This is a genomic window from Pseudomonas sp. G1002, assembly GCF_013385455.1.
Lineage (GTDB): Bacteria > Pseudomonadota > Gammaproteobacteria > Pseudomonadales > Pseudomonadaceae > Aquipseudomonas.
The window spans coordinates 56,190-110,981 of the sequence record NZ_JACAPY010000005.1; the positions used below are offsets into that span (position 1 = coordinate 56,190).

At 61.2% G+C, this 54,792-nt stretch carries 57 protein-coding genes (2 of these 57 running past the window's edge); 26 read left to right on the top strand and 31 right to left on the bottom strand.

Features of this window, described 5'->3' with window-relative positions; translation table 11 throughout:
* A protein-coding gene (locus tag HX801_RS02050) for a DEAD/DEAH box helicase (protein ID WP_177021474.1) crosses the window boundary here: on the bottom strand, positions 1–1,950 show its 5' end (the start). The gene continues 2,331 nt to the left of window position 1, outside the view; the window shows 1,950 of its 4,281 coding nt (coding positions 1–1,950); the start codon lies at positions 1,948–1,950; its stop codon lies beyond the left edge, outside the window.
* Between the two features lie 408 nt (positions 1,951–2,358).
* On the opposite strand from HX801_RS02050, the gene HX801_RS02055 reads away from it, so the two are divergent.
* The 4 genes from HX801_RS02055 (at position 2,359) to HX801_RS02070 (ending at position 6,537) form a co-directional block, all read left to right on the top strand.
* Positions 2,359–3,249: a sugar nucleotide-binding protein gene (locus tag HX801_RS02055; RefSeq protein ID WP_008436463.1), complete on the top strand. Its 891-nt coding sequence runs from the start codon at positions 2,359–2,361 to the stop codon at positions 3,247–3,249.
* A 243-nt stretch (positions 3,250–3,492) separates the two neighbouring features.
* Complete coding sequence (locus HX801_RS02060) at positions 3,493–4,617, top strand: ATP-binding protein (RefSeq protein WP_177021475.1); 1,125 nt, start codon at positions 3,493–3,495, stop codon at positions 4,615–4,617.
* A 90-nt stretch (positions 4,618–4,707) separates the two neighbouring features.
* The gene (locus HX801_RS02065; RefSeq protein WP_177008879.1) at positions 4,708–6,168 is read left to right on the top strand and encodes an ATPase domain-containing protein; all 1,461 of its coding nucleotides are present in this window, start codon (positions 4,708–4,710) and stop codon (positions 6,166–6,168) included.
* 6 nt (positions 6,169–6,174) lie between these two features.
* Positions 6,175–6,537, top strand: a complete 363-nt coding sequence (locus HX801_RS02070) for a response regulator (RefSeq protein WP_008436466.1) — start codon at positions 6,175–6,177, stop codon at positions 6,535–6,537.
* A 99-nt stretch (positions 6,538–6,636) separates the two neighbouring features.
* Here the strand turns inward: HX801_RS02070 and HX801_RS02075 are convergent, their stop codons facing one another.
* From HX801_RS02075 to HX801_RS02095, 5 genes are all read right to left on the bottom strand, one after another.
* Entirely contained in the window at positions 6,637–7,335 is a 699-nt protein-coding gene (locus HX801_RS02075) for an OmpW family protein (protein WP_102369992.1), read from the bottom strand.
* Positions 7,336–7,431: 96 nt separating this feature from the next.
* A complete protein-coding gene (locus HX801_RS02080) occupies positions 7,432–7,953 on the bottom strand; it encodes a DUF3299 domain-containing protein (RefSeq protein WP_003210006.1) in 522 nt (173 codons plus the stop codon).
* An 11-nt stretch (positions 7,954–7,964) separates the two neighbouring features.
* Complete coding sequence (locus HX801_RS02085) at positions 7,965–9,230, bottom strand: ABC transporter permease (RefSeq protein ID WP_003210004.1); 1,266 nt, start codon at positions 9,228–9,230, stop codon at positions 7,965–7,967.
* Position 9,231: 1 nt separating this feature from the next.
* Positions 9,232–9,942 carry an ABC transporter ATP-binding protein gene (locus tag HX801_RS02090; protein WP_003210001.1) on the bottom strand — a complete coding sequence of 237 codons (711 nt, stop codon included), beginning with the start codon at positions 9,940–9,942 and terminating at the stop codon, positions 9,232–9,234.
* 147 nt (positions 9,943–10,089) lie between these two features.
* Positions 10,090–10,701 carry a DUF2796 domain-containing protein gene (locus HX801_RS02095; protein WP_102369990.1) on the bottom strand — a complete coding sequence of 204 codons (612 nt, stop codon included), beginning with the start codon at positions 10,699–10,701 and terminating at the stop codon, positions 10,090–10,092.
* 135 nt (positions 10,702–10,836) lie between these two features.
* Here HX801_RS02095 and HX801_RS02100 point away from each other — a divergent pair, with 135 nt between their 5' ends.
* The gene (locus tag HX801_RS02100; RefSeq protein WP_102369989.1) at positions 10,837–11,184 is read left to right on the top strand and encodes a hypothetical protein; all 348 of its coding nucleotides are present in this window, start codon (positions 10,837–10,839) and stop codon (positions 11,182–11,184) included.
* Between the two features lie 3 nt (positions 11,185–11,187).
* Here HX801_RS02100 and trxA read toward each other — a convergent pair whose 3' ends face one another.
* The 3 genes from trxA to HX801_RS02115 all read right to left on the bottom strand — a co-directional run bounded on the left by trxA (position 11,188) and on the right by HX801_RS02115 (position 13,324).
* Positions 11,188–12,060: a thioredoxin gene (trxA, locus tag HX801_RS02105; protein WP_003209995.1), complete on the bottom strand. Its 873-nt coding sequence runs from the start codon at positions 12,058–12,060 to the stop codon at positions 11,188–11,190.
* 152 nt (positions 12,061–12,212) lie between these two features.
* On the bottom strand, positions 12,213–12,869 hold the full coding sequence (locus HX801_RS02110) for a methyltransferase (protein WP_177021476.1): 657 nt from the start codon (positions 12,867–12,869) through the stop codon (positions 12,213–12,215).
* On the bottom strand, positions 12,866–13,324 hold the full coding sequence (locus HX801_RS02115) for a YbaY family lipoprotein (protein WP_003209991.1): 459 nt from the start codon (positions 13,322–13,324) through the stop codon (positions 12,866–12,868). Before HX801_RS02115 ends, HX801_RS02110 begins: the two co-directional genes overlap by 4 nt.
* 139 nt (positions 13,325–13,463) lie before the next feature.
* Here HX801_RS02115 and nrdR point away from each other — a divergent pair, with 139 nt between their 5' ends.
* The 10 genes from nrdR to HX801_RS02165 all read left to right on the top strand — a co-directional run bounded on the left by nrdR (position 13,464) and on the right by HX801_RS02165 (position 20,882).
* On the top strand, positions 13,464–13,934 hold the full coding sequence (gene nrdR / locus HX801_RS02120) for a transcriptional regulator NrdR (RefSeq protein ID WP_003209990.1): 471 nt from the start codon (positions 13,464–13,466) through the stop codon (positions 13,932–13,934).
* Positions 13,931–15,067 (top strand): bifunctional diaminohydroxyphosphoribosylaminopyrimidine deaminase/5-amino-6-(5-phosphoribosylamino)uracil reductase RibD, encoded by a 1,137-nt coding sequence (gene ribD, locus HX801_RS02125; RefSeq protein WP_017476290.1) that lies wholly within the window; start codon positions 13,931–13,933, stop codon positions 15,065–15,067. The genes nrdR and ribD overlap by 4 nt, the downstream gene beginning before the upstream one ends.
* A 34-nt stretch (positions 15,068–15,101) precedes the next feature.
* Positions 15,102–15,779 carry a riboflavin synthase gene (locus HX801_RS02130; RefSeq protein WP_003209988.1) on the top strand — a complete coding sequence of 226 codons (678 nt, stop codon included), beginning with the start codon at positions 15,102–15,104 and terminating at the stop codon, positions 15,777–15,779.
* A 16-nt stretch (positions 15,780–15,795) separates the two neighbouring features.
* The gene (gene ribBA, locus HX801_RS02135; protein ID WP_003209987.1) at positions 15,796–16,887 is read left to right on the top strand and encodes a bifunctional 3,4-dihydroxy-2-butanone-4-phosphate synthase/GTP cyclohydrolase II; all 1,092 of its coding nucleotides are present in this window, start codon (positions 15,796–15,798) and stop codon (positions 16,885–16,887) included.
* A 90-nt stretch (positions 16,888–16,977) separates the two neighbouring features.
* Positions 16,978–17,454 (top strand): 6,7-dimethyl-8-ribityllumazine synthase, encoded by a 477-nt coding sequence (gene ribE, locus HX801_RS02140; protein WP_003209986.1) that lies wholly within the window; start codon positions 16,978–16,980, stop codon positions 17,452–17,454.
* On the top strand, positions 17,451–17,951 hold the full coding sequence (gene nusB, locus HX801_RS02145; RefSeq protein WP_177021477.1) for a transcription antitermination factor NusB: 501 nt from the start codon (positions 17,451–17,453) through the stop codon (positions 17,949–17,951). The genes ribE and nusB overlap by 4 nt, the downstream gene beginning before the upstream one ends.
* Before the next feature lie 18 nt (positions 17,952–17,969).
* The gene (thiL, locus tag HX801_RS02150; protein WP_177021478.1) at positions 17,970–18,923 is read left to right on the top strand and encodes a thiamine-phosphate kinase; all 954 of its coding nucleotides are present in this window, start codon (positions 17,970–17,972) and stop codon (positions 18,921–18,923) included.
* A gap of 128 nt (positions 18,924–19,051) precedes the next feature.
* The gene (gene ribA / locus HX801_RS02155) at positions 19,052–19,669 is read left to right on the top strand and encodes a GTP cyclohydrolase II (RefSeq protein ID WP_003209983.1); all 618 of its coding nucleotides are present in this window, start codon (positions 19,052–19,054) and stop codon (positions 19,667–19,669) included.
* Positions 19,666–20,085, top strand: a complete 420-nt coding sequence (locus tag HX801_RS02160; RefSeq protein WP_003209980.1) for a nuclear FMR1 interacting 1 family protein — start codon at positions 19,666–19,668, stop codon at positions 20,083–20,085. The genes ribA and HX801_RS02160 overlap by 4 nt, the downstream gene beginning before the upstream one ends.
* A complete protein-coding gene (locus HX801_RS02165) occupies positions 20,085–20,882 on the top strand; it encodes a cobalamin-binding protein (protein ID WP_177021479.1) in 798 nt (265 codons plus the stop codon). Before HX801_RS02160 ends, HX801_RS02165 begins: the two co-directional genes overlap by 1 nt.
* Before the next feature lie 107 nt (positions 20,883–20,989).
* Here the strand turns inward: HX801_RS02165 and HX801_RS02170 are convergent, their stop codons facing one another.
* The 7 genes from HX801_RS02170 to HX801_RS02200 form a co-directional block, all read right to left on the bottom strand.
* A complete protein-coding gene (locus tag HX801_RS02170) occupies positions 20,990–22,885 on the bottom strand; it encodes a TonB-dependent receptor domain-containing protein (protein ID WP_177021480.1) in 1,896 nt (631 codons plus the stop codon).
* A gap of 142 nt (positions 22,886–23,027) precedes the next feature.
* Entirely contained in the window at positions 23,028–24,926 is a 1,899-nt protein-coding gene (dxs, locus tag HX801_RS02175) for a 1-deoxy-D-xylulose-5-phosphate synthase (protein ID WP_008436502.1), read from the bottom strand.
* 110 nt (positions 24,927–25,036) lie between these two features.
* Positions 25,037–25,924, bottom strand: coding sequence for a (2E,6E)-farnesyl diphosphate synthase (ispA, locus tag HX801_RS02180; protein ID WP_177021481.1), 888 nt, complete (start codon positions 25,922–25,924; stop codon positions 25,037–25,039).
* Positions 25,921–26,163, bottom strand: coding sequence for an exodeoxyribonuclease VII small subunit (locus HX801_RS02185; protein WP_003209964.1), 243 nt, complete (start codon positions 26,161–26,163; stop codon positions 25,921–25,923). The genes ispA and HX801_RS02185 overlap by 4 nt, the downstream gene beginning before the upstream one ends.
* A gap of 88 nt (positions 26,164–26,251) precedes the next feature.
* Positions 26,252–27,391, bottom strand: coding sequence for a Fic family protein (locus HX801_RS02190; protein ID WP_177021482.1), 1,140 nt, complete (start codon positions 27,389–27,391; stop codon positions 26,252–26,254).
* A gap of 415 nt (positions 27,392–27,806) precedes the next feature.
* A complete protein-coding gene (locus HX801_RS02195; protein ID WP_087692355.1) occupies positions 27,807–28,199 on the bottom strand; it encodes a MerR family transcriptional regulator in 393 nt (130 codons plus the stop codon).
* A complete protein-coding gene (locus tag HX801_RS02200) occupies positions 28,138–28,782 on the bottom strand; it encodes an NAD(P)H-dependent oxidoreductase (RefSeq protein ID WP_177021483.1) in 645 nt (214 codons plus the stop codon). The genes HX801_RS02195 and HX801_RS02200 overlap by 62 nt, the downstream gene beginning before the upstream one ends.
* A 399-nt stretch (positions 28,783–29,181) precedes the next feature.
* Between HX801_RS02200 and HX801_RS02205 the strand changes: the two genes are divergently transcribed.
* Positions 29,182–29,493, top strand: a complete 312-nt coding sequence (locus HX801_RS02205; RefSeq protein ID WP_003219377.1) for a DUF6124 family protein — start codon at positions 29,182–29,184, stop codon at positions 29,491–29,493.
* 123 nt (positions 29,494–29,616) lie between these two features.
* Here HX801_RS02205 and fic read toward each other — a convergent pair whose 3' ends face one another.
* The 10 genes from fic to HX801_RS02255 all read right to left on the bottom strand — a co-directional run bounded on the left by fic (position 29,617) and on the right by HX801_RS02255 (position 40,619).
* The gene (gene fic / locus HX801_RS02210) at positions 29,617–30,738 is read right to left on the bottom strand and encodes a protein adenylyltransferase Fic (RefSeq protein ID WP_177021484.1); all 1,122 of its coding nucleotides are present in this window, start codon (positions 30,736–30,738) and stop codon (positions 29,617–29,619) included.
* A gap of 506 nt (positions 30,739–31,244) precedes the next feature.
* On the bottom strand, positions 31,245–32,021 hold the full coding sequence (locus HX801_RS02215) for an XRE family transcriptional regulator (protein WP_177021485.1): 777 nt from the start codon (positions 32,019–32,021) through the stop codon (positions 31,245–31,247).
* A gap of 214 nt (positions 32,022–32,235) precedes the next feature.
* Entirely contained in the window at positions 32,236–32,763 is a 528-nt protein-coding gene (ppa, locus tag HX801_RS02220) for an inorganic diphosphatase (RefSeq protein ID WP_003219382.1), read from the bottom strand.
* Positions 32,764–32,856: 93 nt separating this feature from the next.
* On the bottom strand, positions 32,857–33,687 hold the full coding sequence (locus HX801_RS02225) for a zinc-dependent peptidase (protein ID WP_008436519.1): 831 nt from the start codon (positions 33,685–33,687) through the stop codon (positions 32,857–32,859).
* A gap of 6 nt (positions 33,688–33,693) precedes the next feature.
* Complete coding sequence (locus tag HX801_RS02230) at positions 33,694–34,350, bottom strand: DedA family protein (protein WP_008436520.1); 657 nt, start codon at positions 34,348–34,350, stop codon at positions 33,694–33,696.
* A 240-nt stretch (positions 34,351–34,590) separates the two neighbouring features.
* Positions 34,591–35,049 (bottom strand): N-acetyltransferase, encoded by a 459-nt coding sequence (locus tag HX801_RS02235; RefSeq protein WP_003219389.1) that lies wholly within the window; start codon positions 35,047–35,049, stop codon positions 34,591–34,593.
* A gap of 92 nt (positions 35,050–35,141) precedes the next feature.
* Entirely contained in the window at positions 35,142–35,990 is an 849-nt protein-coding gene (eutC, locus tag HX801_RS02240) for an ethanolamine ammonia-lyase subunit EutC (protein ID WP_087692359.1), read from the bottom strand.
* A complete protein-coding gene (locus tag HX801_RS02245; protein ID WP_003219393.1) occupies positions 35,987–37,381 on the bottom strand; it encodes an ethanolamine ammonia-lyase subunit EutB in 1,395 nt (464 codons plus the stop codon). Before HX801_RS02245 ends, eutC begins: the two co-directional genes overlap by 4 nt.
* Positions 37,382–37,445: 64 nt before the next feature.
* The gene (gene eat, locus HX801_RS02250; RefSeq protein WP_003219395.1) at positions 37,446–38,894 is read right to left on the bottom strand and encodes an ethanolamine permease; all 1,449 of its coding nucleotides are present in this window, start codon (positions 38,892–38,894) and stop codon (positions 37,446–37,448) included.
* Between the two features lie 204 nt (positions 38,895–39,098).
* Complete coding sequence (locus HX801_RS02255; RefSeq protein WP_003219398.1) at positions 39,099–40,619, bottom strand: aldehyde dehydrogenase family protein; 1,521 nt, start codon at positions 40,617–40,619, stop codon at positions 39,099–39,101.
* Positions 40,620–40,905: 286 nt separating this feature from the next.
* On the opposite strand from HX801_RS02255, the gene HX801_RS02260 reads away from it, so the two are divergent.
* The 5 genes from HX801_RS02260 (at position 40,906) to HX801_RS02280 (ending at position 46,508) form a co-directional block, all read left to right on the top strand.
* Positions 40,906–42,816: a sigma-54-dependent Fis family transcriptional regulator gene (locus HX801_RS02260; RefSeq protein WP_008436524.1), complete on the top strand. Its 1,911-nt coding sequence runs from the start codon at positions 40,906–40,908 to the stop codon at positions 42,814–42,816.
* Positions 42,817–43,289: 473 nt separating this feature from the next.
* Positions 43,290–44,036: a hypothetical protein gene (locus tag HX801_RS02265; RefSeq protein WP_256344189.1), complete on the top strand. Its 747-nt coding sequence runs from the start codon at positions 43,290–43,292 to the stop codon at positions 44,034–44,036.
* A gap of 219 nt (positions 44,037–44,255) precedes the next feature.
* A complete protein-coding gene (gene mpl / locus HX801_RS02270; RefSeq protein ID WP_003219401.1) occupies positions 44,256–45,605 on the top strand; it encodes a UDP-N-acetylmuramate:L-alanyl-gamma-D-glutamyl-meso-diaminopimelate ligase in 1,350 nt (449 codons plus the stop codon).
* Positions 45,602–46,231 (top strand): flavin prenyltransferase UbiX, encoded by a 630-nt coding sequence (gene ubiX, locus HX801_RS02275; RefSeq protein ID WP_003219402.1) that lies wholly within the window; start codon positions 45,602–45,604, stop codon positions 46,229–46,231. The genes mpl and ubiX overlap by 4 nt, the downstream gene beginning before the upstream one ends.
* A complete protein-coding gene (locus tag HX801_RS02280) occupies positions 46,224–46,508 on the top strand; it encodes a YceK/YidQ family lipoprotein (RefSeq protein WP_023659172.1) in 285 nt (94 codons plus the stop codon). The genes ubiX and HX801_RS02280 overlap by 8 nt, the downstream gene beginning before the upstream one ends.
* 149 nt (positions 46,509–46,657) lie before the next feature.
* Here the strand turns inward: HX801_RS02280 and HX801_RS02285 are convergent, their stop codons facing one another.
* From HX801_RS02285 to HX801_RS02295, 3 genes are all read right to left on the bottom strand, one after another.
* The gene (locus HX801_RS02285) at positions 46,658–47,299 is read right to left on the bottom strand and encodes an oxidoreductase (RefSeq protein WP_003215421.1); all 642 of its coding nucleotides are present in this window, start codon (positions 47,297–47,299) and stop codon (positions 46,658–46,660) included.
* 28 nt (positions 47,300–47,327) lie between these two features.
* Complete coding sequence (locus HX801_RS02290; RefSeq protein WP_177021486.1) at positions 47,328–49,046, bottom strand: C13 family peptidase; 1,719 nt, start codon at positions 49,044–49,046, stop codon at positions 47,328–47,330.
* A gap of 103 nt (positions 49,047–49,149) precedes the next feature.
* The gene (locus HX801_RS02295) at positions 49,150–49,605 is read right to left on the bottom strand and encodes a MaoC family dehydratase (protein WP_003215423.1); all 456 of its coding nucleotides are present in this window, start codon (positions 49,603–49,605) and stop codon (positions 49,150–49,152) included.
* A 179-nt stretch (positions 49,606–49,784) separates the two neighbouring features.
* On the opposite strand from HX801_RS02295, the gene HX801_RS02300 reads away from it, so the two are divergent.
* The 4 genes from HX801_RS02300 to HX801_RS02315 all read left to right on the top strand — a co-directional run bounded on the left by HX801_RS02300 (position 49,785) and on the right by HX801_RS02315 (position 51,791).
* Positions 49,785–50,147 carry a CidA/LrgA family protein gene (locus HX801_RS02300; protein ID WP_008436537.1) on the top strand — a complete coding sequence of 121 codons (363 nt, stop codon included), beginning with the start codon at positions 49,785–49,787 and terminating at the stop codon, positions 50,145–50,147.
* Complete coding sequence (locus HX801_RS02305; protein WP_003215425.1) at positions 50,144–50,860, top strand: LrgB family protein; 717 nt, start codon at positions 50,144–50,146, stop codon at positions 50,858–50,860. The genes HX801_RS02300 and HX801_RS02305 overlap by 4 nt, the downstream gene beginning before the upstream one ends.
* A gap of 21 nt (positions 50,861–50,881) precedes the next feature.
* Positions 50,882–51,472: an LON peptidase substrate-binding domain-containing protein gene (locus HX801_RS02310; protein ID WP_003215426.1), complete on the top strand. Its 591-nt coding sequence runs from the start codon at positions 50,882–50,884 to the stop codon at positions 51,470–51,472.
* A 112-nt stretch (positions 51,473–51,584) separates the two neighbouring features.
* Entirely contained in the window at positions 51,585–51,791 is a 207-nt protein-coding gene (locus HX801_RS02315; RefSeq protein WP_003215427.1) for a hypothetical protein, read from the top strand.
* Here HX801_RS02315 and HX801_RS02320 read toward each other — a convergent pair.
* A complete protein-coding gene (locus HX801_RS02320) occupies positions 51,788–53,104 on the bottom strand; it encodes a bifunctional DedA family/phosphatase PAP2 family protein (RefSeq protein WP_177021487.1) in 1,317 nt (438 codons plus the stop codon). The two genes, HX801_RS02315 and HX801_RS02320, sit on opposite strands and share 4 nt — an antisense overlap.
* A gap of 112 nt (positions 53,105–53,216) precedes the next feature.
* Positions 53,217–53,900, bottom strand: a complete 684-nt coding sequence (locus HX801_RS02325) for a DNA-3-methyladenine glycosylase (protein WP_003215429.1) — start codon at positions 53,898–53,900, stop codon at positions 53,217–53,219.
* 176 nt (positions 53,901–54,076) lie between these two features.
* Between HX801_RS02325 and HX801_RS02330 the strand changes: the two genes are divergently transcribed.
* Positions 54,077–54,792: the 5' portion of a glutamate-5-semialdehyde dehydrogenase gene (locus tag HX801_RS02330; protein WP_003215430.1), read on the top strand. 550 nt of this gene lie beyond the right edge of the window; 716 of the gene's 1,266 nt are visible here — the first part of the coding sequence; it begins with the start codon at positions 54,077–54,079; its stop codon lies off the right edge, out of view.

The window sequence follows — 54,792 nt, forward strand, 5'->3', positions numbered from 1 at the left end:
CTCGTCGAAAAACCGTTCCATGATCAACGTGTCCTGGGACGGCAGCGCGCTCAGCGCCAGCCGCGCCCGCGCCAGGTAATCCAGCAGTTGTTCGGCGCTGGCCAGGTTCAGGCCGAGGGTGCCGGTGAGCCAATCGAGCGCCGGTTGCAGGTTACCCGGCGTGGCGCCCAGCAGCGCGTCCAGTTGCCCCTGAAAACGCGCCACGGCAAACGACAACTCGGCACTGCGCCCCGGTGCTTCGCCGAGCCAGAACGGAATGGTCGGCGGCTGGCCGTGGGCATCCTCGACCCGCACCTTGCCGGGCTCCACTCGCAGGATGCGGTAGGAGGTGTTGCCCAGCTGGAAGATATCCCCGGCGATGCTTTCCACCGCGAAGTCTTCGTTGACGCTGCCGATGTTCAGGCTTTGCGGCTCAAGCAGCACGCTGTAGTCGGCGTTGTCGGGGATGGTACCGCCGCTGGTCACGGCGGTGAGCTTGGCGCCCCGCCGGCCACGCAGGGTGCGGGTGATGGCGTCGCGGTGCAGGTAGGCGCTGCGCAGGCCCTGGCGCCCGTTGTAGCCTTCGGCGAGCATTTGCAGCAGCGCCTGATAGTGACGTTCATCCAGCTCGGCGTAGGGCGAGGCGCGGCGGATCAGCGTCAGCAGGGCCTGTTCCTGCCATTCCTGGCAGCTGACTTCGGCGATGATCTGCTGGGCCAGCACATCCCGCGGCGCGACCGGGATCAGCAAGGTGTCCAGCTCGCCCCGGCGCACGCAGTCGAGGAGGGCGGCGCATTCGATCAGGTCGTCGCGGGTGGTGGCGAACAACCGGCCCTTGGGCGTGCCGCCGACCTGATGCCCGGAGCGTCCGACCCGTTGCAGAAAACCGTTGATCGAGCCGGGCGAGCCGATCTGGCACACCAGGTCGACATCGCCGATATCGATCCCCAGTTCCAGCGACGCAGTGGCGATCAACACCTGCAGCTCACCGGCCTTGAGCCGTTGTTCGGCGTCCAGGCGCATTTCCTTCGCGAGGCTGCCGTGGTGGGCGGCGACGGCGGTTTTGCCCAGGCGCTCGCTCAAGTGCCGGGCCAGGCGTTCGGCCAGGCGCCGGGTGTTGACGAAAATCAGCGTGGTGCGGTGTTGCCTGGCCAGTTCGGCGAGGCGGTCGTAGACCAGCTCCCACACGTCGTTGGCCATGACGGCCGACAGCGGCACCGGCGGCACTTCGATATCCAGGTCCCGTGGGCGTGCGTGGCCGATATCGACGATCTCGCAAGGCCGGCCGGTGCCCACCAGAAAGCGCGACACCGCCTCGATGGGCTTTTGCGTGGCGGACAGGCCGATGCGGGTCAGCGGTTCGCTGCACAAACCCTGCAGGCGCTCCAGTGTCAGGGCCATGTGGCTGCCGCGCTTGCTGGCGGCGATGGCGTGGATCTCATCGACGATCACCGTGCGGGTGCTGGCAAGCATCTGCCGGCCGGAATCCGAGCCGAGCAGCACGTAGAGCGATTCCGGGGTGGTGACCAGGATGTGCGGCGGGTGCTTGCGCATCAGGGCGCGGTCTTTCTGCGGGGTGTCGCCGGTACGCACGGCGGTGCGGATCGCCAGCGGAGGCAGGTCGAGGCGCTGCAAGTGCTCGGTGATGCCGGCCAGCGGGGTTTGCAGGTTGATCTGGATGTCGTTGGACAAGGCTTTGAGTGGCGAGACGTAGACCACCAGCGTTTGGTCTGGCAGTTGGCCGCCATTGGCCAGGCCTTGGTGCACGAGATCGTCCAGCACCGCGAGAAAGGCAGTCAGGGTCTTGCCGGAGCCGGTGGGCGCGGCGATCAGTGTGGAGCGGCGCTGGCGGATCAGCGGCCACGCCTGGGCCTGGGCGGCGGTCACCGACGGGAACGTGCTGCGGAACCAGGTGCTGACGGCGGGGTGGAAACCGTTCAAGACCGTGTCCGTTGATTCAGGAAGGTTCATCCCCAATTTATGCGGCCGGCCCCGGCAACTTGCAACCCCGGGATGCATTCCCTGTGGTGAGGGAGCTTGTTGTGGCGAGGGAGCTTGCTCCCGCTGGAGTGCGCAGCGCTCCCGCTTTTTTGGGGCCGCTACGCAGCCCAGCGGGAGCAAGCTCCCTCGCCACAAGAAGCTCCCTGGCCACAGCAAGCTCGCTGACCACTGCAAGGCCCCTGGCCACTGCATGCTCCCTGGCCATAAAAAGGCTCTCTCTGCCTAAAGCCCCCCCGGCCGCAATCGGCGGCGCACTTTATAAGTGACGGTTGCGCTACAAACCCGCAAAATGCAACGATTCTGGCAAATGCCAACGGCATGGCTCACAAGCCTGTCGATAATAACCATCGTTCCAAACAGACCGGGCCTGCTCAATCTATGCGAATGCGCCTTATGTTACTGGGCGGCGGGAATGCCCTCGGGCAGGCGCTGATTCGCCTCGGTGCGGAGGAAGACATCGGTTTCCTCGCCCCGCGCCCGCCCCAAGACGGCTGGGATGCCGCGAGCCTCACGCAACTGCTCGACGACACCCGTCCCGATGCCTTGATCAATCTCGCCTATTACTTCGACTGGTTTCAGGCGGAGACGGTCAGCGAGACACGCCTGGCCGCCCAGGAATATGCGATCGAGCGCCTGGCTGAACTGTGCCAGCACCACAGCATCACCCTGCTGCAACCGTCCAGCTACCGGGTGTTCGATGGCTCCCGCGCCACCGCCTACAGCGAAAAAGACGAACCCGTGCCCTTGGGCCTGCGAGGCCAGGCGTTGTGGCGCATCGAGCAGAGCGTACGCGCCACCTGCCCGCAGCACGTGCTGTTGCGTTTCGGCTGGCTGCTGGATGACAGCGTCGACGGCACCCTCGGGCGCTTCCTGGCCCGTGCCGAAAAACCTGACGAACTGCTGATGGCCGACGACCGCCGGGGCAACCCGACGCCGGTGGACGATGCCGCGCGGGTGATCATTTCGGTGCTTAAGCAACTGGATTGCGCCGCGCCGTTGTGGGGCACTTATCACTATGCCGGCCACGAAGCGACTACCCCGCTGGCGCTGGGGCAGGCGATCCTGACCGAAGCGCGCAACTTCCACCCGCTGGCCGTGGAAGCGCCGACCGCCCAGGCCCACGCCGCCCGTCCGGATGCAGCCGACGAGCCGCAACACGCGGTGCTGGCCTGCAAGAAAATCCTCCACACCTTCGGCATCAAGCCACGGGCATGGCGGGCCGGGCTGCCGGCGTTGCTCGACCGGTTCTATCGACACGGTCAAACATAAAAAAGGCGCCTGAAACAGGCGCCTTTTTTTGTGGCGGTGCGCGGACGGTTAAAAGTGATATGTGTTGGCAAGTCGGATGCGCCACGGCATACGAAAAATTTGAAACCTTTGGTGCGCCCGGTCATCCATGCCAATAGGGATTGATTGTGCTTACGGCTCGTTCAGCAAAAGCAAAAGTCTGCATTCAGAAGAAGACTTCGCCCATCCAGCCATGGGCAGCCTAAAAGAGGAGCCCTACCCATCATGGCAACAAACTCTCCGGTGAATGGTTCGCCGCCGCCTCACGATGATGTGTATGAGGAAGCGCACGACCTGCAGTTCGCTTTGAGTGCCGCCGGGCTTGGTATATGGCGCCTGGATTTGACGACGGGCGAGCTGAAGACCTCAGCCACTTGCCGCCTCAACTTCGGACTCGAACCACAGATACCGTTCAGTTATGAACACATGCAGCGCCTGGTGCACTCCGAAGACAGAGGCCGAGTGGCTGACGCATGGGATCACTCGATCGCTCAACGCTGCGCCTACGACGTTCACTACCGGATCGTCACGCCCCACGGTGAAACTCGCTGGCTGCACGTGTGTGCCAGAGCCCGTTACGCCGATGACGGTCAGCCCGTCGCGATGACGGGAACCGTTCAGGATGCGACCCAGGAGCAGTTACTGCAGTCGCAGAAGATGGAAGCGCTGGGGCGGATAACGGGCCGCGTGGCTCATGACTTTAACAACCTGCTGACGGTGATCCGTTCTTCAGCAGATCTTTTGAAGCGTCCTTCAGTATCGGAAGAGCGGCGGCTGCGCCTGGTGCAAGCCATTTCCGAGGCGGTAAAGCGTGGTTCTCACTTCACCAGCCAATTGCTGTCCTTCGCTCGCAGGCAAACCCTCCATCCCGCACCGCTGGACGTCAATTCAAGCACGTTGGCCATGGCCGATACGATTGCTTTGCGGGTTGGCACAGGCATCCACGTACGCATTGAGTCCACAGCAGCACCCTGCGTTGTTCACGTTGACCCAGAACAGTTTGAAACCGCCATTCTCAATATGCTCATGAATGCCCGAGACGCCATGCCTGATCACGGTGAGGTGGTCATCCGTGTTGAGTCGATGGACCTTATCCCTGCGTCCAATGGTCATGCCCTTATGAACGGAAGTTACGTTGCCGTCTCCATCACAGACAATGGTTCGGGTATCGCACCGCTCAACCTCGACAGAATCTTTGAACCGTTTTTCTCCACCAAAGGCAACGGCCAGGGAACCGGGTTGGGGCTCAGCCAGGTATTTGGTTTTGCCAAGCAGTCGGGGGGAGAGATCAGGGTAGAGAGTCGTCCTGGTCAGGGAAGTACGTTCACGCTTTATTTGCCCCGCGCTTGAACGGGCTGAGTGGATAGCCCGATTGCACAAATGGAGTTAGCATCGTAAACCTTCGGCTCAAGAGCCTGTTGTTCACATCAGGGTTGCATTGTGGAAAAGCTAAATCGCCTTCAAAGCGGAATAGAAGGGCTGGATGCTCTGCTCAAGGGTGGGCTAGTCGCAGGTGCCTCCTACATCATCCAGGGGCGCCCGGGATCCGGTAAAACCATCCTCGCCAATCAGCTGGGGTTTAACCATGCGCGCAATGGGGGCCGTGTACTGGTGGCCACGTTGCTGGCCGAATCCCACGACCGTTTATTTCAGTTCCTCTCAACCCTGAACTTCTTTGATGTTTCCCGGGTGGGGGCTGAAATTCAGTTCGTCAGTGCGTTTGACACCCTTGAGAACGAAGGTCTCGATGAGGTGGTCAAGCTGCTTCGGCGTGAGATCAGTCGCCAGAAGGCCACCGTGTTAGTGGTCGATGGCTTGCTCAATGCACGCTCCAAGGCTGACTCGCCCATCGACACCAAGAAATTCATTTCCGAGTTGCAAGGGCACGCTGCGTTCGCCGGTTGTACGGTGCTGTTTCTCACCAGTTCCCGGTTGGACGACGGCAGTCCCGAGCACACCATGGTTGATGGTGTGATCGAGATGGGTGAAGAGCTTCACGGCAGCCGTTCAGTGCGCCGTATTCAACTGCGCAAGACTCGCGGCAGTGGTGCACTGACCGGATTGCACGAGTGTGAAATCACCGACGATGGCCTGGTGGTTTATCCGCGTCTGGAAAGCCTCTACAGCCATCCGTCTTTACCTGACAGTGCTGATCTGACGCGTATCACCAGCGGCATCGGTTCGCTGGACGCCATCATCGGCGGTGGCCTGCACAGTTCCTCAGTTACCCTCGTCATGGGGCCTTCCGGCGTCGGGAAAACCACGTTGGGGCTCAGGTTTCTCGCAGAGTCGACAGTGGAAGCGCCGGGCCTGCATTTCGGTTTTTATGAAAGCCCGCAGCGGTTACGTCTCAAAGGCCAATCGCTGGGGATTGATATCAAGGGTATGGAAGAAAGTGGTGCGCTGAGTATTGCCTGGCAACCCACGACAGAAGGCCTGATCGACGGTCTCGGCGCACGGCTGCTGAAAATGGTTGAGGAAAAGGGCATCAAGCGCCTGTTCATCGACAGCTTGAGCGGCATGACCCGAGTGTCGACGAACCCGGCACGTATCACTGATTTCTACAGCGCCCTGATGAGCGAGCTTCGTGCCCGTGGCGTAACGGTGTTTGCCTCATGGGAGATGCGTGACGTTTTTGGTTCGGAGGTCAGCTCTCCGACCCCGGACCTGTCCAGTATTGTCGATAACCTGCTGCTGATGCGTTTCTTCGAGATTCAATCTGAACTAAGAAGAATGCTTTCGATTCTTAAGGTACGAGACAGCTTCTACGATCCTTCGCTTCTTGAAGTGGTAATCCATGAACACGGCGTTGACTTGAAGAAGGCATCAAGAAATGCATTGGCTGTCGCTGATGATTCCTGGCGGCCGGGCTCAACGTCCAAAGTCTCTGATTCGGGTTGAATTGACATGACCACCATCCTGGTCGTCGACGACGAGTATTTGATCGCTGACATTCTCGGCTATGCGCTGGAGGATGAGGGGTACATGGTCGTAAAAGCGAGCAATGGCCAGAAAGCACTCGAGGTCCTGGAGCGCGAGCGGCCAGCGTTGATCATCACCGACTTCATGATGCCGGTCATGGATGGCCAGGAGTTTGCCGAAGCGGTTCGCGCCCTGCCGGCAGTCAATCACCTGCCCATCATCCTGATCAGCGGAGCCCAGGCTCATATTGGTATGGAGCGGTCGGACTTGTTCAATGCGGTGTTGAAAAAGCCGTTCAACATTGACTTGGTCATCGCTGAAGTTCGCCAACTCCTGGCTGAAGCCTGAATCGCAGCACACGGGCGTGTGCCTGGCCTCTGATCGGTACTTGCCTCCAGGGGGAGCCTCACAAAAAAGGCCCTGTACAACAGGGCCTTTGGGTAGAACCTAGAACTTGTAGCCAATACCGACCATGTACACCATCGGGTCAACATCCACATTGACCTTGGCCCGAGTGCCCTGGCCCAGGGCGTTGTTATCCACGGTGGCCTTGGTGCTGATGTCGATGTAGCGCGCCTGGGCGTTGATCATCCACTTGTCGTTGATCATGTAGTCCGCACCGATCTGCGCGGCCCAACCCCAGGAGTTTTCCGCCTTGAAGTTGCTGAAGCCGGCCTGCTCGGCGCGGCTGCCGACGTGCTCGTCGTAGATCCAGGTGTAGTTGATACCGGCGCCGATGTACGGCTGGAATACCGACTTGCTGTCCAGCGGGTAGTACACGACGCTCAGGGTCGGTGGCAGGTGCTTCAGCGTACCGAGCTTGCCGTTGGCAGCGCCCAGGGCGGTGTTCTTGATCTTCACATCATGTTCGAACGGCGTGGCCGCCAGCAATTCGATACCCCAGTGGCTGGTGAACATGTAGGCGAAGTTCAAGCCCAGCTGGGTGTCGCTGCTCATGGTCGCCTTGCCGCCCAGGTTGGTCCCGGCCAGCGGGCCCTGGTCAACCTTGACACTGCTGCTGTCCGCTTTCGGGTTGACGGTGATGGCACCGGCGCGAATCAGGATGTCACCCGCTTCGTGAGCGTGGGCAACAGGGGCGACGAGGGCGAGCGCGACAAGCGACGCGCCGAGCAGGGACTTGTTCATGGGAGCTCCAAAGGACGTTATTAATTGCTTGTGTCCAATGGTAAAGATCGTAACGTTCGAGCTTTTGACTCAGCTCAATGAAAGCGCAATCACGGGTTATTCCTGCAACTCGTACACATAGATCTTGTCGGCATCCATCTGGTAGCCGGCATCGGCCAGTTCACTGCTGGACGGTTTGACCTGCATCTGGCCTTCGATCCAGTACGGTTGATACAACTCGTCGAGCTTCACGCCGACTTCGCTTTTCACATGCACGATCTGGTTCGACGGCGGTGGCGGTACATGGATGCACGCGCCGAAATACGGCACCAGCAGGAACTCCGTGGTGCGACCTTCTTCGCTGACTTCCAGCGGCACGATATAACCCGGCAGGCGGATGCGCTTACCGTCCAGGCTTTGTACGACCGGCGCGTTGGGCAGGTCCTGCTTGGCGGCCGGCGCTGACTCCACCGACAACGCATCGGCCATGCCCGACAAGTCGTGCAGCGGTTTCATGTTGGGGATTTCCGGCGGCGCGTCCGGCGGGATCATCTCCTGCCACGACAGGTCCTTGGGCTGGTCTTCAGCCCACACGGGCAGGGCCACCAGCAGTAACAGTGCGAGCACGACGCGACGCATCAACAGCTTCCTCATAAACGTATCGACAGGCCGTCGGCCAACGATTGCCGGTAGGCGCGCCAGGCCGGCACGCTGCCCATCAGCAGGGCTGCGACGAGAATACCGCCCAACAAAGTCCATTCATATTCGCTCGGCAATGACAGCGGCAGGTCCAGGCCGTAATTGGCCTGCAAATACCCGCGCGACGCGGCGATGCACACATACAGCAGCCCGACGCCGGCGATCACGCCCGACAATGCCAGGGCGAAGGCTTCGAAGATCAGCAAGGTTGCAATATGCCAGGGCCGTGCGCCCACCGAACGCAGGATTGCCATTTCCCGGCGGCGCTCGTTGAGGCTGGTGAGGATCGCGGTGAGCATGCCGATCAAACCGGTCAGTACCACGAACAGCGAGATCACGAACAGCGCTTTTTCAGCCGTGCCCATCATGCTCCACAGTTCTTGCAGCGCCACGCCCGGCAGGATCGCCAGCATCGGCTCGCCACGGAACTCGTTGATCTCCCGTTGCAGGGCGAAGGTGGAAATCTTGTTGTTCAAACCGAGCATGAACGCGGTGATGGCTTGGGGCGTCAGGTCCATGTTGCGAGCCTGGTCGGCGCTGATCCGGCCTTTGCCCTGGGCCGGCACGCCGTTGTGCCAGTCGATGTGAATCGCTTCCATGCCCCCGAGGCTGATATGCAGTGTGCGGTCCACCGGAGTGCCGGTGCGCTTGAGAATGCCGACCACGGTGAACGGCTTGTCATCGTGCTTGACCAGGCTGACCACCGCCACGCCGTGGGCCAGCACCAGCTTGTCGCCAAGCTTGTAATGCAGCGCGTCGGCCACTTCGGCGCCGAGCACCACTTCGAATGGATCGGTGGCGAAGGCGCGGCCGCTGGCCAGTTCCAGGTTCTGCCGGCGGCCGTATTGGTAGTGTTCGAAATAGGATTCGTTGGTGCCCATCACGCGGTAGCCACGGTGGGAGTCGCCGAGGGAAATCGGGATCGCCCATTTTACCTGCGGGTTGGCCGCGAAGTGTTCGTAGCTGTCCCAGCGAATGTTGTTGGTGGCGTTGCCGATGCGGAACACCGAATACAGCAGCAAATTCACCGAGCCGGAGCGCGCGCCGACGATCAGGTCGGTGCCGCTGATGGTGCTGGCGAAGCTGGCGCGGGCTTCGGTGCGTACCCGTTCCACCGCCAGCAACAGGCACACCGACAGGGCGATGGCGAAGGCGGTGAGGATCGCGGTAAAGCGGCGGTTAGCCAGGCTGGCCATGGCTAGTCGAAACAAATACATCTCAAACCTCTGCGGGCGTGGCGGCGCGATTGAGTTCGGCCAGCGACAGGTTGCTGTCGAACAGCGGCGCCAGGCTCTGGTCATGGCTGACGAACAACAGGCTGGCGCCTGCTTCGCGGCATTCGGCGAACAGCAACTGAATGAAGGCTTCCCGGGCGTCGTAGTCCAGGGCCGAGGTCGGCTCGTCGGCGATCACCAGCTCCGGCTGGCCGATCAGCGCACGGGCAGCGGCCACCCGTTGTTGCTGGCCGATGGACAGGGAGTCGGCGCGGCGCTCCAGCAGGCTCTTGTCCTTCAGGCCCAGGTGGGCGAGCAAGGTCGCGGCAGCCTGGTCGACGCTGCCGTGACGCTGGATTGCCCGCTGCGCCCGTAACGTTGAAAAGTGGCAGGGCAACTCGACGTTCTCGCGCACCGAGAGAAACGGCAACAGGTTGAACTGCTGGAAGATGTAGCCGGTGTGGTCGACCCGGAAACGGTCGCGGGCGCCGGCCGAGAGTTCGGTCAGCTCCTGGCCCAGCAGGCGAATGCTGCCGCGGCTGGGCTTTTGCACACCGCCCAACAGGCCCAGCAGGGTGGTCTTGCCACTGCCGCTGGGGCCCTTGAGGAACAGGGTTTCCCCCGGCTCCAGGCGGAACGTGGGGATGTCCAGCAACTGTGGGTGACCCGGCCAGTTGAAGCCCAGGTCAGACAGTTCGATAAGTGCTTGGGTCATAGGAAATCAGGGGTCTGGCTCGATTTGGATGATGGCACCGATCAACGGTAGGAGCTGGCTTGCCTGCGATGGCATCACCGCGGTGTTTCTGGAGCACCGCGGCGTCTGCATCGCAGGCAAGCCAGCTCCTACAGTGTGGTGTTTACATCAGAATTTCAGGGTGGCTGCTGTGGCCGTCGCTTCCACACCCTGCTGGCCGCTCGGGCCAATGAGTTGTACCTGAATTTTCTGGGTGGCGGGGAAGGTCTTGAACACCTGGGTCAGGTCGAGGTTGCTCAGCGCGGTCGGCGTGGCGCAGGTGAACTGGTAGTGAGCGTGGATTTCGCTGTGGTCGTGGTGATGTTCGTGGGCGGCGGCGCCTTTGCCATCGGTGGCGTGGTCGTCATCGTCTTCATCGTGGTCGGCTTCAGGCTTGTCGCCGAACAGCGGGCTGTTCAGTTCCTGGGTGCTGATCACGCAACCGGCGGCCTTGGGCAGGCTGAACAGCACCAAGGGTTGCTCCAGTTGCTTACGGGCGGCGGCGACCTTGGCTTTATCGGCAGGGGTGGTGGCGAGATGTTCGAAGCCCACCAGGTTCATCGCCGGGCTGTCCAGTTCCAGCTCCAGGGCCTGGCCGTCGAGCACCGCGTTGAGGCGACCCACGCCGTGTTCGTGGGCACCGAGGCTGCCGTGCTCGTGATCATGGTCGTGCTCGTCGGCAGCCTGGGCGATGGCCAGTGGCAACAGGGCAAACGGCAAAGCGAGCAGCAAACGGCGCATGGTGGAGCTCCCGGACAAAGATGAAAGTTTTGTTATGTGATCTTATAACAATTTTGCGAGGAGTTTGACCGCCTGCTTGGCGTAGCGCAAGACGCGTGGGAGCATGCTCGTCAGAAAAGTGCGGGAGTAAGTGCGATGTTGAGAATTCGTGGAACCGTCGGTGACCTGCCGGTGGACTTGACCCTGGAGCTGGATGACGGCGACTGGGCCCGGCTGGGCGCGCAGTTGCAGGCCAGCAAACCGCCGAGTGCCGAGCCCGTGGTGGCGCCGGCCGCGGGTAACCTGGACGAGAGCCTGTGGCAGGCCGCCCAGGATTTGCTGCGCAAGGCCGGGCAACTCAACGGCCTGGAATTGCTTGATCAGCTGGAAGGCCTGGCCGGCAGCGCCTCGGCGGGCAAGCGCCTGCTGGTGCGCCTGCGCCATAGCGCCAAGGTCAAGGTAGCCAGCGGCGGGGATACGCCGCTGTACAGTTGGATCGAGTAAGGCTTAATACAGCGCGGCGAACAGCTTGCGGCGGTACACCGTGACAAGCGGGTGATCGTTGCCGAGCAGTTCGAACACCTGCAGCAGCGTCTTGTGGGGCAGGCCTTCGCTGTAGCTGCGGTTGCGGATGAACAGCTTGAGCAAGCCATCCAGCGCGGCGTCGTATTGCTGGCGCGCCAGTTGTTGCACGGCCAGTTGATACACCGCCTCGTCATCCTGCGGGTTTTGCGCCAGGCGGGCTTTCAGGTCTGCGGCGTCCGGCAGGTCGGCGGCCTGGCGCAGGAAAGTGATCTGCGCCTTGGCGCCGGCCAGTGCGGCCTTGTGATCATCGCTCTTGACGGCGTCGAGCACGGTTTGCGCTTCGCCCAGTTCACCGCGCTCGGCCAGGCAGCGTGCGTACAGGATCAGCGCGGCGGCGTTGGTGTTGTCTTCGCCAAGCAGGGTGACCAGCACGGCCTCGGCGTCGGTGATACGGCCTTCGGCAAACAGCGCCTGGGCCTGCTCCAGTGGATCGGCAGCCGCCGGTGGTGGCATCTGCACATGGGGTTCCAGCATCGCGCGCACGGCGGATTCAGGCTGCGCACCGGCAAACCCATCCACTGGCTGGCCATCCTTGAACAGCACCACGGTCGGCAGGCTGCGAATGCCAAAGCGCGAGACCACGTCCGGCTCGGCATCGCAATCGACCTTGGCCAGCAGCAACTCACCCTGATAACTCTCGGCAATCTGCGCGAGCATCGGCATCAACGCCTTGCACGGCGCGCACCACTCGGCCCAGAAATCCACCAGCACGGGTTTTTCGAAGGAGTTCTGGATCACCGCCTGATCGAAGGTGGCGGTGGTGGCATCGAAGATGTACGGCGTGGGCTCACTCATGGGGAATCTCGAAGAAAGCAGGGGATGGGGCAACTATAAGGGTTGGTGGGGTTAGCTGAAAGCGGGGCGGTCTCAGGATCGCAATCGCAGGCAAGCCAGCTCCCACAGGGGAATGCATTTCAAATGTGGGAGCGGGCTTGCCCGCGATGCTCTCAAGCGCGCTGCGAATGGTACAGGCTCACCTTGCGAAACTCCCACGGCTCGGCCAGGTCGGGCAGTGTCAGGGCGTCGAGGATACCCAGGCGCTGATACTCCGGGTGCTGGAAGTCCCGAACCCGGGAATCGGCGACCAGCGCTTCGCGGCCGCGTGTCAGGAATTGATCCAGCAGCGGCAGGTTCGCCCGGTCGTACAGCACATCGGCGACCAGGATCAGGTCAAACCGGTCGGCTTCGGTGAAGAAGTCTTCTGAATAGCCCAGTGTTACGCCGTTGAGTTCGGCATTCGCCCGGCAGGCAGCCAGGGCCAGCGGATCCAGGTCGCACGCCACCACTTCCAGCGCTCCGGCCTTTACCGCGGCAATCCCGGCAACACCCGAACCTGCGCCGAAATCCAGCACCCGCTTACCCGCGACCCACTCGGGGTTGGCCGCCAGGTATCGCGCCAGCGCCAGGCCACTGGCCCAGCAAAAGCTCCAGTACGGCGGCTCATGCAGGATGCGCCGGGTTTCTTCGGGGCTGAAGGCGCGGTCCATGTTGTCGGCGTCCAGTAACCACAGCGACAACTCTGTGCCCGGCAGCGGGCAGGGCACCAGTTGGGCGTCGCCGATCAGTTCGCTCAGTGCGCGTTGCAGGTCCAGCGGTGGCGTCATGGTGCGGGAACGAGTTGCAGCGGCCCGGTGGTCTGGGTGATCGCCTGGGTGATGCGCACCGGCGGCAGGTGCAGGATCAACTGGCCGGACTGGCTGGCGCGACCACGCAATTCAACGCGCCCGCCCGCCGGGAACGCTTGCGGGTTGAAGCGCAGGCGGAAGGCCAGGGGCTTGTTGTTGCCGATCAGCACGCTGCTTGCCAGCAGTTGTTGCGGGCGCGAACGGTCGTCGATCACCAGCAGCGCCAGTTCGACTTCGGCACCCGCCGGTATACCGTTCAATTGGCCGCTGACTTCACGCTGGTAGGCGGGCAACGGGCCGAGATCTTCTTCCACACCCGGCAGTTTTTTCTCTTGTTGCGGTGCCGGAGCCGGCGCCGCAGGTTTTGGGGCATGGCTGCTGCAGGCGACCAGAAAACCGAGCAACGTGAGCAAAACAAGTGGTCGTAACTGCATGTACGGCTCCAGAAAGGACAAAATCCGTGGCTTAAAAAATATGAAACATAATAGTCAGCCTATATACCGTAAAGGCTATGGCTTGTCTTGCCACAGGGATGCGCTACCATGGCCCTCCCATTTTTTGTTGCCTGCCACCATGCACTGTCCCTTCTGCGGTGCCAACGACACCAAGGTCATTGACTCGCGTCTGGTCGCCGAGGGCGAACAGGTGCGTCGCCGGCGTGAATGCCTGGCCTCTGGCTGCGGTGAACGTTTCACCACCTTCGAAACCGCCGAACTGGTATTGCCACGTCTGATCAAGACCGACGGCAGTCGCCAGCCTTTCGACGAAGAAAAACTGCGCGCCGGAATGCAGCGCGCCCTGGAAAAACGCCCGGTGAGTGTCGAGCGGCTGGAAGCGGCACTGGTGCATATCAAGCACAAGCTGCGCGCCACCGGCGAGCGCGAAGTCAAATCCCTGGTGGTTGGAGAACTGGTGATGGGCGAGCTGCAAAAGCTCGACGAAGTCGCCTATATCCGTTTCGCCTCGGTGTATCGACGCTTCCAGGACCTCAACGAGTTCCGCGAAGAGATCGACCGCCTGGCCCGTGAGCCGGTAAAAGAATGAACCCACCTTCGGCAGAACAAGCGGTACTCGACGCCCATTACATGGCCCGTGCCCTGGAATTGGCGCGCAAGGGCCTGTACACCACCCACCCCAACCCCCGGGTTGGCTGCGTGATCGTGCGTGACGGGCAGGTTGTCGGCGAAGGCTGGCACGTGCGCACCGGCGAACCCCATGCGGAAGTCCATGCCCTGCGGGCAGCGGGCGACAAAGCCCGGGGCGCCACGGCCTACGTGACCCTTGAACCGTGCAGCCACCACGGGCACACACCGCCCTGCGCCGATGCCTTGGTGAATGCCGGCCTGGCCCGTGTGGTTGCGGCAATGCAGGACCCGAACCCGGAAGTCGCCGGGCGTGGCATGCGCCGCCTGGCCCAGGCCGGGATCGAGACCTACAGCGGCTTGCTGGAAAACGAAGCGCGGGCGCTTAACCCGGGCTTTCTCAAGCGCATGGAGCATGGCCTGCCGTTTGTGCGGGTCAAGTTGGCCATGAGCCTGGACGGTCGCACCGCGATGGCCAACGGCGAAAGCCAATGGATCACCGGCCCGGCCGCCCGTGCCGCGGTGCAGCGCCTGCGTGCCCAGGCCAGTGTGGTGCTGACCGGCGCCGACACGGTGCTGGCCGATGGTGCTCGCCTGACCGTGCGCGCCGCCGAACTGGGCCTGGATGAAGAAACCACCGCCCTGGCGATGTCCCGTCCGCCGCTGCGTGTGCTGATCGACGGCCGCCTGCGGGTGCCGCTGAATGCGCCGTTCTTCAAGGCTGGCCCCGCGCTGGTCATCACCTGCGTGACGCCGGACAACCAGTACCCCACAGGCCCCGAGTGCCTGGTGGTGCCGGGTGTCGACGGCCAGGTCGACCTGCGTTCCGCGCTGGTGGCCCTGGCGGCCCGTGGTGTCAACGAAGTGTTGGTGGAAGCGGGCCCAAGCCTGGCGGGTGCCTTCGCCCAGCAAGGGCTGGTGGACGAGTACGTGATATTCGTCGCCGGCAAGTTTCTTGGCTCTGCCGCCCGGCCTTTGCTGGACTGGCCGCTTGAGAAACTGGCCGACGCCCCCCAACTCAAGATCACTGAAATGCGCGCTGTTGGCGATGACTGGCGAGTCACTGCCATCCCTCTGCCATCAGCGAGCGTATAATTCCCGGCCTGCGCCACGTCTTCAGGAGAACGGCATGTTCACCGGCATTATCGAATCCATCGGCAGCATCCGTGCAATGACCCCAAAAGGCGGCGATGTACGCCTGCTGGTTGAAACCGGCAAGCTCGACCTGAGCGACGTCAAACTGGGCGACAGCATCGCCGTCAGCGGTGTATGCCTGACCGTCATCGAATTGCCTGGCAACGGCTTTGCCGCCGATGTCAGCCGGGAAACCCTGGACTGCACCGCGATGAACGACCTCAAGAGCGGCAGCCCGGTGAACCTGGAAAAAGCCCTGACCCCGACCACCCGTCTCGGTGGGCACCTGGTCAGCGGCCACGTCGACGGTGTCGGCGAAGTGGTTGCTCGCAGCGAAAACGCGCGTGCCGTGGAATTCCGTATTCGCGCGCCGAAAGAGCTGGCCAAGTACATCGCTCACAAAGGCTCGATCACCGTCGACGGCACGAGCCTGACCGTGAACGCCGTGAATGGCGCCGAATTTGAACTGACCATCATTCCCCACACCCTGAGCGAAACCATCATGGCGTCGTACCAGCCGGGTCGCCGGGTGAACCTGGAAGTGGACTTGCTTGCCCGTTACCTGGAGCGCCTGTTGTTGGGCGATAAGGCCGCAGAGTCTGACTCTCTTCAAGGGCCCGCCGGGAACATCACTGAAAGTTTTTTAGCCGCTAACGGCTACCTTAAATCCTGACCCAAGGGGGTGCCGCGTGGCGCTCAACAGCATCGAAGAACTGGTTGAAGACATCCGCCAAGGCAAGATGGTCATCCTCATGGATGACGAAGACCGCGAGAATGAAGGCGACCTGATCATGGCCGCCGAGTGCTGCCAGCCGGAACACATCAACTTCATGGCCAAGCACGCCCGTGGCCTGATCTGCATGCCGATGAGCCGCGAGCGCTGCGAGCTGCTGAAGCTGCCGTTGATGGCGCCGCGCAATGGTTCCGGGTTTGGCACCAAGTTCACCGTGTCCATCGAAGCCACCACCGGTGTCACCACTGGCATCTCCGCTGCTGACCGCGCCCGCACCGTACAAGCCGCTGCCGCGAAAGACGCCAAGGCCGAAGACATCGTCAGCCCGGGCCACATCTTCCCGCTGATGGCCCAGCCGGGTGGCACCCTGGCTCGCGCCGGCCACACCGAAGCGGCCTGCGACCTGGCGCGCATGGCCGGTTTCGAGCCGAGCGGTGTGATCTGCGAAGTGATGAACGACGACGGCACCATGTCCCGTCGCGCCGAGCTGGAAGAATTTGCCGCGCTGCACAACATCAAGATCGGCACCATTGCCGACCTGATCCACTACCGGATGATCCACGAACGTACCGTTCAGCGGATTGCCGAGCAGCCGCTGGACAGCGAACTGGGCCAGTTCAACCTGGTGACCTATCGTGATTCCGTGGAAGGCGACGTGCACATGGCCCTGACCCTGGGCACCATCTGCGCTGAAGAGCCAACCCTGGTGCGGGTGCACAACATGGACCCGCTGCGGGACCTGCTGATGGTCAAGCAGCCGGGGCGCTGGAGCCTGCGGGCCGCGATGTCCGCGGTGTCCGAGGCCGGCAGCGGTGTTGTATTGCTGCTGGGCCATCCGCTGGACGGCGACGTGCTGCTGGCGCATATCCGCGAAACCGCCGACCACGCGCCGGTGAAAAAACCGACCACCTACAGCATCGTCGGGGCCGGTTCGCAGATCCTGCGGGACCTGGGCGTGCGCAAAATGCGCCTGATGAGTGCGCCAATGAAATTTAATGCCATATCCGGTTTCGACCTGGAAGTAGTAGAATACGTGCCCTCCGAATAAAGGCCGGCGTTGTTTGCCCCTTGTTCGCGGTTCAAATATCACTGAGGGGCGCGCACTAAGCGCGTCCCGGCTCTTTAAGAGATTTGTCGAATGACCCTGAAGACCATCGAAGGTACCTTCATCGCCCCCAAAGGCCGCTATGCCCTGGTGGTTGGCCGCTTCAACAGCTTCGTCGTTGAAAGCCTGGTAAGCGGTGCCGTGGATGCCCTGGTTCGCCACGGTGTGAGCGAAAGCGACATCACTATCATCCGCGCTCCTGGCGCCTTCGAAATTCCACTGGTTGCGCAGAAAGTTGCACAGCAGGGTGAATACGCGGCGATCATCGCCCTGGGCGCGGTCATTCGTGGCGGCACTCCGCACTTCGAATACGTGGCTGGCGAATGCACCAAGGGCCTGGCCCAGGTGTCCATGGAGTTCGGCGTGCCGGTCGCCTTTGGCGTGCTGACCGTTGATTCCATCGAACAAGCCATCGAGCGTTCCGGCACCAAGGCCGGCAACAAAGGTGCTGAAGCTGCCCTGTCCGCCCTGGAAATGGTCAGCCTGCTGGCGCAGTTGGAGGCCAAGTGATTAGCGACGACAGCGATCAGTTCAACCCCCAGGACCCGCGCCCGGCAGACGCCGGCAAGCCATCGAAAAGCGAAAAGCGTCGTTCGGCCCGCCAGCTCGCGACCCAGGCTTTGTACCAGCGCCACATGGCGAAAACCTCGCTGAACGAAATCGAGGCGCAGTTTCGCGTCGACAACGATTTCAGCGCGGCCGATGCCAGCTACTTCCACGACATCCTGCACGGTGTTCCGGCCAACCTGGCGGAGATCGACGCTGCACTGATGCCGTGCCTGGACCTGGCGATCGAAGAGCTGGACCCGGTTGAACTGGCCGTACTGCGCCTGTCCACCTGGGAACTGCTCAAGCGCGTCGACGTGCCTTACCGCGTTGTGATCAACGAAGGGATCGAACTGGCGAAAGTCTACGGTTCCACCGACGGTCACAAGTTCGTCAACGGCGTGCTCGACAAGCTGGCCCCGCGCCTGCGTGAAGCCGAAGTGAAGGCGTACAAGCGCTAACTGGCGCTTGCTGACGCAATGGGCGAGTTTGAGCTGATCCGCAACTACTTCGCCGCCGCGCCCTGTGCGCAGGGCGGCGAAGGCATTGCACTGGGGATTGGCGACGACTGCGCCTTGCTGGCTGTTCCTCCCGGGGAACAGCTGGCGATTTCTACCGATACCCTGGTGGCCGGCGTGCATTTTGCCGACCCCTGCGATCCGTTTCTGCTCGGCCAGCGCTCGCTGGCCGTGGCAGTCAGCGACCTGGCGGCCATGGGCGCCAATCCCCTCGCGTTTACCCTTGCCCTCACCACCCCGACGGTTGATGCCGATTGGCTGCAACGCTATGCCCAGGGCTTGAACGCCATGGCGCAGGGTTGTGGCGTGGTTCTGGTAGGTGGCGACACCACCCGTGGGCCGCTGAGCCTGACCATGACCGTGTTTGGCCGGGTGCCGGCGGGCCAGGCCTTGACCCGCAGCGGCGCGCGGCCTGGCGACTTGCTGTGTGTGGGCGGTGAGCTGGGTAACGCAGCGGGCGCCTTGCCGCTGGTGCTGGGGCAGCGCACGGCGGAGGCGGCTATCGTCGAGCCACTGCTGGCCCATTACTGGTCGCCGCAACCGCAGTTGGCGCTGGGCTTGGCGTTGCGGGGCAAGGCCACGTCTGCCATGGATATTTCCGACGGCCTTTTGGCTGATTGCGGGCATATCGCCAAGGCGTCGGCTGTCAGCTTGTTGATCGAGCAGCAAAAACTGCCATTGTCCGCCGCCTTGCTGGCGTTCGTCGGTGAAGCGGATGCCCGGGTGGCCGCGTTGAGCGGGGGGGACGACTACGTACTGGCGTTCACCTTGCCGCCCGCCGAACTGGCGCCGCTGTTGGCCGCCGGTGTGCCGGTCCATGTAATCGGCCGGGTCGAGGCGGGGCAGGGCGTTACCCTGCTGGATGCGTCTGGCCTGGACGTCACGCCAGCCATTCGTGGCTATCAACATTTCTGACACCCATAGAACCAAGCTGAAGGCCAATCGAACCTATTGATCTTTATCAGCGATAATTCAGCTTAAGCGTCTGTAGGAACCTACTGTTACAATCCCTCCCCTGTGAAATCTGAAATCAGGAGCACAAGGTGCCCGTCGTTTTCGTCGCCGCTTCCAAGCTGCCAACCCCTTTTGCCACGTTCACCATGAATGGCTTTCTTGAAGAAGCCACCGGGCGCGAACACGTTGTTCTCAGCCTCGGTGACGTGGCGGACGGTGCCCCGGTCCTCGGTCGCGTGCACTCCGAGTGCCTGACCGGCGATGCGCTGTTCAGCCAGCGCTGTGACTGCGGCTCGCAACTGGAAGCCGCCCTGCAGGCCATCGCCCGCGAAGGCCGTGGCGTGTTGCTGTACCTGCGTCAGGAAGGCCGTGGCATTGGCCTGCTGAACAAGATCCGCGCCTATGAGCTGCAAGATGGCGGCGCCGACACTGTGGAAGCCAACGAGCGCCTCGGTTTTGCCGCTGACCAGCGCGACTATGGGATCTGCCTGCCGATGCTCCAGCACCTGGGCGTCAAATCCCTGCGGCTGATGACCAACAACCCGCGCAAGGTCAAAGCCTTGACCGACATGGGCATCACCGTCGCGGAGCGCGTGCCGCTGCACACCGGCCACAACCCGCACAACAAGCTCTACCTGGCCACCAAGGCCAGCAAGCTCGACCACATGATGGGCAACGAGCACCAGGGCGAGGCCGACCGGGCGTGACGCGCGGCCAGGTCAAGCGGCGACTGTCGTTTAACTGGTGGCAATACCTGGCGTTGGCGTTGGTGCCGTTGTTTGTGATCAACCTCGTGTTTGGCAAGGCCGAGCCCTTGCTGCCGGTGCTGGCGATGCCGTTTTTTATCGCCGGCGTAGCCTCGATGTTTGTCAGCCTGCGTTACTTCCACGGCTATAAACACGCGCTGATCGCCACCGGCAAAGCCCTCGATACCCCTGAAGAGCCGGCTGCCTGGATCACCCTCGCGGCCCGCCGTCGTGTGGCGTTGCTGGTGGCTGCACTGCCGGCCTGGGTCGGCGCGCTGGCGGTGTTTGTCGGGCTGGAAGCGGTGCCGCTGTTTCTGTTGGCATTGTCGACCCTGGTGCTGTTCTACCTCTACCGCATCCCGCGCCAGTTGGGTTGATGCGCGGCTGGCTGGCGGTGTTGTTGCTGGCAGTCGCGGCCCAGGCTGCGGCGGTTGAGCGGGTGGTCAGCCTTGCGCCTTCCTTGTCTGAAATCGTCGTTGAGCTGGGGGCGGCCGAGTTACTGGTGGGCTTGCTGGATGGCGGCGAGCGGCCACAGGCGTTGGCGAACGTGCCGTCTGTGGGCAACTACGGGCAGTTGGACATGGAGCGGCTGCTCAGCCTCAAGCCCGACCTGATCCTGCTTTGGCCCGGCAGCGTCGGCCCGGGCCAGCGTGAACAGCTGCAACGCCTGAACATCCCGGTATTTGTCGCCGAACCCCACAGCCTCGAACAACTCACCTCACAGGTCGAAACCATTGCCCGGCAACTCGGGCGGGATGACGCCGGCCGGCAATTGGCCGCGCAGTTGCGTCAGCGCTTGGCCGAATTGCGCTCGCGCTATCACCGGGCCGAGCCGTTGCGGGTGTTTTATCAGGTGTGGAACCAGCCGCTGTACACCGTGGGTGGCGGGCAGATCATCAGCGATGCGCTGAGTGTGTGCGGCGCGCGCAATGTGTTCGATGACCTGAAATTACCGGCACCGCAGGTCAGCATTGAGTCGGTGTTGCAGCGTAATCCCGAGGTGATTCTGGCGGGCGATCAAGCGCAGCTGGATGCCTGGAAGGCCTGGCCCCAGGTGGCGGCGGTAGCGAACGGGCATTTGCTGCTGGTGCCCGACAAGGGCCTGGAACGGCCCAGCGGACAGATGCTGGAAGCGGTGGCGCGGTTGTGTCAGGTTCTTGCTCCGGGGCTGTGAGACCGCTATCGCAGGCAAGCCAGCTCCCACATTTGACCGAGTCGTCTGGATAAGCACGGTCCCCTGTGGGAGCCGGGCTTGCCCGCGATGAGGCCGGTGCAGGCGACTTAGAGTTCCGGCGTCCAGGTCACCCCGAACATCAGTGCCCGGCCTTCTTCCCGATAGCCATATTGCTGGCCTTGATACTGATACAGCGCCCGGCTGTAGTCCTTGTTCAGCAGGTTATCGAGCTTCATTTCCAGCGTGACTTCATGGTTCACCGCCCAACTGCCCCGTAGCCCGAGCAAGCCATACCCGCCCAGGCGTTGCTGGTTCGCCGCATCGTCGTAGCTGCTGCTCACCGCTTGCCAGCTGGCGCCGACGCCGAATTGATCGAATTGGCGATCCAGGTCCAGGCTCAGGGTGCGCCGGGCTCGACGCGCCAGTGTGCGCCCGGTGTCGCGGTCGCGTGGGTCGATCAATGCAACGGCGAGGCTGCTTTGCCAGCCGAACAGTTCTTGCTTGAGCGCCGCCTCGAAGCCGTTGATGCGTGCGGCGCTGACGTTTTGCGGGCCGTTGCTGGCAAACACGATCGCATCCTGAATATCGGTGCGGTACAGCGAGGTTTCCAGTCGGCTGCTGTCGCTGAGCTGGCTGCGCCATTGCACTTCGTAGCTTTTCGATGTCTCGGGCTTGAGGTTCGGGTTACTGTTTTTGAAGCCGAATTCGTCCGGGTAGTAGAGGTCGTTGAACGTAGGCGCGCGGAAGCCTTCGCTGTAGCTCAGCAACAGATCATTGTCCGGGTTCAGCGGCAGGGTGAAGGTGCCGCTCCAACTATTGTGGCCGCCGAACTGTTGGTTATCGTCGCGACGCAGGCCCAGTTCAGTGGAAAAGGACTGGGCTTGAAAACGGTGCTGGATAAACACCGCTCGATTCCAGCGACTGTCTTCGGCGAACGCTGTGCTGCTGTTGACCTGGTCCTCGTACCAGTCGCCGCCCAGTATCAGGCTGTTCTGCTCATTGAGGGTCAGGTCGTTCTGCCAGTTCAGTGAGTTGCGGTAAGTGTTGAACACGCTGCGTTCGGTGCTGAGCTTGTCCCGGGTTTCTTCGCGGTTTTCGCTGTGGCCCGCTTCCAGCCGGGACTTCCACGTGTCATTGATACGCGCGTCAACATAGGTGCTGACACTGCTCACGGTGAAGTGGGTGTAGGGCTTTTGCTGGAAGCTTTGGAAGGTGGTCGAATCGAAGCGACCGAACGGGTTGTCGAATTCGCTTTTGCCGCGGTTATCCAGCACGTTCACACCCGCTTCGAGGTCATCGTTGAAGGCATGGCTCAGGCTGAAACTGATGGCCTGGTTGCGATAGGCGTCATGGTCACGGTCGCTGGGATAGGAGTCGTACGTGCGATTGATTCCGGCCGTGTCATCCAGGCTGGCGCCGAGGTTGAAGCGGGTTTGCGCATCGCCGCCGGACAAGCCCAGGCTGCGTTCCCACGTCTGGTTGCTGCCAAATCCCACATGCAGGCGGGGTTGCAGGCCGGACTCGTTACCACGCCGGGTGAAAATCTGGATCACCCCGCCAATCGCATCGCTGCCGTAGATCACCGAGCGCGAACCTCGCAGGACTTCCACGCGTTCGATCTGCTGGATGTTCAGGTGCTGCAGGTTGCTGTCGCCGGAAGTCGAGTTGCCGATGCGCTGGCCGTCGACCAGCACCAGGCTCTGGGCCGACTTGGTGCCACGAATGTAAACGCTTGCCAGGCTGCCGCGGCCACCGGCCTGTGAAACCTGCACGCCGGGCACGCGGCTGAGCAAGTCGGTCACGCTGGTGGGTTGCAGGCGGTCGATGTCGTCGCGGGTGAAGACGGTGTTGGCGGCGCTGCTGTCGTTGCGCGCCTGGACCTGGCGGTTGGCGCTGATCACCATGTCGGGCAGCTTGAGGGCTTGGTCGCGTTCGAAACTGTCGGCGAGCAGGTCGGTGGCGGGCAGTAACAGAAGGGGCAGGGCGAGGCGAAGGCGGTTCATGGGCTGTCCGTAGCATTTGAAGTTGGCATAAAACAAATGTGGGAGCGGGCTTGCTCGCGAAGGCGCAGTGTCAGTCAATGCATCTGTCGACTGACCCAGCGCTTTCGCGAGCAAGCCCGCTCCCACATTTTTAATCGCGTTTCTACAGGCCCAGCAGGGCCATGCGCTGACGAACCGAAGCTTCAATCCCGGATTCATCCAGCCCGCACTCGGCCAGCATCTGCGCCGGCTTGGCATGCTCGACATACACATCCGGCAAGCCCAGGTGCAGCACCGACTTGAGGATATTCTCCCGTGCCAGGAACTCACTGACTGCCGCACCGGCGCCGCCCATGATGGCGTTTTCTTCGATGGTCACCAGCAGCTCATGGCTGCCGGCGATCTCGCGCACCAAGGCCTCGTCCAGTGGCTTGACGAAACGCATGTCTACCACCGTGGCGTCGATCTTCTCGGCCACTTTCAAGGCTTCAGCCAATTGCACGCCGAACACCAGCAAGGCAACGCCGCTGCCCTGGCGGCGGACGATACCCTTGCCGATTTCGATAGGCTCAAGGTCCTTTTCGATCACCGCATTCGGACCATTCCCCCGCGGATAGCGCACAGCCGCCGGGCCGTTGTACAGGTGGCCGGTGCTGAGCATCTTGCGCAGTTCGTTCTCGTCGCTCGGGGTCATCACCAGCATGCCGGGGATGCAGCGCAGGTACGAGAGGTCGAAGCTGCCGGCATGGGTCGGGCCGTCTTCGCCCACCAGGCCCGCACGGTCGATGGCGAACAGTACGTCGAGGTTCTGCACCGCGACGTCATGAATCAACTGGTCATAACCGCGTTGCAGGAACGTAGAGTAGATCGCGACTACCGGCTTGGCGCCTTCACAGGCCATGCCCGCGGCGAAGGTCACCGCATGTTGCTCGGCGATGGCCACGTCGAAATAGCGCAGCGGGAAACGCTCGCTGAACGCCACCAGGTCGGAACCTTCCTTCATCGCCGGGGTGATGCCCACCAGGCGCGGGTCGGCGGCGGCCATGTCACACAGCCATTCGCCGAACACACCGGAATACTTTGGCCCGCTGGGCTTCTTCGGCGCGGCGGCCGGGGCGTTCAGCGGTTCCAGCTTGGTGATCGCGTGGTAACCAATCGGGTCGACTTCCGCCGGGGCGAAGCCTTTGCCTTTCTTGGTCACGATATGCAGGAACTGCGGGCCTTTAAGGTCACGCATGTTGCGCAGGGTGGCGATCAGGGTTGGCAGGTCATGGCCGTCGATCGGGCCGATGTAGTTCCAGCCCAGCTCTTCGAACAGGGTGCCGGGAACCAGCATCCCCTTGGCATATTCTTCGGTACGACGGGCAATTTCCCACGCGCCGGGCAGACGCGAGAGCACCTTCTTGCTGCCTTCACGCATGCTGGCGTAAGTGCGGCTGGAGAGGATTTTTGCCAGGTAATTCGACAGGCCACCGACATTGCGCGAGATCGACATGTCGTTGTCGTTGAGGATCACCAGCATGTTGGCGTCCACTTCCGGCGCGTGGTTCAGCGCCTCGAAGGCCATGCCGGCGGTCAACGCGCCATCACCGATCACCGCAATCGCCTTGCGATCGCTGTTTTGCAGGCGGGCGGCAATCGCCATGCCCAACGCTGCACTGATAGAGGTGCTGGAGTGGCCGACGCCAAAGGTGTCGTACTCGCTCTCGGAGCGGCGCGGGAAGGCGGCGATGCCATCCTTCTGGCGCAGTGTGGCCATGCGCTCGCGGCGTCCGGTGAGAATCTTGTGCGGATAGGCCTGATGACCCACGTCCCACACCAGCCGGTCGTCCGGAGTGTCGAATACGTAATGCAGCGCAATGGTCAGCTCGATGACGCCCAGGCCGGCACCGAAATGCCCACCGGTCTGGCCGACCGTGTAGAGCAATTCCAGGCGCAACTCATCGGCCAGGGTTTCCAGCTCGGCTTCACCCAGGCGGCGCAGGCCGGCTGGCGTGTTGGCACGGTCCAGCAGGGGCGTGGCCGGGCGCTTGCGGGGAATCTCTTGAAACGTCGTGGGCATCAGGCGAATCGTTATAGGTATAGAAGAGGCGGCAGTTTACCTCAAGCATCGCAAACTGCCCACGCAGAGCGCCGAACTTGGCTGATATGCGGTGGAAAAGGCCGCTGTTGTCAGTGGCGACGTTCGACGATATACCGCGCCAGGTCACGCAGTGGCTCGGCAGCCGCGTCGAAAGGTCGCAGGGCATCCAGGGCCTGGTCCCGCAGCTCCAGGGCGTACGCCTTGGCGGCTTCCAGCCCGAGAAGCGAAGGATAAGTCGGCTTGTCCCGTGCGATATCAGCACCCTGGCGCTTGCCGAGGGTCGCGGTATCGCTTTCAACGTCGAGAATATCGTCCTGCACCTGGAACGCCAGGCCGATGGCCCGCGCGTAGGTTTGCAGCGCCGCCAGTTGCGCAGCTTCGGCACGGCCACTGGCCAGGGCGCCGAGGTGCACGGCGGCCTCGATCAGCGCGCCGGTCTTGTGGCGGTGCATGTATTCCAGGGCTTGTTGATCGAGCTTCAAACCGACCGAACCCAGGTCAATCGCCTGACCGCCGACCATGCCGGCAGGCCCTGCGGCCAGCGCCAGCGCGGTAACCATGCGCAGACGGATCTCGGCGTTGACGCTGCTCAGGCGCGGGTCCAGCAGGGCGCTGAACGCCAGGCTTTGCAGGCCGTCACCGGCGAGAATCGCGCAGGCTTCATCAAAGGCTTTATGGGTAGTGGGTTGGCCGCGACGCAGATCGTCGTCGTCCATTGCCGGCAAATCGTCGTGTACCAGGGAGTAAGCGTGGATCAACTCCACCGCACAGGCGGCGCCGTTGGCTTCCTCCGCCTGGGCGCCGAGGGCTTCACAGGCCGCATAGGCGAGCAACGGGCGAACCCGCTTGCCACCGTTCATCACGCTGTAGCGCATGGCCTCATACAGGCGGTTCAGCTCAGGGCTGGGCGCGACAAACAGCGGTTCCAGCGCAGCATTGACCCGGGCCTGGCTGTCGGCCTGATAAGCGTCGATCATTCAGGCTGTTCCGCATCGAAAGGTTCTTCGGCCAACTCCCCATCGCGTTCCAGCAACACCTGGACCTTCTGCTCCGCCTGCGCCAGGGCGCTCTGGCAGTCGCGGGTCAGGCCGATGCCTTGCTCGAATGCGGTCAACGAGTCTTCCAGCGACAACTCGCCGTTCTCCATCCGCTCGACCAGGGTTTGCAGGTCGGCGAGGGATTGTTCGAAATCGAGTGCAACTTTTTTGCGGGCCATGGCGGCTATTCCGGTAGACGGTAAACCGGCGCGACACTAGCAGACATGGGGGATTGGGGCAAATGAGTGGGGGGATTTGCCTTGAAAATCAATCGCCTTGGGTGTTGATTTGATAGCGGGTGCTGCGGCCGCCGCCGGGTAGCCGAACCAGGCAGTTTTTTTCCAGAAGATCGGCCAGATGTCGGGTCGCCGTGGCCTTGGACACTTTGGCCACTGCCTGATACTGGGCGGCGCTGATCCCGTGCTCAAAGCCCTTTTCGCCACCGTCGAGCAGGCGATTCAAGACTTTGGTCTGTTCGGCGCTGAGTGCGTGGTCCCGATGCTGCTGCCAGAAGCGGGTTTTGCCCAGTACCCGGTCAATCCGCACCATGGCCTGCTGCAAGCTACGAAGCAGCGTTTGCAGGAACCACTCAAGCCAATCGGTGATATCCAGCGTGGCCTTTTGACTGGTTTCCAGTGCACGGTAATAGCCCGCCCGGTCTTCAAGGATGCTCGCCGACATCGCGTAGAAGCGGATCGCTTGATGCTCTGCCTGGGCAAGCGCGAGGTCGGTAATCGCCCGCGTCAGACGACCATTACCATCATCGAAGGGATGCAGGGTGACGAACCAGAAATGCGCCAGGCCTGCGCGCAGCAATGGGTCAAGGGCCGCATGATGGCGACTGGCTTCAAACCATTCGATGAAATCGTCCAGCGACTGCTCTAGCCCTTGGCGGGGTGGGGCCTCGAAATGCACAGTGGGTCGGTCCAGTCGTCCCGACACAACCTGCATGGGCTCATCCCCCCTTAGCGCGCCTACGTTCAAGCCGTGGGTGGAAAAGCGGGCCTCCTCGGCGGGAAACAACCACCGATGCCAGTTAAATAGACGGGTGAGGGTAAACGGTTGAGCAAACTGTTGCGTGGCGTCCAGCATCAAGTCAGCCAGACCCTCGCTGCGTCGGCTCACTGAGCCGTCTTGCAATTGCTCCAGGCCCAGGCGTCGGGCCAAAGAGGAACGTACGGAACCCATATTCAGTTGCTCACCCTCGATTGCCGAGGAGGTCAGAATGTTTTGCAGCAACGCATCCAGTTCATTCTCTGAACTCTGGGCCTGGCTGACCGAACCGAGCATGCCCAGCAACTTTCCTTGCGCCTGCGTGCACTCTCGCAACAACGCTGCAAGGCGCTCTGGTTGCCAGTGAAAGTGCGGCCAGTCGGGTTGTTGCCAGATCCAGTTCGGGTGATCCATGGAGGCATGCTCGGTATGTGAGCCGAATAGAAGGCTTATTCGGCTCATTTGGTGAGCCGATTGTGTGAGCGATTCGGCTCACTGTCCAGTCAGATGCGCACATCAGGCACAGCGCCGCCTCATCACTGGCCAGCAGGATCGCCTGTTCCATAACCTTTGGCGCAGTACTCGCCAGCTCATCAATTCGCTGGCTGTCGCCCCCAGGCTTTCAAACAGCTTGCCGGCGTCCTTGAAGATCTCCTGCACTTGCTTGATGGCGTCCCACACGCCGGTAATCGCCGTCCAACTTCCCGCCAGCACGCCATTGCCAATCGCGCTCGAAGTGGACCTTTCCCAGTGCGGCCGGAAACCACTCCATTACTTGCGAAGCTTTTTCTGTTCCGAGCCGCTGCCCGGTACTACGTAAAACAGCGGTTCAGCTCATTGACGGCCGTGGCGTTTTCGGTGGTGCGTTGCATTGACCCTGAGCGTCCTTGAGACTGGCCTCAAATTCGACCAATCCCCCGTGCATCTTCTGCAGCGCTTCGATTTGCTTCATCAGTTCCTGCTTTTTGTTGGTGATTGCCTTGTCCGCCAGCTCCCAGGGCAACCCATCACCAGGATGCCCGACCAGAATCACCTGCAACTCCTTGAGCTTGAAACCCAACTGCTGGGCACACTTGATGAACGTCAGCAGCTCGACACTTTGCGTAGAGTAAATCCGATAACGGCCTTCCCGCTGCGGCGGCGGCAACAGGCCGATGGCCTCATAGTGACGAATCGCCTTGATGGTTGTGCCCGACAGTTGCGCGGCTTTGCCGATGTACATGAAAAATCCTTTTCCCAAAGAGTGCGCCGGCCTGTTTCAGCCACTGTTCCCGCTGTGCTGGCGTAGAGCCAAGCACCGGCCCGAACTGCAACGTCTTGATCGGCTGGATGCCACAAAACTCCAGCGTCGTCTTGCGTATCTGGTGCAGCGCGGGCATGCGGTAGAACCACCTGTAATACCACGGCGGCGTGTCCAGGGTCACCAGCAAGTGCGCGGTTCTGCCCTTCAGGAGTTTGTCGGGGAAGGCCTTTCCCTTGCGGTATTTGAAGGCGAAACCGGATAGGAAAATTCGGTCGATAAAACCTTTCATCAACGCAGGGATTCCACCCCACCAGATGGGGAAAACAAACGTCAGGTGATTGGCCCACAGGATGTCGGATTGAGCGTTGAGCAGGTCGGGTTCCAGAGGCTGGGCCTGGTTGTAGCCGTTGTGGAGGATAGGGTCGAAGGCCAGTTCACCCAGACGCAGGATGCGTACTTCGTGGCCGGCGTTTTTGGCGCTGGTGATGTAGGTGTCGGTGAGGGCCGAGCAGAAGCTGGTGCTGGAAGGGTGGCCGAGGATGACCAGGATGCGTTGGCTCATGGTGGTGCGGTCCTGAAAACTGGGATTTCAGGGTGAGGTGTGACCTTAGGGGGAGAGTCAAGAAGATGCAGTGATTGGGAATGGCCAGGAAGACTGATCCCTTTCATTTGCAGGACGTTTCCTAGAGAATTCCAAGCGCTTGCGCCAGCAAAATCCCGCGACTAGTCTGCGTTCCGTCACTGCATATTCGGTGATCGGGTTTAGTCGCCCGGATTCGATTGGCGCACGATCAGTTCATGAGTCAGGCCGTTTTTCGCCTGCACTTTTATGGTGGCTGTGCGCAGGGCGCCCTCGGGCGCGCCGGGTTTCCAATCGACCGGTCGACTAACCTGCGTACAGCTGCCGCCTTCGTTTAGTCGCGAGGAGTGGTGGCTCCAAATGTTTGATTGGAGATTTACCATGGTCAAAGTTACCCCCGATCCACCCGCATTCCATAAAGCCTTACTCCGCGACACTGATGCCTCGCGTCGAGTGATCGATCACTACCTTAAAGCGCCGGACGCGCAGCCTTCACCCAACCCGTTTACCGTCGATGACGAACTGAGTTTCGAAGATGCGCTGGCCCATGCTGCCGAGTTGCTGCATTGCGCCGTAGCAACCGCCCAGGCGTCGACCGAGCCGCTGAATGGCGCACAGCGGGCGGTGATGCATTTGGTGGAAATGTCGAAGGTGGTGGTGGATCGAGCGCTGGACTGTTTGCAGCCGAGGTGAGGACCTTAAGCCTACGCTGAGGTTGCGATGCATTTGGTCAGCGATCTACTGACCAAATGCTCATCATCCTGGCTCAGGGGCGGAAATCCCGGCAGACGATCGCCATGGATTAAAGCGGTCCCCTCAGGCGTATGGCTTGAAGTCATTGCTGTCGCGAGTGAGTAGCTGCATCAGTTTGGGATGAATGAAGAGCTTTTCCTTTCCAACCTGCACCTCTTGCAGAACATCAATGGCGACTAGCTCTTTGAGGTAGCGGGAGGCCGCTTGACGCTGTGCAATCTGTTTGTCAACTACGTTGCTGATACGGCAGTAGGGCTGTTCGAAAATGACGTCTACCAGCTCGCGGGAATAGGTTTTCGGCAACTGCTCACGAACAAACTGGGAGGTGTGTTCGGACAGGCTGCGTATAGCGGCAATTTTTGCACAGGTCCAGCGTGCTGTTTCCTCCACGGCACTGAGCATGTACAGCAGCCAGGGCTCCCAGGCTTGTTCGCGAGTGACGTCTAGCAACAAGCGGTAGTAATCGGCCCTATGGGCAATGATGTAACGGCTAAGGTAGAGAATCGGTAGATTCAGCAAGCCTTCCTGGATCAGGTACAGGGTGTTGAGCACTCGCCCGGTACGGCCATTGCCGTCGGTGAATGGGTGAATGGCTTCGAATTGATAGTGACTAACCGCCATACGTACTAATGGATCCAGGTCGGTCTCGTTGTGCAGGAAGCGCTCCCAGTTGGCGAGCATGTCACGTAAGCGATCTTCGCCTTCCGGTGGGGTATAGATGATCTCGCCGGTTCGGTCGTTGGCTAGCTGGACTCCTGGCACCCGGCGTATATCCATGTTCACGCCTTTAAGCGTGCGGCAGATTTCGACTGCAGCACCGGTGGAGAGTGGGCGGTCGGCCAACGATTGATAACCTTTCTGCAGGGCTTTGCGGTAGCGCAGTGCTTCCTTGGTCGCTGGGTCTGCGTGGCTATCCCCATCCTGAGCATGCTGAAAGAGCAAATCCGTGGTGGTGACGATACTTTCGATCTCTGAGCTGTCCTTGGCCTCCAGCAATGGAATGGTGTTGATCAGCATTGTCTGGTTAGGGATCAGCTCAGCCGCTTGCTTCAATTCGGCCAGGGCTGTGCGGGCCTCAATGCAGCGTTTGAGCACTGCATGGGTTTCCAGAACAGTTGCCGGTGGCAAAGTGGGAAGCTGGTTGTAGGGCTTGTCAGCCTGCCAGGGAAGGTGGGATGCGGTCATGGATGGGGCTCGGTCTTTGACTTATCCGTCTAAAGGTAAGAGGGGCTCATCAGGGCGCCCTTTCGTGGCGTCAGTGTAAACATGCGTGCACTACGTGTCGCTATATTTTGATTTTTGCGACACGTCTTGATGTCATGTCGTTGGTAACGACAGGTATGCGAAACGTGTTCTTGGAACGGGCTTTTAGCGACGTATCAGGCGAATGTCCTGAGGATGGAAAAGACGGCTTGCGTGCCTTGGAGCGGTTGGCGCGTTCTCAAATAGCTCGATGCCTGGCAGGTGTAGCGCATTTCTTCCAGGCATTAAAAAGCCGGCTTGTGGCCGGCTTCTCGGGGACTGGTTCAGCTTATTTTTGGTAAACCTCACCAGCCTTCAAATCGTTCACCCAGGCTCGCACCCAGATGATAAGGGGCATCAGCGGGAACTCCTCCGCATCGCCAGGCAGGGCGGACCGGCTTCACGCCAACCCCCTGCCAAATGTGCGGCGGATAATACCCACATTCGCCTCAATTTCCCAGCTCCGGATCCGATTTAGAGCCTTCGTAGCCCAATAAATGCTCATCCAGCGGCACCGGCGGGCGGCGGTTATTCAGTGTCGCCCACCAGAACACCCAACCCAGAATCTCAAAGTTCTGCTCATGCCGCTGCTCATAGGTCAAAAACTCGTCCGGATGCTCGGCGCTGTTGTGGCTGCGCATCCGCAGGCCACCTCCTGGACGGTTGTAGAGGTATTTGATCCGCAGCATTCCGTCGTGCTCTACCGCGTAGATTTCGCCATCGATGATCTGTTTGCGACCACAGTCGATGGCAAGGGTACTTCCGTCCTGGATGATGTCGATCATGCTGTTGCCGACCATGTAGGCCCCGAGTGCCCGCTCCGGGCTTACACCGATGGCTTCAAGGGTGTGCAGGGAGAGGCGGATGCTTTCGGTCGAGGTGAAGGTGGGGTGGAGGGGGATCTCCACGTCGATTTTTACCGGGCCCGAGACCGGGTGGGTGATGTAGTTGCCGCTGGTCTCGCGGGCGATACGGTGGGAGGTGTCTGCATCGGATCCTTCCAGCAGGTAGTTGGCGGGTGGATGTTTGGGGCCTTCGCCTGTGCGCAGCCAACGGCTGGTGACGCACAACAATTCTGCGAACTCGTTGAGCCGGCCCATGGGGACGCCGCGTTTGAACCAGTTGTTTACGTGTTGAGGCGTAACATCGCGGTTCTTGGCGAAGTCGGAAGCGGAAAGATGAACTTCCCGTAATAGCGCTCTTAAGCGATCACCTGATGTATTCATAAACGCAGAGTTTACTGGCCGTAAAATCAGATCAAATAAACCATGCGTTGAGTTGCTGTATGTAGGTGTTTCCTTATCGCAGGACTATTCTGCTAGTTGATTAAGCTAGTTAAACAATTGCTGTAAATATGTTTATTAAAGTAGCCGAATGTTTATATTTTTCCCACAAAAAAAGCCCCGTTTAATCGGGGCTTTTTCAGAGCGAATAGCGGTATCAGCCTTTGTAGGCAGCGACCGACTTCAGGATCTCGGCGCGGGCGGCGTCTGCATTGCCCCAACCGTCGATCTTCACCCATTTGCCTTTTTCGAGGTCTTTGTAGTTCTCGAAGAAGTGTTTGATCTGTTCCAGCAGCAGTGGCGGCAGATCGGTGTATTCCTTCACGTCGACATACAGCTGGGACAGCTTGTCGTGTGGTACTGCGATAACTTTGGCATCGCCGCCGCCGTCGTCAGTCATGTTCAGGATGCCGACCGGGCGGGCGCGGATAACCGAGCCTGGGGTAACCGGGTAAGGGGTCACGACCAGCACGTCGAGGGGGTCACCGTCGTCTGCCAGGGTGTTGGGGATGAAACCGTAGTTGGCCGGGTAGAACATCGGGGTGGCCATGAAACGGTCAACGAACAGGCAGTCGCTGTCTTTGTCGATTTCGTATTTGATCGGCGCGTGGTTGGCCGGAATCTCGATGGCGACGTAGATGTCGTTCGGCAGGTCTTTGCCAGCCGGAATCTTGCTGTAGCTCATTGGGCGTTGCCCCCGTAGTTGGCCATGGAACATGGCCGGATTGGCCTAAAAGTGGCGGCGATTATAGGCATATTCTGACGCCGATGCCATGCGTCAGACGTCGTAGTGCGCTTGGCGTTCCGTCTGATACCGCACGTCGCCGGCCTGCAGTTGGTGCAGGCGCGCCAGGGGATCCTGACGGTAGAAGTGGCTCAGTTGCTCGTACACCTGTGGATAACTGCTGACCAGTAAATCCGGGGCACTGAAGAAATATTCGCTGGTGACGGCAAAGAACTCGGCCGGGTTTTCCGCGGCGTAGGGGTCGATGGCCGTTTCGGCGTCAGGGTTGCGGTCGAGCTGGCGGTTGAGGTCGTCGAAGGCGCTTTGCATGACGCTGGCCCATTCCTGCACGCGCATGTCGTGGTGCAGGGGTGGCAGGCCGTTGGCGTCGCCGTTGAGCATGTCCAGCTTGTGGGCCAGTTCGTGAATGACCAGGTTGTAGCCTTCCCAGTTGCCGCTGGCCAGTACGCCGGGCCACGCAAGGATCACCGGGCCCTGTTGCCAGGCTTCGCCGCTGTGCTCGCCGTCCCACTCGTGCTCCACGCCGCTGGCGTCGCGATGGCGCTGCGGGCTGAGGAAGTCGTCGGGGTACAGCACGATCTCGTGGAAGCCCTGGTACCAGTCGAGGTCGCCAAGGTTCATCAGCGGCAGCTGTGCCTGGGCGGCGAGCAGCAGGCGCTGTTCCTGGTGCAGTTCGACGCCGGGCAGGGCGGTGAGGTGTTTTTCGGCGAGGAACACCACGCAGGCTTCCCGCAGCCACTGGTCTTGCTCGGCAGTGATGCCGTCGAGGAACGTCAGGTGATGGCGCACCCGCTGCCACGTTTCATCGGCAATCGGGTGCTTGGCCAGCAGGCGCCGGCGACGCCAGGCGCTGAGGGACCACATCGCAGGTTACTGCGGCTTGGCTTCGGTGGAATTGCGGCCAAAGCGGCTGCGGAACACACCGATGATCATCGGTACCAGCGACAGCAGGATGATGAACACCACCAGCAGCGACAGGTTTTTCTTGATGAACGGCACGTTGCCGAAGAAGTAGCCCAGGGTTACCAGGCCGCCGACCCAGAGGACGGTGCCGAACACGCTGAAACCGAAGAAGCGCGGGTAAGGCATTTTCGCGATACCGGCGACGAACGGCGCAAACGTGCGCAGGATCGGCAGGAAGCGCGCCAGGGTCACGGTTTTGCCGCCGTGCTTGTCGTAGAAGTCGTGGGTTTTTTGCAGGTAGTCGCGGCGGAAGATCTTCGAGTTGGGGTTGCTGAACAAGCGTTCCCCGGCCGTTCGTCCGATCACGTAGTTGGTACTGTCACCCAGGATGGCCGCGAGCATAAGCAGGCCGCCCAGCAATATCGGGTCCATGCCGCCGCCCGCTGCAACAGCGCCGGCGATGAACAGTAAGGAATCACCCGGCAGAAACGGCATGACCACCAGGCCGGTTTCGCAAAAGATAACCAGGAACAGAATGGCGTAGATCCACACTCCGTAGTTTCTCACCAGCATGTCGAGGTACACGTCGAGATGCAGGATAAGGTCAAGCGGGTTGAAATCCATGGAGGGCACCTGTGTGAATGGCCTGGCTCAGCGGGCCTGTGCGGAGGCTTCGGGTAATAAGGGCTACAAGGTAGTGGCGTATTTCTTACGACCCTGAAAGGTCCGCATTATACGGATAGAGTTGTGAAAAGCGTGCTGGTTTTGTAGCGGGGAATGTCGCGAAAGCGATCTGATTGTAGACACAGCGTCAGTGTGGGAGGGGGCTCCCACAACAGATGTATGAGGTTTGGTTAATAGTTGTCAGTCATCGCTGATCGCAAGCACGTAGTTCTTGAACTCGGTGTCTTCCCGAAAACCGATGGACTCGTAGGTTTTCTGCGCCACCTGGTTGTCACTGCTGGTGGACACACGCAGGCGCACGGCTTGAGTTTCCTTGGCCATCTTCTTCGCGGTACGCATCAGGTTGTCGGCCACCAACTGCCGGCGTGCGTCTTCGGCGACGTAGATGTCGTTGAGGATCCACACGCGCTTGAGGGACAACGATGAAAAGCTTGGATACAGCTGGCAGAAACCGAGCAGTTTCTTGTCGTCATCGTCGGCCAGCGCCAGATAGATCACAGACTCCTTGCGGCGCAGGCGTTTTTCCAGGAAGGCGCGGCTCGAATCAGGAAACGGCAGCGCGCCGTAAAATTCGCGGTATTTGACGAAAAGCGGGGTCAACAGGTCCAGGTGTTCCAGGGTCGCTTGAGTAATCCGCATGCCAGGCCTCAACTTCCAAATGGGGTATGACCACACAAGCGGCCGTGTCTCGATGCTGCCTAAAGCAGAGAAAAAGCGCAATCGTGCAGGGATCAGTCCTTCGGTGGGCTGAGCAGGAAGTTTCCTTTCATCAGGTCGGGATCATCCGACTCGAGGGTTTGTACCTGCGCTTCATCCTTGAGGTTGACCCCCGACAACTGCCGGCGACAGGCCTCCCGCATCAAGTAAAGCAGGCGGTGAGCGGCCATGCCGTAGCTCAAGCCTTCCAGGCGCACATTGGAGATGCAGTTGCGGTAGGCGTCAGTGAGGCCGACTTTGGGGTTGTAGGTGAAATACAGCCCCAGGCTGTCCGGCGAGCTGAGCCCCGGCCGCTCGCCGATCAGGATCACCACCATTTTTGCCCCGAGCAACTGGCCGACTTCATCCGCGACGGCGACACGGCCCTGCTCCACCAGAATCACCGGTGACAGCGACCAGCCTTCAGCGTGGGTTTGTTCCTCCATGCGTGTAAGAAACGGCAACGTATGTTTATGCACCGCCAGGGCCGACAAGCCATCGGCCACCACCACCGCCAGGTCCACGCCGCCGGGGTTGGCTTCGGCATAGTCCCGCAGGGCCTGGGCGGATTCATCACTGAGGCGGCGCCCAAGGTCCGGGCGTTGCAGGTAGCTGTGGCGGTCGACGGCGGCGCTGTGCAGCAACAGGCTGTCGCGGCCGCGCTCCGCCAGTTGGCTGCTGAGTCCTGCATGATCAAACGGCAGGTGTACCGCGTCGCGGGCCTGGGCATGGGCGAACTGGAAATCCAGCTGAGCGCCGGTAGGCATGCTGGTGCCGGTGCGGCCCAGGGCAATCCGCGCCGGGGTCAGGCGCCGCAGCTCAAGCCACGGGTTGTCCACGTTGTTTTCCGGGGTGTCGATGTGCACGGGCGGTTCCTTCTTCATCCCAGTTGCGCCAAGGCGTGGCGGAATGCCGGTGGCAGGCTGTTGCCGAAGTGCACCTTGCCGTCGGCTTGCGTGAAGATGCCCATTTTCGCCAGCCACTGTTCAAACTCCGGTGCCGGCTTTAAACCCAATGTTTGGCGGGCGTACAGCGCGTCGTGAAATGAAGTGGTCTGGTAGTTGAGCATGATGTCGTCGGAGCCCGGGATGCCCATGATGAAGTTGATCCCGGCCACGCCCAGCAGGGTGAGCAGGGTGTCCATGTCGTCCTGGTCGGCTTCGGCATGGTTGGTGTAGCAGATGTCGCACCCCATGGGCACGCCCAGCAGCTTGCCGCAGAAGTGGTCTTCGAGGCCGGCGCGGATGATCTGCTTGCCGTTGTACAGGTACTCGGGGCCGATAAAACCGACCACGGTGTTCACCAAAAACGGTTTGAAATGCCGGGCAACGGCATAGGCGCGGGTTTCGCAGGTTTGCTGGTCGACGCCAAAGTGTGCGTTGGCCGACAAGGCGCTGCCCTGGCCGGTTTCGAAATACATCAGGTTTTGCCCGAGGGTGCCGCGGTTCAGGCTCAGGCCCGCGTCGTAGCCTTCCTGCAGCACGCTCAGGCTGATGCCGAAACTGGCATTGGCCGCCTCGGTGCCGGCGATCGACTGGAACACCAGGTCCAGCGGCACGCCACGGTTGATGGCTTCGATGGAGGTGGTGACGTGGGTCAGCACGCAGGCCTGGGTCGGGATTTCATAACGCTGGATGATCGCGTCGAGCATTTCCAGCATCGCGCAGATCGAGGCGATGCTGTCGGTGGCCGGGTTGATGCCGATCATGGCGTCGCCGTTGCCGTAGAGCAGGCCGTCAAGAATGCTCGCGGCGATACCGGCCGGCTCATCGGTGGGATGGTTGGGCTGCAGGCGGGTGGACAGGCGCCCGCGCAGGCCCATCGTGCCGCGGAACTGTGTGACGACGCGGATTTTCTGCGCCACCAGTACCAGATCCTGCACGCGCATGATCTTCGACACGGCGGCGGCCATTTCCGGTGTCAGCCCGGGCGCCAGGGCGCGCAGGCTCTGTTCGTCGGCCGCGTCGCTGAGCAGCCAATCCCGCAAACCCCCGACGGTCAGGTGGCTGACCACGGAAAACGCCTGTTTATCGTGGGTGTCGATAATCAGCCGGGTGACTTCGTCGCTTTCGTACGGGATCAACACTTCTTCAAGAAAGTGCTTCAACGGAATATTGGCCAGGGCCATTTGCGCCGCGACCCGCTCGCCATCGTTCTGGGCGGCAACACCCGCCAAAAAATCCCCGGAGCGGGCCGGGCTGGCCTTGGCCATCACGTCCTTGAGGCTGTCGAAGCGGTAGGTCAATGCACCGACCGCGTGGGAAAAGCTTGCCATACAGAGTCTCCTTGTCGACGCGGGCTGAATGTGAGTAAAGCGCCCGCGTCGAGGTTTATGGCAGTTAGTGCAAGGCGGCCTCTGCGGCCTGGATCGCCGCAAATTCTTCTTCCGGCGTGCCTGCTACCAAGTGATGCCGACTGTAGAAAGCAAAGTAAGCAATTAATACTCCATAGATGATCGCGGCGCCAATCACCACGCGCGGATCCACCAGAAAGCCCGCCACAACAGCGATGCAGGCCAGTACCAGGGCGACGCCCGAGGTGAAGATGCCGCCCGGAGTACGGTAAGGGCGGTCCATTTTGGGGCGGCGGATGCGCAAGGTGATGTGCGCGGCCATCATCAGCACGTAGGAAATGGTCGCGCCGAATACGGCGACCAGGATCAGCAAATCGCCTTGGCCGGTCAGCGACAGGCCGAACCCGATGATGCCGGGGATCACCAGGGCCAGTACCGGTGCCTTGCTTTTGTTGGTCTGCGACAGCTTGCGCGGCAGGTATCCGGCGCGGGAGAGGGCGAAGATCTGCCGGGAGTAGGCGTAGATGATCGAGAAGAAGCTCGCGATCAGCCCGGCCAGGCCCACCAGATTGACGAAGTGGCCCATCCACGTGGAGCCGCCGTAGGCTTTGGACAAGGCTTCCACCAGGGGATTGCCCGATGCCATCAACGCGTAGGCGCCAGCGCCGCCGGGGGCGATCACCAAAATCAGCAGGGCGAAGCTGGTCAGCACCACAATGGCGCCGATCAGGCCGCGGGGCAGGTCGCGTTTGGGGTTCTTGGTTTCTTCAGCGGCCAGTGGCACACCTTCGACGGCCAAAAAGAACCAGATCGCATAGGGAATCGCCGCCCACACGCCGACATAACCGAAGGGCAGGAAAGAGCTGGCGCCCTTGGCCTCGGTCACCGGGATGTCCAGCAGGTTGGCGACACTGAAGTGCGGCACCATCGACACCAGGAACACACCCAGGGCAATCGCGGCGACGGCGGTAATCACAAACATCAGCTTCAGCGCTTCACCCACGCCGAAGATGTGGATGCCGATAAAGATGATGTAGAACGCTAGGTAGATCATCCAGCCGCCAATGCCGAACAGCGACTCGCAATAGGCGCCGATAAACACCGCGATGGCGGCGGGGGCGATGGCGTATTCGATAAGGATCGCGGTGCCGGTGAGGAACCCGCCCCAGGGGCCGAACGCGCTGCGGGCAAAGCCGTAGCCGCCGCCGGCGGTAGGGATCATGGAAGACAGTTCGGCCAGGGAGAAACACATGCACAGGTACATGGTGGCCATCAGCAGTGTGGCGAGGAACATACCGCCCCAGCCACCCTGGGCCAGGCCGAAGTTCCAGCCGGCGTAGTCGCCGGAGATGACGTAGGCAACACCGAGACCGACTAATAGTACCCAGCCGGCAGCGCCTTTTTTCAGTTCCCGTTGTTGGAAGTATTCGGTGCCGACCTTTTCAAAGTCGACGGAAGACCCGGACGCCGGAGCGCCATTCGGTTCGCTGGGCATGATGGAATCCCTTTCTTATTGTTTTATCCCGGCTTACTTAAGTAAGCCGAATGAGTAGCAAGGTCTTGTGAAGATCAAGTGTGGGAGCGGGCTCGCTCGTGAATGCGGTAGTCAGTTGAAAACTCAGTAACTGATACACCGCATTCGCGAGCAAGCCCGCTCCCACATTTTTATTGCATTTCAAATGTGGGAGCGGGTTGTGAGTTAGAAGAAGCCCAGCGGATTGATGTCGTAGCTCACCAGCAGGTTTTTGGTCTGCTGATAGTGATCAAGCATCATCTTGTGAGTCTCACGGCCCACACCGGACTTCTTGTAACCACCGAACGCGGCATGCGCCGGGTACAGGTGGTAGCAGTTGGTCCATACACGCCCGGCCTTGATCGCCCGGCCCATGCGGTACGCGCGGTTGATGTCGCGGGTCCACAGGCCGGCACCCAGGCCGAACTCGGTGTCGTTGGCAATCGCCAGGGCTTCGGCTTCATCCTTGAACGTGGTGATGCTCACCACCGGGCCAAAGATTTCTTCCTGGAACACCCGCATCTTGTTGGTGCCCTTGAGCAGGGTTGGCTGGATGTAATAGCCGGTGGCCAGATCGCCGGTCAGCTTCTCGACCTTGCCGCCGGTGAGCAGCTCGGCGCCTTCGCCCTTGGCGATTTCGAGGTAGGACAAAATCTTGTCGAACTGCTGCTCGGACGCCTGGGCGCCGACCATGGTGTCGGTGTCCAGCGGGTCGCCACGTTTGATCGACTCGACCTTCTTCATCACCACTTTCATGAAGTCGTCGTAGATCGACTCTTCCACCAGCGCGCGGGAAGGGCAGGTGCACACTTCGCCCTGGTTGAAGAACGCCAGCACCAAGCCTTCAGCGGCTTTCTCGATGAATTGCGGTTCGGCTTTCATGATGTCGGCGAAGAAGATGTTCGGCGACTTGCCGCCCAGCTCAACGGTGGACGGAATGATGTTCTCGGCGGCCGCGTGCATGATGTGCGAGCCCACTGGCGTGGAGCCGGTGAAGGCGATCTTGGCGATGCGCTTGCTGGTGGCCAGGGCTTCGCCGGCTTCTTTGCCGTAGCCGTGCACCACGTTCAGCACGCCCGGCGGCAGCAGGTCGCCGATCAGTTCCATCAGCACGTTGATGCCCAGCGGGGTTTGCTCGGCAGGCTTGAGCACCACGCAGTTACCGGCGGCCAGGGCTGGCGCGAGTTTCCAGGCGGCCATCAGCAGCGGGAAGTTCCACGGGATGATCTGGCCGACCACGCCCAGCGGTTCGTGGAAGTGGTAAGCGGCGGTGTGTTCGTTGATCTCGGCGCTGCTGCCTTCCTGGGCGCGGATGCAGCCGGCGAAGTAGCGGAAGTGATCCGCGGCCAGCGGGATGTCGGCGTTCAGGGTTTCGCGCACGGCCTTGCCGTTGTCCCAGGTTTCGGTGATGGCCAGCAGTTCGAGGTTCTGTTCGATGCGGTCGGCGATTTTCAGCAGTACCAGCGAGCGGTCCTGGGCCGAGGTCTTGCCCCAGGCGTCAGCGGCGGCGTGGGCGGCGTCCAGGGCCTTGTCGATATCCTTGGCAGTGGAGCGCGGGAATTCGGCGATGGGCTTGCCGTTGACCGGCGAGGTGTTGGTGAAATAGTTGCCATCGACCGGCGCGACAAACTCACCGCCGATGTAGTTGCCGTACTTGGCCTTGAACGAAACGATCGCGCCTTCAGTACCGGGGTGTGCGTAACGCATGGTGGGTATCTCCTGGCTTTTTGTGTTTATTGGAGGACGCACGGTTGTGCTTGTTAAAGCGTAGAGCAAAGGTCGGGCCAGTGCCTCGTAGAGCCTGTAAATCAAGGGTTTAGAGGTTGTTGCAAACCGTTGCTGTGGCAAGCTTGGTACAGCCTGGGTGACAGTTTGTGCCATAAGCGGTACAGCCTGTGACCGGTGGGTCTGCCCGGGATTGCAATGGTCGGGAGGCTGGAGGATGCTGGGCACTCGCGCGCGGTGTACTTCACGCAGGGAGAATAATAAGAACATGCAAAACGATCATTTCAGTCGCCATGCCCAACAAGTCCTGACGGTCACCCGTGGGCAGGACCCGCTGCATGGCCCCGGCAGCGATCCGTCCATCGCCCGCTCCTGGCTGCGTTGTCTTGAGGACTATCACCTCGACCCCGCATTGACCATCGCGCCCACGGTGCTCGAACATGGCCGCCTGCTGGAAAGCCGCGAACGCCTGCAACAAGTGCTGAGCATCGCCGGCAATGAAATGAACAGCCTGCATCAACAGCTCTCCGGCGCCGGCCATGCGGTGCTGCTGACCGACGCCCGTGGGGTGATCCTCAACTGCGTCACCGCCCCCAGCGAGCGCAAGATCTTCGAGGGTGCCGGGCTGTGGCTGGGTGCCGATTGGAGCGAGGCCTGCGAAGGCACCAACGGCATCGGCACCTGCCTGGTGGAGCGCCAGTCCCTGACGATTCATCGCGATGAACACTTTCGTGGCCGACATACCGGCCTGACCTGCTCGGCCAGCCCGGTGTTCGACCCTCATGGCGAACTGCTGGCGGTGCTGGATGTGTCCTCGGCCCGGGAGGCGGTGTCGCGCCAGAGCCAGTTCCACACCATGGCGCTGGTCAATCTTTCGGCGAAGATGATCGAGAGCTGTTACTTCCTGCGCCATTTTGAGCACCACTGGTTGCTGCGCTTTCATTTGCAGGCAGAGTCTGTGGGCCTGTTCAGCGAAGGGCTGCTGGCGTTCGATGGTGAAGGGCGCATTTGCGCGGTTAACCAGAGTGCGCTGAACCTGCTCGGGCAAATCCGTGGCGGGTTGTTGGGGCAGCCGGTCGAGGCGTTTTTCGATTGTTCGCTCGATGAGTTGCTCGGGCGTGCCAGCGCGAACGCCAGCGCCAGTTGGCCCCTGCGTACCCGCGATGGCCGTGGCTTGTTCGCGGTGTTGCGCGGCCAGCCACGCAGCGTACCGGTGCCGGTGGCCCACGCTTTGCCGGAGCGGCCGCGATTGCCGGGCATTTGCCTTGGAGACGCGGCGCTGCAAAACGATTTCCGCAGAGCCTTGCGGGTGTTCGAGCGTGATGTGCCTTTGCTGATCCAGGGGGAAACCGGGTCTGGCAAAGAGGCGTTTGCCAAGGCCGTGCACCATGCAAGCCTGCGCGCAGATAAAGCCTTTGTGGCCCTCAACTGCGCAGCCATCCCGGAAAGCCTCATCGAAAGCGAGCTGTTCGGTTATCGCGGCGGCAGTTTTACCGGCGCCCGCAAGGAAGGCATGCGCGGCAAGCTGCAGCAGGCAGATGGTGGCACGTTGTTTCTGGATGAAATCGGCGATATGCCGCTGGCTTTGCAAACCCGGCTATTAAGGGTGCTTGAAGACCGCTTGGTAGTGCCCATCGGCGGTGAACCGCAAGCGGTGGACGTCAGAATTATCAGCGCTACCCACCGTAATCTGCTTGATCGGGTGCAGGATGGTAGTTTTCGTGAAGACCTGTATTACCGGCTCAATGGCCTGGAAGTGGCCTTGCCGCCGTTGCGCGAGCGCAGTGACAAGTTGCAACTGCTGGACTTCCTGTTGGCCGAAGAAGCGGGAGATCAGGCGGTGCAGCTTGACGGCGAGGCCCGCCAGGCCCTGTTGGCGTTCGCGTGGCCGGGCAACGTGCGGCAGTTGCGCACGGTGTTGCGCACCCTTGCCGCACTGTGTGAGGACGGGCGGGTGAGGCTTGATGACCTGCCTGCACAGATTCGTGCCGTGCAAACCCTGCCGGTGGCGATGAGTGAACCGGCAAACTCATTGCTGGATGCTGCCGAGCGCCAGGCATTGCTGGCAACATTGGTGCAGCAACGCTGGCATATGACGCACGTGGCGACCGTGCTTGGAGTCAGTAGAAATACGCTTTATAGAAAGTTACGTAAGTATGGTATAGCGCGTCAGGTGTAATGATGACGTTACCTGTTCTGGCTGTGAGTGATCAATCTGTGTTGTGGGCGACTGTGCGTTAAATAATTGGCGTCGCACCGTATTAATGTTTTGTCATGTATTTTCGTGTGTGGGTGACTGTCTTCTGGAACGTTCATTATCTGTTTAGTTACTAAGTTGGCGGTTGTCGATTGTCTCGATAACTCGCTAATAGCGCTTATGCGTAAATAGTAACAACAAGTGAGATAATAATCATGAATAGTATTAGAATTCGGCCCAACACGGTCAATCTACCTCCAGTGAATAAACCACCGGCCCCGCGCAATGGCGGTGTAACGCCTCCGATAGTACGTCCCGGTGGCCAGGGCAGCTCCCCTCCAATAGCTCCCCAACCTAAACCCCGGTTAGGGAAAAATCCGGCCACAGACACCTCCACAACGCTACCCAAGCCCGAGAAACCCAATAATTTTCAAACGCTGACACAACAAAAATTGATGAACCAAGGGCCTGCCAACCGGCCGTTCAAGCCTCAGGCCAGCGCAGATCCTAAAGATTTGGCACAGGTGACTCAAAACCTGATGGTTGCTGATCGGCTGGTCAAGGCCGGGGTGTTCAACACCTCGCCCCAGGCGGCAACGGTAGCCCGCGACGCCTTTGTCAGTGCGGGTATAAGCGGATTGGTCAGCGCTCCCCTGAGTATTGGTACCTACGCAGGCTCGGTTTGGTCTGGCGAGACAATCAAGGCGCAGTTTACAAACAATACGCCACTGCTCCCTCCGGCTCACCAGCCGGCTCCAAGCACGCAGGTGCCTGCCGCGAAAACCGACGGGACAACATCGGTCGTCGCCACGCAGGACACCGACACGGGTGCCACGACCGCGCGCTTGGGCCTGGCCGAGTTGCGCATGGAAGTCATTGCCAACAATATTATGGCAATGCGTCAAGGAACGAATGCTCCGGCACTTAAAATGAGCGACTCCTCGTCGCGTACGCCAAGCGAGCGCCTCGAAACGCTTGAGGCCTTGTATAAAACTGCGGAGGAACAGCTTAAAAAACTGGGGGACGAAAACGACATGGTATTCCGGCCTTACATTGCCACTCCCGCAGACGGCACCGATGACAAAGGCCGTCTGGATGTTATTGATAAGAAATTCGACGCATTAAACAAGTTCATAGGGAAGTTGTTGCACATGGGAACGCTGTCATTACCGGCAGAGTCTGCCGAAACAAAAGTCGTGTGACATAACCCCGCGTAAACTTTCGAGTCATGGATGATGCTCAGTCAAACTGGCGATGGGTCCGATGCCATGCATGCATCCTGTGGCACCGGACTTATCGAATATTCCCCTACGCTCTGACAAACAATGGCGGCTACCCCCCCAAGGCCTGCGTGCTACAGCTAAAGAGTGCGATTTTCCCTTCCCTGCGCTAACCTGCCTCGATGTTTTACGAGGTCGACTATGCACATTCATATTCTCGGTATTTGCGGCACGTTCATGGGCTCCATGGCGGTGCTCGCCAAAGAACTGGGCCATCATGTTACTGGCTCCGATGCCAACGTTTACCCACCCATGAGCACGCAACTGCAGGCCCAGGGCATTGAGCTGACCCAAGGTTATGACCCGGCGCAATTCGACCCGGTCCCGGACCTTGTCGTGATCGGCAATGCCATGGTGCGCGGTAACCCGGCAGTCGAATATGTACTGAATAAAGGTTTGCCGTACGTGTCTGGCCCGCAATGGCTGGCCGACCATGTGTTGCAAGGCCGTTGGGTACTCGCCGTTGCCGGTACCCATGGCAAGACCACCACCAGCAGCATGCTGGCCTGGGTGCTGGAGCATGCGGGCATGAGCCCGGGCTTCCTGATTGGTGGCGTGCCGCAGAATTTCTCGGTGTCGGCGCGCCTCGGCGACACCCCGTTTTTTGTCATCGAGGCCGATGAGTACGACAGCGCGTTCTTCGACAAACGCTCCAAGTTCGTTCACTACCGCCCGCGTACGGCGATCCTGAACAACCTGGAGTTCGATCACGCGGACATCTTCCCTGATCTGGCGGCCATCGAGCGGCAGTTCCACCACTTGGTGCGCACCATTCCCAGCGAAGGCCTGGTGATTCACCCCACCACCGAACCTGCCCTGCAGCGAGTTATCGAGATGGGCTGCTGGACCCCGGTACAAACCACCGGTGCTGGCGGCCAATGGCAGGTCAAACTGCTGAGCGAAGATGGCTCCAAATTTGAAGTACTGTTCGAAGGCGTCGCCCAAGGCATCGTCGATTGGGACATGACCGGCCAGCACAACGTCGCCAATGCCTTGGTCACCCTGGCGGCTGCGCGGCATGTCGGCGTGGTGCCGTCCATGGGCATTGCGGCCTTGAGCGCGTTCAAAAGCGTCAAGCGCCGGATGGAAAAGGTCGCCGAAGTGAATGGGATTACCATCTATGACGACTTTGCCCACCACCCGACGGCCATCGCCACTACCCTGGATGGCTTGCGCAAGCGTGTGGGTGATGCCCAGGTGATCGCGATTATCGAGCCGCGCTCCAACTCCATGAAGCTGGGCGCCCACCGTGATGGTTTGCCGGAAAGCGTCAACGATGCCGACCAGGTTGTGTGGTACGCGCCGGCCAACCTCGGTTGGGACCTGCCTGCCATCGCCGCGTTGTGCACGGTGCCGTCGATTTGCCGCGACTCACTGGAAGGCATCATCGAGCACGTGAAACACCAGGCCAGGCCCGGCACTCACGTGGTGATCATGAGCAACGGCGGCTTTGGCGGCCTGCATGGCAAACTCGCCGAGGCCCTGAAGTGAGCGGCCCGGAACGCGTCACCCTGGCGATGACCGGCGCGTCCGGCGCGCCCTATGGCTTGCGCCTGCTGGACTGCCTGGTGCGCGAAGACCGCGAGGTGCACTTCCTGATCTCCAAGGCCGCGCAACTGGTGCTGGCCACCGAGACCGATGTGGCGTTGCCGCCCAAAGTGCAGATGATGCAGGCCTTCCTCACCGAGTACACCGGTGCGGCGGCGGGGCAGATCAAGGTCTATGGCAAGGAAGACTGGATGTCACCGGTGGCGTCGGGCTCCGGTGCACCGGCCGCGATGGTGGTGGTGCCGTGTTCCACCGGGACCCTGTCGGCGATTGCCACGGGCGCCTGCAACAATCTGATCGAGCGCGCGGCGGACGTGACCTTGAAGGAGCGTCGCCAGTTGATTCTGGTGCCGCGCGAAGCGCCGTATTCGAGCATCCATCTGGAGCACATGCTCAAGCTGTCGAACATGGGCGTGACTATCTTGCCGGCGTCGCCGGGCTTCTATCACCAGCCGCAGACCATCGATGACCTGGTGGACTTTGTGGTGGCGCGGATTCTCAACCTGCTGAACATTCCCCAGGACATGCTGCCGCGCTGGGGCGAGCACCATTTGAGCAGTGATGAATAAACTATTGATGGTGCTGCTGGCGCTGCAACTCACCGGGTGTGCGACTGCGCGAACCCTGGACGCCGCCCAGCCCGGCGCGCCGGTGGTGTATGCCGGCACGCGGCTGGACATGTATGCGATTCAGGGCGGGTGCTGCGCGATGGACCGTTTTGGGGCCGAGGCGCCGAGCTATCCCCATGTCGACCTGCCGGCCAGTGCCTTGCTCGACACGCTGCTGTTGCCGCTGTCGGTGCTGACGGTGCTGGGGGTTGGGTTCAATGCGACGGGCGGGCTGTAGTACTTAATCCCAGTATTAACAGAAATCCAATGTGGGAGCGGGCTTGCTCGCGAATGCGGTGGATCAGTCACTGTATCATTGACTGATCCACCGCATTCGCGAGCAAGCCCGCTCCCACATTTGGATAGTGTCCTGCCTGGAATTACGTGTTATTTGCCGAGCTTGCGCAGCTCGTCCGACTCTATAACCCGCACCCCATCCTGCTCTTCCAGCGCCAGTCGCCACATCGCCCGCGCCAGTTCGCACACTTCAATGCCGTGGTACTTGCCCGGAATCAGCCGCGACAATGGCCCGGCCAGTTGCTCGGCCAGCCGCGGTTCCAATCGCTCACCCAACAACAGCGAAGGTCGGACGATGGTCAACTGCGGCCAATCCTGGGCTTTCAACGCCTGTTCCATCTCGCCCTTGACGCGGTTGTAGAAGATCGAAGATTTCGGGTCGGCGCCGATTGCGCTGATCACGATCAGGTGCCGCGCCCCCATTTCCCGGGCGCGCTTGGCAAAGGCCACGACCATGTCCAGGTCGACGGCGCGGAACGCTTCTTCGGAGCCGGCCTGCTTGATGGTGGTGCCCAGGCAGCAGAAGGCGATGTCCACCTGGCCGCTCAGTTGCGGCAGGAATACTGCCGGGTCGCCCACCGGGTTTTCCAGGTGTGGATGCTCGGCCAGAGGCTTGCGGCTGGGTGCCAGCACGCGGGTCACGGTCGGCTCGTTGAGCAGGCGGTCCAGCAGGTGCTCCCCGGTCAGGCCGGAGGCTCCGGCGAGCAAGATATGCTGAGGCGTCAGGTACATGATGTTTCCCCCTTGATACAGATTCAGCTTAGTTGCTCTTGGCTTCCTTGCTATTCATTGAGACGCTTTCGAGCGCCTTTCGTGCCTGCTGTTTGCGTAATAATTGCCAATGGGCGATTACGCCTTTGGGGGCCCAGATCTGCGGTTCGGAGGCTTCGAAGTTGTCCGCCTGTTCGCGTTCGGCCACGTGGGTCTGTGCCAGCTTGAAGGCTTGCTGCAAGTCGTCGGTCTGGTTGAAGGCATGGGCGAAGAGGGCGTCGCCGAAGTAGGTGAAGTCGGCCTCTTCGGAGCAGCCGAACGACACACGATCGGCGCGCGAGGCGGTCATGATCAGGGTGTGTTCGTCCTTCAGGGCCGGGATGAACCCGCCGGAGTAGCAGGCCGAAATCACGATGATCTTGTCGCGGTTCTTCAGCGGTGCCAGCACGGCGGCCAGCTCATCGGCCGGCAGGTCGGCCAGCTCCATGCGCGGCTGGTCGAGCACCAGTTCGTGCTCGTGAGTGCCGTGGCTGGTCAGGTAGATAAACACCAGGTCTTGCGGGCCACTGCGTTCGGCCAAGGTCTGGACTGCGCGGCGCAGGCTTTCGCGAGTGGCCATCGGGCGGTCGGCAATATGGTCGCGATGGTTCACCAGGCGGATCTGGCCGTAGGCGCCGAAGCGTGTGGCGAGCATGTTGCTGACGTAGTCGGCTTCGCGCAGGAACACGCTTTGTTTGCCGTCGCCGGCCACCACCAGGGTGTACAGCTCCACCCCCGATTTGGACGCGGGCACGGCGGCGAGGGCGGCATCCAGCAAGTGGCCCTGGGCAAACAGGCCGATTTCCAGCGGGTCAGGCAACAATTTGCCCTCGGCGTCGCGCACGCGCATGCCGTTGACCCAGGTGCCGGCCTGCACGGTGCCGTCGGTGAGCACCAAAGTGCCGCGACCTTGATAGCTGTCGCTGTCGAAGCCACCAATATAGAAGCTGCCGTCGGTGAGGTTCAGGCGGCCTGTGCCTGTGAAGCGCCAGTCGACGAACTGGCCGACGTAGTGGCTGCCATCGACGCCGATCAGTTCGCCCTTGCCGCTGAGGGCGCCTTCCTTGAATTCGCCGATCCATACGTCGCCGTCGGCGTTTTCGTAGCGGCCCTTGCCGTTGAGCTGGTTTTGTTTGAAATGGCCGATGTACATGTCGCCGTCGGCGCTGTTGAAGGTGCCGTTGCCCTCCAGCTGGCCATCGACGAAGCGGCCGCTGAACTGGTTGCCGCTGTCGTCGTTGCGCTGGCCTTCGCCGTTGGGCTTGCCGTGGGCGAACTGGCCCTGGTACTGGCTGCCGTCGGCCAGCTCGAGGCGGCCGAGGCCGGAATACTGGTCGTCCTTGAATTCGCCGCGATAGGTCATCTGCCCCTCTTTGAGGGTGCCTTCGCCGTTGCGCTTACCTTGTTTGAAACCGCCGACGTAGCTGTTGCCCGACGTGGTCAGGCTGCCCTGGCCGTCGAACAGGCCCTGCTGGAACTGGCCTTTATAGACCTCGCCGTTGCTGCCATGCCATTCGCCCTGGCCGTGCCACTGGCCTTTATCGAACTGGCCCGCGTACCAACTGCCATTGGGGTAATCCACCCGGCCCTGGCCTTGCAGCAAGCCATTGACCACATCGCCACGGTAACGACCGCCATCGGGCAGCCGCGCATCGGGCGGCAACAGCGATTCGCCGTCGCCGCACGCGGTGAGCAACAGGACAAGAGCAAGGGGAGCGAGTGGGCGCATAGCGGGATCCGGATAATTGAGCGCCGAGTATGCCGCAGCTGCGAGATCTATACATAAATTTACATGAATTGTGGTGAGCGGACGGGCTCACCACAGCCAGGTTTCAGACGAAGCAGAGTGACAACGATTCTGCAATGTAGGCCGGTTTTTCCTGGCCATCGATTTCCAGGGTGCAGGTGGCTTTAAGCAACCATTGCCCAGGTTTTTTCTCGGTGGCGTCGGTCAGGGTCACAGCCAGGCGCACCCTGGAGTCGACCTTCACGGGCTGGATGAAGCGCACGCTGTCCAGGCCATAGTTGACCGCCATCTTCAGGCCTTCGGGCATGATCAGGATGTCTTCGATCAGCTTGGGTATCAGCGACAGCGACAGGAAACCGTGGGCGATGGTGCCGCCAAACGGGGTCTGGGCGGCTTTCACCGGGTCGACGTGGATGAACTGAAAATCGCCGGTGGCTTCCGCGAACAGGTTGATACGTTCCTGGTCGATGGTGAGCCATGCAGAACGTCCCAGTTCCTTGCCGACATATTCTTTGAGTTGCGCTACGGGTACTGAGGGCATTGCGACTCTCCTTCTTTGCTCGGTTGGCTTCATCGTTTTTGTAGTTTTGGACAGGTCCAGAGAACCAATGTAGATCATCACGGGCACTTGGCCCGGTCAACCCACCATGCTTTTGGCGAATGCCGCTCCATAGAGGCAGCGTGCTTATAATGCCGACACGCTTTGGGGGGGAAGAACGGATGCTGTTACGCGGTCTGACATGGCTGGTGCTGTTTCAATTACTCGGCACGGCGATCAATCATTTGTTTGTCCCGGTGCTGCCGGGGCCGATTATCGGGCTGCTGCTGATGCTGGCCTTCCTGGTGTGGCGCGGCGAAGTCGGTGAACCCCTGAACCTGGCGGCCAGCAGCCTGCTGCGTTATTTGCCATTGCTGCTGGTGCCGCCTGCGGTCGGCGTTATGGTGTATGCCAAGGACATCGCCGCCGACTTCTGGGCCATCGTCGGCGCGCTGGTGTTGTCGCTGGTGATCGCCATGGGCTTTGTCGGCGTGCTGATGCAGAAACTGGTCAAGCGCCAGGCGCAGCGGGAGGACGGCCAATGACACTGGACTGGCAGGGCGCCTGGGCCGCCGTGATTCATCACCCGTTGTTCGGCATCGGCATCACCCTCGGCGCCTATCAACTGGTGCTGGCCGGTTTCGAGAAAACCCGCTGGATTTTCCTGCAACCGGTGCTGGTGTCGATGCTGTTGGTGATCGGCGTGTTGCTCGGCTGTGGCCTGACGTACGTCGAGTACCGCAAGAGCACCGAGATCATGAGCATCCTGCTGGGCCCGGCGACGGTAGCCCTGGCGGTGCCGCTTTACCTGAATCTGCGACGAATTCGCCAATTGTTCTGGCCGATTTTTACTACGCTGGTGGTGGGAGGCGTATTGGCCACCGGCCTGTGCGTGCTGTTGGGCTGGTGGTTTGGCGCCGAACACATGATGCTGATGACCATGGCACCCAAGTCCGTGACCTCACCGATTGCGATGCTGGTGGCCGAGCAGATCGGCGGCGTGGCGGCATTGGCGGCGGTGTTCGTGCTGATCACCGGGGTGATCGGCGCGATGATCGGTCCGGCGTATCTGTCACGGTTGGGCGTGCACAGCCCCGAAGCGCGCGGTATGGCGCTGGGCATGACCGCCCACGCCGTAGGTACGTCGGTGGCCTTGCAGGAAAGCGAAGAGACCGGCGCCTTTGCGGCGCTGGCCATGAGTCTGATGGGCGTGGCCACGGCGGTGTTCCTGCCGTTGGCCGTGTCGCTGGTTATTTAAGTCGGGTTTAAGGAAACCTTTATGAGTCTGGCGCTTTTCCCGCTCAATACCGTGCTGTTTCCCGGGTGCACCCTCGACCTGCAGCTGTTCGAGGCGCGTTACCTGGACATGATCAGCCGCTGCATGAAAAAGGGCGAAAGCTTTGGCGTGGTGTGCATCCTCGACGGCAAGGAAGTGGGGCTGGCGCCGGATGGCTATGCGTTGATTGGCTGCGAGGCGCTGATCCGCGACTTCAAGCAGCAGGACAATGGCCTGCTGGGGATTCGGGTCGAGGGTGGCCGGCGTTTCCGCGTGCGTGATGCCGGTGTGCAGAAGGACCAGTTACTGGTGGCCGAGGTGCAATGGCTGCACGAGCATCCCGAGCAACCGCTGGAAGAGGAAGACGCTGACTTGCTGGCGTTGCTTCATGCCCTGGCCGAGCATCCGATGGTGGCGTCCCTGGATATGGGCACCCACGCCGATGGACAGCAAGCCCTGGGCAATCAGTTGGCCTATCTGCTGCCCTTTACCGAGGCCGACAAGATCGACCTGTTGCAACTCGATGACCCGCAACAGCGCCTGGACGCGATCCAGTTGCTGCTGGATGAGTTGCAGGGCGAGCTGTTCACCTGACCCGCGAGTGTCACTCGGACTTGTCCTTCCCGGTCTTCAGATTTTCCGTGGTTGTCCTGATCCCGTTGCCTGAAATAGTTGGCAGTCACGTAACGATGATCAGGGGGAAAGGATGATTCGGCTTTCGCAATCGGAGCAAGTCGTGTGGGATGCGTTTTTTATGGCCGTCACCACGCAAATTCTTCATATGAACGACGGTCGCGGCGCGGAGTACATCGCCGAACGCGCCGCGGAGATGGCTGACGAAATGCTTCTGGAGCGGCGCGAGCGCAGCGTCGAACGCCGCGCTGCACCCCTGGATTGGCTGGGGCCTGCCTAGTAGGCATACCTCAGCAGCGCGTGGGAAGTGCCGGTAAACGCAATGAACCCGAGCACCGCGCCACACACCGGCAGGATCAGCCACCAGACTCTCGGCGGCATCGGTGGCAACAGGCTGCGGTGCTGGCTTAACGTCAGGCTGAAGGCGCACACCGTCATTGCCAGCAGGGTGCCGGCCAGGATGTCCGTCGGCCAGTGTGCACCCAGGTACACCCGGGAAATCGCGATGGTGGCGGCGGGAATGCAGCCAAGTACCAGCCAGGTCAGGCGCAGTCGTGTCGGTTGACCGCGACCGGCAAGCACTGCCAAGGCCAGGAAGAATGCAAACGAGCCGGACGCATGGCCGCTGGGCATGCTGAAGCTGGTGAGCGGGTCGGTCAGCACTTCGGGGCGCATCCGCGCAAAAAACAGCTTGGTCCCGGTATTGATCAGCGCCGCGCCCAGCAGGGTGGCGCCGACAAAGATTGCCTGGCGCCATTGCCGCGCCACCACCAGCAGGCCGGTCAGCACCGCGCTGGCGACAAACATCTTCTTGAACTCGCCGAGCTGGGTCACCATCACCATCGCCCGGTCGATCGCCGGGCCGCGGTGTTCCTGCACCAGTGCCATCAAGCCCTGGTCAAAGTCGTTGAGGTAGGGATAGCCGATAAACAACGCGATCAACAGTGTGCCGCCGATGCAGCCAATCCATAGGGTGGCGCGCCGATGGCCGCGCAGGCTGCTGTTGAGGCTTACGCCGATCAACACTGCGAGACAGGCGGCGACAATCCCGGCCTCTGGCCAGAAGCCTTCGGGCAATGGCAAGCGGAAGGCCGCGCCGGTGGCCCAGCCCGGCAACAGATACGCCACCGACCAGCCTGCACCGGCCAGCAGGCTCACGGCGGCAAAACGCGGGAAGGGCATGTCGCACATGCCCGCAACCATCGGCAACATCGGCCGCAGCGGGCCAATGAAGCGGCCTACCAACAGGCTGGCGATGCCGTACTTCTGGAAGTAAGCCTCGGCGCCGCTCATCCATTCCGGGTGATGCCGCAGGCCGGGAAGGCGCCGGATGTTCTGGTGGAAATGGCGACCGAGGAAGTAGGAAACAACATCGCCCAGCACGCCGCCGAGGAAGCCCAGCAACAGGGTTTCTCCCAGTGACAGTGCGCCGCTGCCGGCCAGGGCGGCGATGGCAAACAGCAATACCGTGCCAGGTACGATCAGGCCGGCAATGGCCAGGCACTCCACGCACGCCACGATAAACACCGACACGGCCAGCCATTGCGGGTTCAGGGTCAGCCAGCCGGTAATGCTATCGAGCCATGGGCCCATACAATCAACTCCCTTTTGTAGATCGTCCTTGTGGGAGCTCGGCTTGCCGGCGATGGCGTCCTTGGGTCCGCTATCGCCGGCACGCCGGGCTCCTACAGGTTTATGTATGTTTTCAAATCAAAAAATAGTCGCGGCCTTCGACCTGGCCCCGGCGCAGCGGGTTCCGTGTGCAATACGGCGCATAACCGGCATCGACGAAGCGGTACATCAGGTGTTCATCGCGCCCACCGGGAATGCCCAGGCGGGTGGTCTGGATGATCTGCGCTGGCGCCAGCCCTACGTCTTCCACGTAGAGCAGTTCCTGGTCAAAGCGCTTGGCGTCCCACATCGGCACCTTCAAACCCAGCGCCTTGCACAGCAAGGTCTGGCCGGCGCACAGCTTTTGCGAGGGTCGTGGCCTGCCGCTGGCGTCCGGGTTATTCAGCAGCATCTGCGCCAGGCTGGCCGGGCCGGAGACTTCGTCGACCCACGGATAGGCTGATTTGATCAGCACCGCATTGCCCGGACCGTGGGCGCTGAAGTTCAGCGAATCACCGCCACGGGCGTAGTACATATAGATGTGCCCGCCATCCAGAAACAAAGCCTTACGCTTTTCTGTGTAGCCCAAGGACGCGTGGCTGCCTTTTTCGGCGAGGTAATACGCTTCGGTTTCGATAATTCGTGCCGACAGCCACAAATCACCAACACGATGGCGAATGACTTTTCCGAGCAATTCGCGCGCGAGCAGTTGCGCGTCACGGTCGAAAAAGCCGTCGGGCAGGGCGTTGGCGGGGGGCAGCGGCGAGAAACTGGACATGGCGATCAAAGGTAATACGGCTAAATGTGACAGGATGATAACAACTCCAGCCTTAATTCCCGCTGAACGTCGGGTTTTTACAGTTCATTTCGACCATCCGCCCCTCACCGCTGTCCGTAGGACGGCGTCACAGCTATAATCTGCCGCTTTCCTCTTTGCCAAGACCCCACCAGACCATGACTGAGTCCGTTCTTGACTACATGACCCGCCTGGGTCGCGCTGCCCGTCAGGCCTCGCGGTTGATCGCCCGTGCGAGCACTGCGCAGAAGAACCGCGCCTTGCTGGCGGCCGCCGACGCTCTGGATGCTTCGCGCTCCGAGCTGAGCGCCGCCAATGAACAGGATTTGGCCAACGGTCGCGCCAATGGCCTGGAGCCTGCATTGCTGGATCGCCTGGCGCTGACGCCGGCGCGGATCGACGACATGATCGAAGGCTTGCGTCAGGTGGCCAAGCTGCCTGACCCCATCGGTGAAATCCGCGACATGCGCTACCTGCCCTCCGGCATTCAAGTCGGCAAGATGCGCGTGCCCCTGGGCGTGATCGGCATCATCTATGAGTCGCGCCCGAACGTGACCATCGACGCCGCGAGCCTGTGCCTCAAGTCGGGCAACGCCACCATCCTGCGGGGCGGTTCCGAGGCCATCAATTCCAACCGTGCCATCGCCGCGTGCATTCAGCAGGGCCTGGCCGTGGCTGAACTGCCGGCCGAAGTGGTGCAAGTGGTCGAGACCACTGACCGCGCCGCCGTTGGCGCACTGATCACCATGCCTGAGTTCGTCGACGTGATCGTGCCACGGGGTGGCAAGAGCCTGATCGAACGCGTGAGCCGTGATGCCAAGGTGCCAGTTATCAAGCACCTGGACGGCGTCTGCCACGTGTTCATCGACATCGC

What these genes read in the sequence shown, in the direction of transcription:
- HX801_RS02055 (WP_008436463.1), top strand. Translation starts at nt 2,359, where the DNA reads ATGCGAATGCGCCTTATGTTACTGGGCGGCGGGAATGCCCTCGGGCAG.
- HX801_RS02060 (WP_177021475.1), top strand. Translation starts at nt 3,493, where the DNA reads ATGGCAACAAACTCTCCGGTGAATGGTTCGCCGCCGCCTCACGATGAT.
- HX801_RS02070 (WP_008436466.1), top strand. Translation starts at nt 6,175, where the DNA reads ATGACCACCATCCTGGTCGTCGACGACGAGTATTTGATCGCTGACATT.
- HX801_RS02075 (WP_102369992.1), bottom strand. Translation starts at nt 7,335, where the DNA reads ATGAACAAGTCCCTGCTCGGCGCGTCGCTTGTCGCGCTCGCCCTCGTC.
- HX801_RS02080 (WP_003210006.1), bottom strand. Translation starts at nt 7,953, where the DNA reads ATGCGTCGCGTCGTGCTCGCACTGTTACTGCTGGTGGCCCTGCCCGTG.
- HX801_RS02085 (WP_003210004.1), bottom strand. Translation starts at nt 9,230, where the DNA reads ATGTATTTGTTTCGACTAGCCATGGCCAGCCTGGCTAACCGCCGCTTT.
- HX801_RS02090 (WP_003210001.1), bottom strand. Translation starts at nt 9,942, where the DNA reads ATGACCCAAGCACTTATCGAACTGTCTGACCTGGGCTTCAACTGGCCG.
- HX801_RS02095 (WP_102369990.1), bottom strand. Translation starts at nt 10,701, where the DNA reads ATGCGCCGTTTGCTGCTCGCTTTGCCGTTTGCCCTGTTGCCACTGGCC.
- HX801_RS02100 (WP_102369989.1), top strand. Translation starts at nt 10,837, where the DNA reads ATGTTGAGAATTCGTGGAACCGTCGGTGACCTGCCGGTGGACTTGACC.
- trxA (WP_003209995.1), bottom strand. Translation starts at nt 12,060, where the DNA reads ATGAGTGAGCCCACGCCGTACATCTTCGATGCCACCACCGCCACCTTC.
- HX801_RS02110 (WP_177021476.1), bottom strand. Translation starts at nt 12,869, where the DNA reads ATGACGCCACCGCTGGACCTGCAACGCGCACTGAGCGAACTGATCGGC.
- HX801_RS02115 (WP_003209991.1), bottom strand. Translation starts at nt 13,324, where the DNA reads ATGCAGTTACGACCACTTGTTTTGCTCACGTTGCTCGGTTTTCTGGTC.
- nrdR (WP_003209990.1), top strand. Translation starts at nt 13,464, where the DNA reads ATGCACTGTCCCTTCTGCGGTGCCAACGACACCAAGGTCATTGACTCG.
- ribD (WP_017476290.1), top strand. Translation starts at nt 13,931, where the DNA reads ATGAACCCACCTTCGGCAGAACAAGCGGTACTCGACGCCCATTACATG.
- HX801_RS02130 (WP_003209988.1), top strand. Translation starts at nt 15,102, where the DNA reads ATGTTCACCGGCATTATCGAATCCATCGGCAGCATCCGTGCAATGACC.
- ribE (WP_003209986.1), top strand. Translation starts at nt 16,978, where the DNA reads ATGACCCTGAAGACCATCGAAGGTACCTTCATCGCCCCCAAAGGCCGC.
- thiL (WP_177021478.1), top strand. Translation starts at nt 17,970, where the DNA reads ATGGGCGAGTTTGAGCTGATCCGCAACTACTTCGCCGCCGCGCCCTGT.
- HX801_RS02165 (WP_177021479.1), top strand. Translation starts at nt 20,085, where the DNA reads ATGCGCGGCTGGCTGGCGGTGTTGTTGCTGGCAGTCGCGGCCCAGGCT.
- HX801_RS02170 (WP_177021480.1), bottom strand. Translation starts at nt 22,885, where the DNA reads ATGAACCGCCTTCGCCTCGCCCTGCCCCTTCTGTTACTGCCCGCCACC.
- dxs (WP_008436502.1), bottom strand. Translation starts at nt 24,926, where the DNA reads ATGCCCACGACGTTTCAAGAGATTCCCCGCAAGCGCCCGGCCACGCCC.
- ispA (WP_177021481.1), bottom strand. Translation starts at nt 25,924, where the DNA reads ATGATCGACGCTTATCAGGCCGACAGCCAGGCCCGGGTCAATGCTGCG.
- HX801_RS02185 (WP_003209964.1), bottom strand. Translation starts at nt 26,163, where the DNA reads ATGGCCCGCAAAAAAGTTGCACTCGATTTCGAACAATCCCTCGCCGAC.
- HX801_RS02190 (WP_177021482.1), bottom strand. Translation starts at nt 27,391, where the DNA reads ATGGATCACCCGAACTGGATCTGGCAACAACCCGACTGGCCGCACTTT.
- HX801_RS02195 (WP_087692355.1), bottom strand. Translation starts at nt 28,199, where the DNA reads ATGTACATCGGCAAAGCCGCGCAACTGTCGGGCACAACCATCAAGGCG.
- HX801_RS02200 (WP_177021483.1), bottom strand. Translation starts at nt 28,782, where the DNA reads ATGAGCCAACGCATCCTGGTCATCCTCGGCCACCCTTCCAGCACCAGC.
- HX801_RS02205 (WP_003219377.1), top strand. Translation starts at nt 29,182, where the DNA reads ATGGTCAAAGTTACCCCCGATCCACCCGCATTCCATAAAGCCTTACTC.
- fic (WP_177021484.1), bottom strand. Translation starts at nt 30,738, where the DNA reads ATGACCGCATCCCACCTTCCCTGGCAGGCTGACAAGCCCTACAACCAG.
- HX801_RS02215 (WP_177021485.1), bottom strand. Translation starts at nt 32,021, where the DNA reads ATGAATACATCAGGTGATCGCTTAAGAGCGCTATTACGGGAAGTTCAT.
- ppa (WP_003219382.1), bottom strand. Translation starts at nt 32,763, where the DNA reads ATGAGCTACAGCAAGATTCCGGCTGGCAAAGACCTGCCGAACGACATC.
- HX801_RS02225 (WP_008436519.1), bottom strand. Translation starts at nt 33,687, where the DNA reads ATGTGGTCCCTCAGCGCCTGGCGTCGCCGGCGCCTGCTGGCCAAGCAC.
- HX801_RS02230 (WP_008436520.1), bottom strand. Translation starts at nt 34,350, where the DNA reads ATGGATTTCAACCCGCTTGACCTTATCCTGCATCTCGACGTGTACCTC.
- HX801_RS02235 (WP_003219389.1), bottom strand. Translation starts at nt 35,049, where the DNA reads ATGCGGATTACTCAAGCGACCCTGGAACACCTGGACCTGTTGACCCCG.
- eutC (WP_087692359.1), bottom strand. Translation starts at nt 35,990, where the DNA reads ATGAAGAAGGAACCGCCCGTGCACATCGACACCCCGGAAAACAACGTG.
- HX801_RS02245 (WP_003219393.1), bottom strand. Translation starts at nt 37,381, where the DNA reads ATGGCAAGCTTTTCCCACGCGGTCGGTGCATTGACCTACCGCTTCGAC.
- eat (WP_003219395.1), bottom strand. Translation starts at nt 38,894, where the DNA reads ATGCCCAGCGAACCGAATGGCGCTCCGGCGTCCGGGTCTTCCGTCGAC.
- HX801_RS02255 (WP_003219398.1), bottom strand. Translation starts at nt 40,619, where the DNA reads ATGCGTTACGCACACCCCGGTACTGAAGGCGCGATCGTTTCGTTCAAG.
- HX801_RS02260 (WP_008436524.1), top strand. Translation starts at nt 40,906, where the DNA reads ATGCAAAACGATCATTTCAGTCGCCATGCCCAACAAGTCCTGACGGTC.
- HX801_RS02265 (WP_256344189.1), top strand. Translation starts at nt 43,290, where the DNA reads ATGAACCAAGGGCCTGCCAACCGGCCGTTCAAGCCTCAGGCCAGCGCA.
- mpl (WP_003219401.1), top strand. Translation starts at nt 44,256, where the DNA reads ATGCACATTCATATTCTCGGTATTTGCGGCACGTTCATGGGCTCCATG.
- HX801_RS02280 (WP_023659172.1), top strand. Translation starts at nt 46,224, where the DNA reads ATGAATAAACTATTGATGGTGCTGCTGGCGCTGCAACTCACCGGGTGT.
- HX801_RS02285 (WP_003215421.1), bottom strand. Translation starts at nt 47,299, where the DNA reads ATGTACCTGACGCCTCAGCATATCTTGCTCGCCGGAGCCTCCGGCCTG.
- HX801_RS02290 (WP_177021486.1), bottom strand. Translation starts at nt 49,046, where the DNA reads ATGCGCCCACTCGCTCCCCTTGCTCTTGTCCTGTTGCTCACCGCGTGC.
- HX801_RS02295 (WP_003215423.1), bottom strand. Translation starts at nt 49,605, where the DNA reads ATGCCCTCAGTACCCGTAGCGCAACTCAAAGAATATGTCGGCAAGGAA.
- HX801_RS02300 (WP_008436537.1), top strand. Translation starts at nt 49,785, where the DNA reads ATGCTGTTACGCGGTCTGACATGGCTGGTGCTGTTTCAATTACTCGGC.
- HX801_RS02305 (WP_003215425.1), top strand. Translation starts at nt 50,144, where the DNA reads ATGACACTGGACTGGCAGGGCGCCTGGGCCGCCGTGATTCATCACCCG.
- HX801_RS02310 (WP_003215426.1), top strand. Translation starts at nt 50,882, where the DNA reads ATGAGTCTGGCGCTTTTCCCGCTCAATACCGTGCTGTTTCCCGGGTGC.
- HX801_RS02315 (WP_003215427.1), top strand. Translation starts at nt 51,585, where the DNA reads ATGATTCGGCTTTCGCAATCGGAGCAAGTCGTGTGGGATGCGTTTTTT.
- HX801_RS02320 (WP_177021487.1), bottom strand. Translation starts at nt 53,104, where the DNA reads ATGGGCCCATGGCTCGATAGCATTACCGGCTGGCTGACCCTGAACCCG.
- HX801_RS02325 (WP_003215429.1), bottom strand. Translation starts at nt 53,900, where the DNA reads ATGTCCAGTTTCTCGCCGCTGCCCCCCGCCAACGCCCTGCCCGACGGC.